Origin of the sequence: Nocardia sp. NPDC057663 (assembly GCF_042799895.1) — a bacterium.
Lineage (GTDB): Bacteria > Actinomycetota > Actinomycetes > Mycobacteriales > Mycobacteriaceae > Nocardia.
The window spans coordinates 1-56658 of record NZ_JBHVHX010000008.1 but is presented as its reverse complement, the minus strand read 5'-3'; the positions used below and the strand labels follow the sequence as shown (position 1 = coordinate 56658).

The window sequence follows — 56658 nt, the reverse complement described above, 5'->3', positions numbered from 1 at the left end:
CTCATCAATCGGGAGTTCGCCGAAGCGGCCGAGTTGTCACAGGCGGCGCGCGATATCGCCCCGGCCGACAGCTCGGTCTACATCCAAGCGACCGCGCAGCAGGGCCGCGCGCTGGCACGAATCGGGGACAGCGCGGGTACATACGGAGCCCTGCGCAACGTCGCGCGTCTGGTGTCCGGTCTGCGCACCCCCGACCGGCCGGAGCATCACTTTCGCTACGACCCGTCGAAGGCCGATACCTACGTCGCCACCACGTTGTCCTGGCTCGGCGACCCGGCGGCCGAGGTCTACGCGCGCAATGTCGTGGCCGACCTCCAGCGCGCGGCATGCGTCCGACCGCGCCGGGTCGCGATGGCGAACCTGGACCTGGGCCTCGCGCTGGTCGCCGCCGGCAAACCCGATGAGGCTGCGAATGTAGCGCTGGGCGTGGTCACCAGCGGCCGATTGGTCCCGTCGCACTACTGGCGGGTTTCGGAGATCGTGGGCGGGATAGCGCAGCGGGATCGACACGGCGCGGCCACCGTGCGCGAAGCGTTCCACGACACCTATCTGGCATGAGGTTCGATTCTTCAAGGGCACCATTTCACCGTTCAGCTGCGATTTCGACCTAAACGCGCAGGTCAAACGGCTGTCCGACAGTGGCGCTCTTCGGGGCTGGGCAGCGCTATATCTGCTGTTGGGGACGTCGGCCCTGATGACGGTTCCCGGAAAACAAGTATGGGGCTACTCGTTCACCGGGCCGGTGCGGCGGCTCAAAATGGGAGTCACTGCCAGCATCACGTTCCTTCGTTCCGCAGGGAGGCAACATGGTCGCACCATTGGCGCGTCGGAAAGCCAGACGCGACCGCGGGGTTGACGATGTGGCTCGTGGGCTCATCGCGACTCAACACCGCACGCTGTTCGTGGGCTGTGTGATCAGATGTCGCGCGTCTTCCTGAGTCATTCGTGTCGGGACAATCGCCACGCGATTGCGTTGAAGCGCTGGCTCGAGCAGGCAGAGCCGGGGTTGGCCGGCGAGATTTACCTCGATCTGGATCCCGAGACCGGTATCCGTACGGGAAAGCTGTGGACGGAAGCACTGTGGCAGGTGAACGCGCGCTGCGAGGCGGTGATTTGCCTGCTGTCGAGCAGCTGGGCGACCTCTGCGGAGTGTCACGCCGAATATCGCCAGGCTGAGGGCATGCACAAACCGATCTTCTGTGCACGGATCGAAGCGTTCCACGAAAAGGACGTGACCCGCGCGTGGCAGAGCTGCGACCTGTTCGGGGACGGCCCTGCGGCAGAGGTCGTCGTCGACGGTGACGAGCAGCCGGTGCGCCTGCAGGTCGACGGGTTGCATCGGCTGCTGGCGGGGCTGCGGGCGGTGGGGATCGGCGCCGACAGCTTCGCGTGGCCGCCGCCCGACGACCCGGACCGCTCGCCGTATCGGGGTTGGCAACCGCTCGAATCGGTCGATGCCGCAGTCTATTTCGGACGGGACTCGCAGATCGTGCGTGCGCTGGACGAACTTCGTGAGATGCGTGTCGCGGGCCGCGAGCGGATGTTCGTCATCCTCGGGCCGTCGGGGGTTGGGAAGTCGTCGTTTCTGCGGGCCGGCCTGTTGCCCCGCCTGCGCCGCGACGACCGACGGTTCTTGACGATGACCGTGGTGCGCCCGCAACGTCATACGCTGACCGGTGAGACCGGTCTGGCCCGCTCGATCCATGACCTCCGCAAGGAGGTCGGTCTGGTCGAGCCGAGCCTGGGGGAGATCAAGAGCGCGATCTCCGACGACGGCATGGTCCGGGCCTGGCTGGCCGAGGCGGCCGTGGCCGCGCGTAACCGGTTGTTGGATGCGCCGGTGTCCGCGACGCCGCCGACACTGGTACTGCCGCTCGACCAGGCCGAGGAATTGTTCGGTGCCGACGCGGGGGAAGAGGGGCCGGCGTTTCTGGAGCTGCTCGGGCGGCTGTCGAGCGACGACGATTCGACCGGGCCGGACATGATCGTGGTCGCCACGATTCGCTCGGATCGGTATGAGCCGCTGCAGACCGCGCCGCAGTTGTCGGCCGTGCAGAGTCACCTGTTCGACCGATTGAAGGCGATGCCGCAGGCTCAGTTCACAGAGGTCATCTGCGGGCCCGCCCGGCGTGCAGCGGAGTCTGGATCCAGGTTCGACCTGGCTCCGGAGCTCGTCGACCGACTCGCCCAGGATGCGTCCGGCGGTGCCGACACGTTGCCGCTATTGGCACTGACCCTGTCGCGGCTCTATGAGGACTATGCCGGCGGCGAGGATGCCGTCACCGTCGACCGCTATGAGGCGATGGGCGGCATGCGCCGAGTTGTGCAGAACGAAATCGACAACCTGCTGTCGGCGGATCCGGCAGAGCGCTCCGAGCAGCTCGACCGATTGCATGACGCCTTCATCCCCTGGCTGGCGACGGTGAATTCGGACACCGATCGACCGATGCGCCGTATCGCGCAATGGGCCGACCTGCCCGAGCACAGTCACGCGCTGTTGAACGCTTTCGTCGGTCGGCGGCTGCTGGTCAAGGGAGAGCGCGACGGCCGGATCGTCGTCGAGGCGGCTTTGGAGAGTCTGCTGCACCAGTGGGACGAGCTGGCGGGCTGGTTACGGGCCGAAGCGTCGGACCTGCGTGACGCCGACGCGGTCGAGCGGGCTGTCGTCGCGTGGGAGCGGTGCGGCCGCCACGACGACTGGCTGCTCGACGGTGCGCGGCTGGTCCGGGCCGAAACATTAAGTGCACAGCCGGGATTCGGGGCGCGCCTCGACCCCGCCCGCGAGTTCCTGCTCGCGTCGCGCCGTCGCACAAATCGCAAACTGGAAGAGGACAAACTGGAGGCGGAAGCGCACGCACGCACGCTGCGGCGGCGTTCACAGGTACTGGCGGCGCTGCTCGCCGTGATTGTCCTGGTTGCGGCCGTCGCCGTCATCAGCCTCAACCGAGCACGATCCGCCGAGCAGCAGGCCCGCCAACAAGCCCAGGAGGCGATCGCGGCCAAGCTCGTCGGGCAGTCACGCGCGATGCTCGGCGGCACCCGGTTGGGCGGTGACCGGCGCGCGATACAGCAAATGCTCGCAGCCGAGACCTTGGCACCCGGATCGGATCCGGATGCCCTACTGAACACGTTGATCGATACGCGGCGTTTGATGAAGATCATCACGGCACCATCGGATATCAACGGCATCGCGATCAGTCCCGATGGCCGCCAGATCCTTTCGGCCGGCGACGACGGCCTCATCCGCAGGTGGGATCTCGAATCCGGTGACCCTGTAGGAGATCCGCTGACGGGGCACCCGGAAAAGGCTACGAGCGTCGGCTACAGCAGAGACGGGCGCTGGATCGCCTCGGCCGCAGAGGACAAGTCCGTGCGCATTTGGGACGCGAACACCGGCGCGGTTGTGCACGTGCTGACGGGTAGCGGCGACCCCATGTCAAGTTTGGCGTTGAGCCCCGATGGCGCCCTGCTCGCCAGGGGGAACCGTGATGGCACGGCCCAGCTGTGGAAGGTCGCAACGGGTGAGCAGATGGGCGAGCCGATCCGCGGACACGACGGCTGGGTATCGGCGGTCGCATTCAGCCCGGACGGGTCCCGGCTGGCCACGGGCGGAGTAGACGGGGTGATGCGACTGTGGCATGTCGACAGTCGGCAGCCGGTGGACCCGCCGCTGCCCTCGCATAAGGGCTCGGTCATCGATGTGGACTTCAGCCCCGACGGCCGGCGCATCGCGTCGATAAGCTATCTGATCGGCAGCGACCCGAACGGTGCGGCGCCCGCAGCCGACGGAGCCCGTACGCCCCTCACGGACGTGGCGCAGCTGCGCATCACCGACGCCGACTCGGGCAGGCCAGTCGTTGACGGGCTGACCGAATTCGGTTATGGGGCTTACGAATTGGCGTTCAGCCCGGACGGGCGGCGCGTCGCTATCGGGGGCTCCGACGGCAAGATCCGCGTGCGCGACGCCGACACCGGGGTGGCGGTCGGGCCACCCCTGGCCGGTCACACGCAGCCGGTCGGCCAGCTGGCCTACAGCGGCGACGGCACCCGGATCATCAGCACCGGCGACAACACGATCCACGTGTGGGCAGCCGAGCCCTCCCGATGGGTCGGGACACGACTGCCAGGCCTCGCCCTTGTCGGGGCCGTGGCGGTCAGTCCTGACGGGCGCATCGCCGCGACACCTGACGTGGACAACCAATCCGACATCGCGTTGTGGCGGATCGACACCGGCGAGCTCATACGCACGATTTCGACCGGCCACGTCGGGCAGGTCTCCGCCCTGGCCTGGCGACCGGATGGGCAGGCCATCGCCTCCGCCGACGGCATCGCCAATACGGTCCACATCTGGGATGCGCAGACGGGTGAGCCCGACGGCAGCCACCTGACCGGACCCACCAAGACGATCCGAGGGCTGTTCTTCAGCCCGGACGGGCGTCGTCTCGCTTCCCTCGTCCTCGACTCCTACCCCTGGCTTTGGGACACGTCGACCAGCCCAGCCCGGACCACGGCGCTGCGCGGCGATGAAGACTTCGTCTCCAGCGTCGGATTCAGCGCCGACGGGCACCGGCTGATCACCGTGGCGCCGGCGCATTTCGCCCCCGGCGACCCCCGCAGGGTTGAGGAGACCGGCAATGTCTTCGACTCACCCGATATGACGCCCTCCGCTGTCCGGGTTTGGGACACCGACACCGGGGACCCCGCCGGCCCACCCTTCATCGGCCAGGGTGGCCGTCTCTCCGACCTCCTGGAACGGGACGACGGAGCCCCGATCGCCGGCGCCGCGATCAGCCCGGACGGCCAACACATACTGGTCAGCACGACCAAGGCGCTGCGCCTGCACGATGTGGCTACCGGGCAGTCGGTCGGCGAACCGTGGATCGACACCGAGGGCGGGACCCGTATCGGTGCAGTCGCGTTCAGCCCCGACGGCACCTACGTCGTTTCCGCCGACACAAGCACATCGGGACTGCAGCTGCGCGAAGTCCAGACCGGTCGGCCGGTCGGTAATCCGATGGTCGGCCACACAGATGTCGTGTTCAGTCTGACTTTCACCGCCGATGGAAGCCACATCGTGTCCCGCGGAGCGGACGGATGGATGCTGTGGCCTGGCCCCGGCATGTGGAGCGAGGAACTCTGCGACAAACTCACCGCCAACATGACCCGAGCCGAATGGGACGAGTGGGTGTCGCCGACCATCGAGTACCGACCCCCCTGCCCCATGCTGGACGAGCCCGACTGATCCGCTGACGGCCCTGATCACGAGCATGCTCTTGCGCCCGACTGCGGTAGCCGAAGTGGCCGAACAGAATTCCGCCGACGGGACGTGCGCTATAGCCGACGAGCCGGATCACGAAGGACAGGGTCGCGGGCGTCGGTCCCGCCGGCGCCTTCGACCAGCCGATCGTCGAGGCCGGGCGGGAGCGAATCCAGGTGACGCTCACAGCCGATCCCGGTCGAGACCTCGAATGCGAGGTCTACGTGTGGGACCCGGAAGGCATGTGGTTCGTCGACCGTCGATCCGTGACGGTTTCCGGCGGCGATCCGACGTTGGTGTGACCGCACATCGCCGACCGCGACACACTAGTGGTGACCGGACGGTACGACCTCGTCACCCATGAGGTGTTCGCGGCCCCACGCTTCCAAGGGGAGCAGGGCGCTGTTGAGTAGTTCGCCCAGCGGCGTCAGGGAGTACTCGACACGGGGCGGCACCTCGTTGTACACCGCGCGATGGACGATCCCGTCGGCCTCCAATTCGCGCAGTTGCGTGGTGAGGACCTTCTCGGTGACGCCCTTCACCTGACGGCGCAATTCGCCGAAGCGGTGGGGCCGTTCACTCAGCGGCCACAGGATCATCATCTTCCACTTGCCGTTGAGTACCGACAGTGTCGCGTCGAGCCCGCATGCGTACGCGCCCGGCCTGCGTGTGATCGGCACGACTGTCCCTTCCCTCTGCCTGTTCGCTATCCCGGAAGTGCGTACCCACTTCCCTGTGCGTACTTGTTCGACCCCGGATACCACGCCAACACTAACCAGCATGTCCGACAACACGATTGAAGCGCTCACCATCCTCGGTCTCGGCGACATGGGCTCGGCACTCGCCCGCTCGTGGCTCGCCGCCGGATACGCCGTCACGGTGTGGAATCGCAGTGCCCGGCGGGCCCCGGAAGGGGCGGCGGTCGCCGCCACCGCCGCTGAAGCCGTCACCGCCAACACTCTCGTCGTGGTGTGTCTCCTCGACGACGCGTCGGTTCGCGCGACCCTCGATGGCATCGATCTGACCGGTCGCGACGTCGTCAACCTGACCACCAGCACCCCCGCCGAGGCTCGTGCGCTGTCCGAGTGGATCACCGCACGCGGCGGATGTTTCCTGGACGGCGGGATCATGGCCGTCCCGTCCATGATCGGAGTCCCCGACTCGGGTGCCTACGTCTTCTACAGCGGTTCGGCGGAGCTGCACAAGACCCATGCCGACGCTTTGGCTGTCCCCGCCGGCGTCACCTACGTCGGCACGGACGCCGGGTTCGCCGCCCTGTACGACATCGCCCTTCTCAGCGCGATGTGGGGCATGTTCGCAGGCGCCGCACACGCGTTCGCGCTCATCGGTGGCGAAGACATCTCACCGGTAGAGTTCGCACCCCTGATGATCGCCTACCAGCAAGCGATGGCCGGGTACGCCTACGGCACCGCCGCGCAGCTGGCGAGCGGCGACTACACCCAGGGCGTCGAGTCGAACCTGGCGATGATGACCACGACGAACGCAACGCTGCGGCGAGCCGCCGCAGAACAGGGCGTCAGCCCCGAACTCCTCGAACCCTTCATGGCACTGATGGAACGCCGGGTCGCCGAGGGCGGCGGGAACGAGTCGAACACCGGCGTCGTGGACCTCCTGCGCCGGTAACGGAACCAGTTGCCGGTTGCCGAAAATCGCGCACCTCAGCCGGTGATCACCGAGGTGAGCAGCACCTCGAGTTCTTCGATGACATCGTCGAGCGCCGTTGTGGATCGGTTGACCCGGCACAGGATCACCGCGCCTTCGATGGCGGCGATCGCCATGGTGGCCAGCCGGGCGGCGCGCTCGGGTTCGACACCGTCGGCTTCGATCGCGGTGACGAGGGCGACGCGCCACCGGTGAATGATGTCCGCGACCGCCGGTTGCAGGTGCCGGTCATCGGGCGAGCTGCCGACCGCTACCGAGACGACCGGGCAGCCTGCCGCGAAGTCGGACTGCTCGAGCAGTGCGGTCCAGAACTGGCCGAAGCGCCGCAACGCCGCGACCGAGCCCTGGGCCACAGCTTTGTCGATGATGGCGCTGATGGCATCACCGGCCAGGGCGAGCGACTCGGTCATGATCTCGGCGCGCCCACCGCGGAAGTGGTGGTAGACCGATCCGCGCGGTGCGCCACTGCGGGCCAGCACGGCGTCGATGGTCACCCCGGCCGAGCCGCGTTCACGCAGGAGCTCGACGGCGCTGTAGAGCATCTTCTGCCGGGTGTCGGTGCGGGCTCCCACGTGCTGGTGCTCCTTCCGGGTTTCAGCTCAGCTTTGTTATGTTACCTGCCATAATAATATGCTATGTTGCCTAGCATATTAGGCTGGAAAGGGTGCGACATGGCCGAGCCGAAGGCGACTGCGTGCGTATTGTGCGAATGCAACTGCGGGATCACGGTCGACGTGGAGGGGCGCCGGCTGGCGAAGATCCGCGGCGACAAGGCGCATCCGGCGTCGGAGGGCTACACCTGCGAGAAGGCGATGCGCCTCGACCTTTACCAGAACGGCCCGCACCGCATCACCAAGCCGCTCAAACGCCTGCCTGACGGCACCTATCGGGAGATCGACTGGCACACGGCGATCGATGAGATCGCCGCGAAACTTTCCGCCGTCAAAGCAGAACACGGCGGCGACAAGATCTTTTTCTACGGCGGTGGCGGCCAGGGTAATCACCTCGGCTCGGCCAACGCGCTCGCGCTGCGTGGGGCGCTGGGCTCGGTGTATCACTCCAACGCGTTGGCGCAGGAGAAGACCGGGGAGATCTGGGTAGACGGCCGCCTCTACGGCGGTCACACCAAAGGCGACTTCGAGCACGCCGAGGTGCTGGTATTCGTCGGCAAGAACCCCTGGCAGTCGCACAGCTTTCCGCGGGCCAGACCGACACTCAAGCAGGTGGCCGCCGACCCGAACCGGTCGATGATCGTCATCGATCCGCGGGTCAGCGAAACCGCGGCGATGGCCGAGCACCACTTGCAGGTGCTACCGGGGCGCGATGCCTGGCTGATGGCCGCGCTGGTCGCGGTGATCGTGCAGGAAGACCTGGTCGACGCCGACTTCATCGCCGCGCACACCACCGGCTACGACGAGGTCCACGCGGCGTTCCTGGCATGTGACGTCACGGATTTCGCGATGATCAGCGGTGTCAACGAAGGCGAGATCCGGGCGGCAGCGCGCCGGATCGCGACCGCATCGAGCGTGTGCGTCTACGAGGATCTCGGAATCCAGCAGGCGCCCAACAGTACTCTGGTGTCGTACCTGAACAAGCTCCTGTGGATCGTCACCGGCAACTTCGGCAGACCCGGCACCATGTATCTGCACTCTTCGTTCGCGCTCCTGGCCGGCGGTTCCGGGTCCGGATCGCCGCGCAAGAAGCCGGGCGCACTGGCACGCGCACAGCAGCGGCTGATGGCGCGGACCGTCACCGCGGCGGCCACCGCGATCAGCGCGACATTGCCCGCGCTCGCACGGGTGACCCCGCTGCGCGCGAGCGTGGAAGCCGGGGCCTCGGCCCTGCTCGACGCGATGGTTCCCTTGGCGGGTGGCATGCTCGGCGGCGGCGCGGGTAATGGCGGTGGGCGGACCTCACCGGTCACTGGCGCCAAGATCATCGGCGGCCTGATCCCGTGCAACTCGATAGCCGACGAGATCCTCACCGACCACCCGAACCGCTTCCGCGCGATGTGGATCGACTCGTCGAACCCGGCGCACTCCCTCGCCGATTCCCCTCGGTTCCGTACCGCGATGCGTGCACTGGACTTGTCCGTCGTGATCGATGTGGCGTTTACCGAAACCGCGCGCGAAGCCGACTATGTGCTGCCCGCGGCCAGCCAGTACGAGAAGCCCGAAGCGACGTTCTTCAACTTCGAATTCCCCCGTAATGTCTTCCATTTGCGCAAACCGGTCATGGAAGCGCTGGGCGGCACGCTGCCGGAGCCCGAGATCTACGCGCGGCTGCTGCGACGCATGAACGTGGTCGACGACGCCACCATCGCCCGCCTCCGACGCGCGGCGCAGACCGGACGCGACACCTTCGGCGCCACCTTCCTGGCCACTGTCGCCGTCGACCCCGCCCTCGGAAAGATCGCTCCCTACCTGTTGTACGAGACGCTCGGTACGACACTGGACCCACGTCTGCGGGGCGCCGCGGTGCTGTGGGGCGTCAGCCAGATGTGTGCGATATCGAACCAGAAAGCCGTTGCCCGAGCGGGCTTCACCGGTACCGGTCTGACTCCGGGCAACCGGCTGTTCGACGCGATCATCGAATCCCCGACCGGCGTGGTATTCACCGACGACACGTGGGATGACGTGTGGCACTACGTCAAGCGCAAGGATCGCCGCTTCACCATCGCCATCGCCAGCCTGCTCGACCAGGTACGCGAGCTGCCCACCGCCCGCGCGGAGTGGACGACCCCGGAGTTCCCGCTGGTCCTGGCCGCCGGTGAGCGGCGCTCGTTCACCGCCAACACGATCTTCCGCAACCCCGACTGGCGCCGCCGCGACCGCGACGGCCGCCTCCGGATCAGCGCCGAGGATGCCACCGCCTTGCGGTTGACCGACGGCGGCCCGGCGCGCCTGGTCACCGCGAACGGATCCGCCACCGTCATCATCGAGGTCAGCGACATGATGCGGGCAGGAAACATCGCACTGCCCAACGGACTCGGCCTCGACTACCCCACCGGTGACGGCACCACGACCAGTGCCGGGGTCTCCCCCAACGAACTGACCTGCCTCGAACTCAAGGACGACTTCGCGGGCACCCCCTGGCACAAACACGTCCCGGCCCGACTCGAAGCGCTCGAAAGCGCCTCGACCGCATGACCTACGTGATCGCCGAAGCACTCGCCGCAGGTCACGGCCATGACAGCTACGCCCGGCTCACAAATGGCACGAAACACGGGACGTAACATTCGGCCGAGCTCGCCCGAAGATCAACCTGACACCGGAGGAGTTTCCATATGAAACAAGCATTTGTGGCCGCCGCACGAGTCGCGGCCGCCGGTTTTTCGGGTATTGCCGCTGTTGCGATCATCGGCTCCGGCTCCGCGCAGGCGGCGCCGCAGGATTGCGTTGTCCAGCGGGATCTTTTCGGCGCGTCGGCGACCTGCCAACCCGACGTCGGGAGAAGCAACTACGTGCTGAAGGTCGAGTGCGTCGGCCTCTACGCCAACGGGCCGTTCCCGCTCTACAGCGTCGGTCCCTATTCGTCCCTCAGCTACCCCTTCGCACCGGAGGGCCAGCGCATCAGCGCCGGCTGCACGGGGATGGGTCCCGGTGTCGTCGCCGTGGCCACCAACGCGTACGTGATCTATTACGGCTAGGCGGGTTTCGCGGCCCTCGGCGTAGCGGGGGCTCAGAACTTGCCCGTGTGGTGTTCGGTTCGGTGGCCGAGCCGAACACCGAACTCGGTGACGAACTCGTCGGTCAGTGGCGGCCAGCCCCAGAAGTCGAAGGCGAGGGCGCCGAGGGCGAAACCATCAGCCCAGCGCCATTCGGTGATCGGGCTCGTCACGGCACAGGAAACACAGGTCGCCGAGCCCGCACCGGTTTCTTTCCAGGCATCGATCGCGTCCGAGAACGGTTGCCACACAGTGGCATCGGCTTCCCACCGCTGCGGGTAGTCGATGATCACGGTGGTGGCCGCGCACCGTGGGCACTCGGCCGAGGACGGTTCGATCATGCCCCGCCCTGAATAATGGGCGTCCCTGCCGACAATGACAGCGACCGGACCGGAAATCCAGTCCGCACCCCATTCGTGGGTGATCTGAGACCGAGCAGGCCCCGGCACATACCCTTCGTCGACCTGGAGGCTGTACATCGTGTCGCCGGACATCTCCCGCAGCAGCCATCCCCGCGACACCATCCAGTCCACCATGCGCTCGGCCAGCGTGCCCGCATCCGCGGACGTCACCTCGAGGTCGACGATGCGTTCGAAATAGTCACCCACCCGCCGCATCCTGCCACCGGTGTCCGACAGCCGTGCCGCGATCGCCGTTGACGTGGCATCACAGCAAGACGAGCTCGTAGGACGTACTCCGCCCGCCGGATTCGGAACGCCGGAGCGCGCCGATCTCGATCAGTTCGTTGATGTCGCGCAACGCGGTGTCCTGGGACGACTTGGTAATGATCGCCCATTTGCGCGTCGTCAGCTTCCCGTCGAATCCGTCCAGCAGACGATGGAGCACGGTGATCTGCCGGGCATTCATGGCCGCCTGATCCCAGCGCCGCCAGAACCTCGCCTTCTGCAGCACGGTGTCGACATTCTCATCGGCCGAGGCGATAGCGCGCCGCATCGTCTCGAGGAACCACCCCAGCCATTCGGTCACATCCAGTGTGCCCTTCTGGGTGCGTTCGAGAATGTCGTAGTAGGCCTTGCGATCTCGCTGGATCTGCGCGGAGACGCTGTAGAAGCGCCGTGTGCTGCGATCGGCGCGGGCGAGTGCCAGATCGCCGAGAGCTCTTGCGATGCGGCCATTTCCGTCGTCGAACGGATGGATGGTCACGAACCACAGATGTGCCAGACCGGCTTTGACGATAGCCGGCTCCGGTGACCCCTCATCGAACCACTCGATGAACCGGCGCATTTCGGTGTCGAGCCGGGGCGCGGGCGGCGCCTCGAAATGGACTCGCTGTCGTCCGTAGGGCCCGGAGATCACCTCCATCGGCCCGGTCTCGTCGGTGCGCCACCCGCCGATCCGCACGCGGGTGATGCCAGAGTAGCCGGTCGGGAACAAGCCCGCGTGCCACCCGAACAGCCGTTCGCCGGTGACCGGTTGGTCGTGGTGGACGGTGGCGTCGAGAATCATGTCGACGACCCCGTCGACCCGCCGGTCGGCCGGGACCGTCGCCCCGATGTCGACCCCGAGACGCCGCGCGATCGACGAGCGGACCGACGCCACATCGAGCAGTTCGCCCTCGATCTCGCTGGTCTTCACCACGTCGGCGGTGAGTGCGGCGAGTCCGGCCTGGTCCTGAATCTCGTCCGGGGTATCGGTGAGCCTGCCGAGCAGTTTGCCCTGCGCGTGCGCGACATCCGCGACGGGTCCGGCCAGGCGCGCGACGTCGTACCGCAGGGCGGGCCAGTCGGGGTCCTCCCAGATGTACTTCCGCGGACGATCGGCCATGCGGTGATTCTACGCCCTATTCGCCGCATAATCTGCGGCGAATAGGGCTCTCTGCTCCGCATTCTGGTGCGATGTTCTCGTGTTCGGGGTTGGTGCGTCAGCCGGCTCGGTAGGGTCGGCGGGAATTGGCATGAGCGGGAAGGTGGAGTCGGTGGGTATCAAGCAGCGGGCCGCGGTGCAGATGAGTGCGGAGGAGATCGCGCAGTTCCTCGACCGCAGCCGGGTGCTCACGCTGGCCACGCTCAACGGGGACGGGAAGCCGCATCTGACGGCGATGTGGTTCGGGCACATCGACGGCGTCATCTACTTCGAGACCAAGTCGAAGTCGCAGAAGGCGGTCAATCTGCGCCGCGATCCCACCATCACCTGCATGGCCGAGGCCGGCGACACCTACGACCAGCTGCGCGGGGTGTCGATCGAGGGCATCGCCCACCTGATCGAGGACACCGAGGACGAGGAGTATTGGAAGGCAGGCATCGACATCTACGAGCGCTACGTCGGCCCTTACAGCCCCGAGGTCAGGCCGTTCGTCGAGACCATGATGCACAATCGCGTCGTCGTGCGGGTCGAGCCGACGCGCGTCCGCTCCTGGGACCACCGCAAACTCGGGCTGCCCGCCATGCCGCTGTCCGGCAGCACCGCGGAGGCCCCTGCGCCCTGACCCGGCGTCACCTGGTGAGCAGTTCGCGCAGTGCCGCTGCGCCGTCGAGAAGGGCGAGCGAGCGGGACGTGATCGCGACGTCCCTGATGGCCAGCGCCTCTCGTACCTGCGCGGAGTGCTGCCGGAATTCGGGAATTACCTCGCGCACCTGTGTGATTCGGTAGCCGGCCCGGCGTAGCTGATGGACGATCCGGGCATCGCGGACCTGCTCGGGCGAGTACCGGCGAGCACCACCAGACACAGGTGAACGGCCGGGAACGACCAAACCCTCTGCGTCCCAATGCCGCAACGTCGAGGTACGCACACCCAGTGCGGTGGCGAGCTCGGCGATGCTCATCGCATCGGAACCGCGTACCTCCGTGATCGGTTCTGTGGCAATGGCTTCGGCGGCCTGTCTGGCCAGCTCGAGGTCGACGCGTTCGGTGTGCAGGCCCGCATGCGCCGCGTCGAGCATCGCCAGCGCTCGCGCCTGATCACCCGCGTGCACGGTCCGGATGATCCGCTTCGCCTCGACCGGGCCGACTCCTGCCGCGAGGGCCCGATAGGCCAGTGCCGACCGCACATGGATCTCCCGGTAGAACCGGTGCCCGCCCGGCGAACGGTCCGCGGAGGGCAGCACACCGTCGCGTTCGAGATTGCGCACCTGCTGGACCGAATACCCCGCACGCCGGGCGACGTCGACCGTGCGACCGGCCGGCGAGTTGAGGTTTACCACCAAGAACTCCTCGTCATCGGTGGAAAAGTCCACACAAGCACTTGAATGAGACGCTCGAACCATGACGATAGACGACATCATCGACTACGTGACCGGTCTCGGCGGCGTCCTGCACCTGCGCCCGGACTCGGGCGGCGAATGGCCGGAGATCAGCTGGGGCGACTCGTTCTTCTACTACGCCCCCGACGGCGTCGTCCCAACCACGACCCAGCCCTTCGCCACCATCGTGACGAAGGACTACCCGGACGATCGGAGTTCCCGACTCGACCGGCCCGGCACCTTCCGGCTCAATATCGCCGCAGGCCGGGAGAACTTCATCGAGTGGACAGGTCACGCACCCGGCCGTGGCCCTGACGAGGCGGACTCGAGCATCACCGACACCGTGATCGCCCACCCCGTCTACGGCTCGGCCGGCTGGCTGGCCGTCGTCGATCCCGGCGAACGGACGGATGCCGTCGTCCATGATCTCCTGCGTACGGCCCACGACCGTGCCCGCACCCGTTTCGAAAGGCCGACACGATGAGAACTGAGCCGAGCGCGATTTCTACCGTGATTTCCACCTGATGCGCGAGCGGCTGCCTGCTCCTACGATCGGGCTCGACGATCCGAGCACCGGGGGAAGCGGGACAACCATGCGGTCGATGAAGGCGCTCATGCTGGTGACCGATCTCGGGTTCATCGCGTATTGGCTGATCACCGCGCTGCACCTGATCCCCGCGGAACACCTGTTCCGTGACTACACCAATCCGATTCTGGTGCAATGGAACTGGTCGTTCCTGCCGCTGGACCTGGCCATCTCCGCCACCGGCCTGACCAGTCTCCGGCTGCTGCGCGGCGGTTCACCACAGTGGCGCCCGCTGGCGATCATCTCGCTGACCCTCACGAGCGTCTCCGGCCTGCAGGCGATCTCGTTCTGGGTCTTCGCCCGCGACTTCGATCCGGCCTGGTGGATCCCCAACCTGTTCCTGCTGATCTATCCGCTGTGCTATCTGCCGCGTCTGGTCGCGGCGCCGGGACAGCTTCGCTAGGTTGGCGCTACCTCGCCGGTGGGTGCTCGGGCAGGTCGGCTGCCGCGGCGGCGACGGTGGGGTAGATCCCGATCGGGATGTCGCCCGCTTCGGCCGAGCCGAGGGCCTCGCCGAACTGAGCCACCGAGCGGGCGATGCGGAAGTCGATACGCTGGTGCGCCAGGGTATTACGCAGGTCGAGCAGCATTTCGGCGGCGGTGACGTCGAGGGCGGGCGAGGTTTCGGCGTCGAGGACGACCAGGCGGGTGGCGTCGGTGCACAGCTCGCCGATGCGGGTCTTCACGTAGTCGGCGTTGGCGAAGAACAGGGCGGATTCGACCCGGACCACCAGCAGATCGGGACGCGGGGTGAGGTCGGGGTGGCGGGCCGTATCCACCCACACAGAGCCCTCTTTCGCCAGCGCGGCGATGTGCGGCTGGGACGCTCGGTAGACCAGCAGCAGCACCGAGACGCCGACACCGATGAGCAGGCCGGGCAGCGTGTCGAACAGCAGCACACCGAACATGGCTGCCATGGCGGCGAGGAAGTCGGCGCGGGCCGCGCGGCCGTAGATGCTGCCGAGCAGCTGGGTCCAGACCCGGTAGAGGCGGCGCAGGGCAGTGATGTCGACGAGCTCGATCACCGCGGCGATCACCACCGCGGCCAGCGTCGCCTCGGGCAGTTTCTCGAACAGTCCGGTGAGGAACAGCAGGGTGAGCACGGTGAGCGCTGCGACCACGAGCCCGCTGAGCTGGGTCTTCGCGCCAGCGCCCCCGTTGACTGCGGTCTTGGAGAGACTGCCGTTCACCACCATGCCCGAACCGAGACCCGACCCCAGATTGGCGGCGCCGAGACCGAACAGCTCCCGATTGGCGTCGATCGAGTAACCCGCCTTGGCCGCATAGGTTTTCGCCGCACCGAGCCCCTCCGCGAAACCGATCAGCAGCACACCGATCGCCGGACCGAGCAGGTCGAGATAGTCGTCGAAGTCGACGCCGGACGGCAGGCCGAGCGCGGGCAGACCCGCATCGATGTGCCCGACGATCTCGACGCCCTTGTCGTCGAGCCCGAACAGCTGCACCACGACGATGCCGAGCAGCACGGCCAGCAGCGAACCGGGCACGAGCGGCAGCCAGCGCTTTACGCCGAGCACGACCGCGAGACTGAGCACGCCGATCAGCAGGGTGCGCCACTGGGTGTCGCCGAGAGCGCAGAGCACACCCCAGGCCTGTTCGAAGAAGTTGCCGTCGTGCTTGGGCACGCCGAACAGCTTGGGTACCTGGCCGATGATGATGGTCAGGGCGAGGCCGACGATGAAGCCCTTCAGCACCGGCTCGGAGATGAACGAGGCGATGAAACCGAGTCTCAGCAGCCCGGCCAGCAGGCCGACGATGCCGGTCGCGATGGCCAGCGCCGTCGACAGCGCGATGTAGTGGCCGCCGTCGGCGCCTGCCAGCGGGGTGATGATCGCGGCCGACAGCGCCGCGGTCGCCGACATCGGGCCGACGACGAGGTGCCGCGAACTCCCGGCCAGGGCATACAGAACCAGCGCGGGGACGGCCGCGTAGAGACCGGCCACCGGCGGCACGCCCGCGATCGACGCGTAGGCCAGCGCTTCGGGCACCAGCACCGCCCACACCGTGAGCCCGGCCACGACGTCGGGCCGCAGCCACACGCGCTGGTAGCCGTGCAGTGATTCGAAGACCGGCAGCGATCCCATGACGAGCCCCCTATTGTCAGAGTCCGCCGAGGCCCTTACCTGCCACGACCGCGCCCATGACCAGCAGCACGATCGCCATCACCGCGTGGTTGTTGTCCTGCAACCACTGCCGGGCGCTGTCGAGGATGGGGCCCAGCTTGTCAGCGGCCAGCGTGTACCCGAGGATCACCGCGAGCACCGTCACCGAGGCGAGCAGGGTGAACACCACGATCGCCACGAGGTCACCGCCCGCGCTCAGCCCGGCGGAACCGATGACCACACCGGCGGACAGGCACAGCAGCAGGTTCTTCGGATTCACCCCGGACAGCAGCGCGCCGAGACCCGCGGCCTTGACCACGGTGAGGCTGTCGATCGCCTGCATCCAGGCCGGCACCGAGGTGTCCGACCTGGCGTGCCACTGTTCGGCCGCGAGCACGACGAGCAGCACACCGAGCACGATCTTCAGCCACGACGCCACCGCCGAGGGCTCCTTCTCACCCGAACCGCCCAGCGACCCGGCGAGCAACGTCACCACCGCGGTCACGAGCAGAATCCCGCCGACCCAGCCTGCCGCGAACCCCTTCGCCGCGCCGCCCGCGTTCTTGGACAAGATCATGAGAATGGCGGCGACGATGGGGATCGGCGAGATCGCCACACCCACCGCCAGCGGAAGCAGATCACCGATGACTGGGCCCATGCGGTCACGCTAGGCCGGCCAGGTGGCACCGCGCGTCACACATTCCGGGTGAGATCTGCTCACCGTGCGGCGGTGATCAATTCGAACAGCGCGGTGATGCTCTGGTCGCCGCGGCCCTCGTCGACGGCGCGGCGCAGCAGGTCGTGCATGGTGGTGTGCCAGGACAGGTCGACCCCCGATTCGGCGGCCAGTTGCACGTCGTCGACGAGGGCGGTGTGGAACAGGTCGACGCTCGAGCCGAGCCGGGTGTAGTCCTTGGTGTCGATCTCCGCGGCCAGGATCGGCAGCAGCGACTCGATCATCTGCAGCCATTTCACCGAATACGGGACCATGGTCCGCGCGGGCAGGCCACGCGAGGCCAGGATCGCCGCGCCGTCGAGGAAGCCGAGCAGCGCGGGCAGCAGGGTGGCGCCGACGGCGGATTCGTAGAGGGCGGCGAGATCCGGTTCGGCGCCGAGGAATTCGAGGTCACCGCCGAGCGTGCGCAGGGTGTCGGCATGCTGGTCGAAGACCTCGCGGTCGCCGCCGAAGTACAGCAGCGTGTCCGGATTGCCGACGGCCGATGGCACGTTCTTGATCGCCCCGCCGAGGAAGCGGGCACCCGCGCAGTGCACCCAGTGCGCGAATTCCCTTGCCTGGATCGGTATTCCACTGTTGAGTGTGATCACGTCGCGGCCTGCGATGACATCGGCGGCAGGCGCCAGGCTCTCGCGCGTGGCGGCGAAGGTGGTCAGGCAGGTGATGATCAGCGAACCCGCCTCGACGGCGTCGGCGATGTCGCGGTGGGCCGTCGCGCCCGCGGCGGCCGGCGCCGTGGTTCGCTCGAAGCTGCGGTTCCACACGTGGGTCGGGTATCCGGCGGCGAGGAAGGCCTGCGCGAGGGCGCTGCCCATCGATCCGGTGCCGAGCACGGTCACCGACGGTCGTTGCGCTGAGGTCATCTGCGGCTCCGATCACTGCGCGGCGATCGGGTGACCGTCGCGGTGATCCGAGTGTCGGCGCGCCGCGCGCGGGCCGACAAGTACGCACTTTCCCGGCCAGTTCCTCACCTTCAGGTAATCCATCAGGTCAGGGCGATGCTCACCGGAGGGCTGTGCCGGGCGTCACGCGGCGCCGGCGGCCGGGCTGTCGGTACCGCCGAGCCGCAGGGCCGGAATTTGTGATGGTTTGCAACTTCTGGTCGGGCTGACCTGCGACGCGAGCGCGCGTCGTAGAGTTTCGCTTATGCCGGATGCCGAGATGACCGAGTTGGTGCAGCGCAGCGTGGAGGAGGCGTTGCTCGACGGGCCGCGGCGCTACACGCGAACGCAGGTCGCCGAGCAGTCCGGTGTGCCCGAGGCGGAGTCGCGGCGGTTGTGGACGGCGCTGGGGTTCCCGGCGAACGAGGACGACGAGGTCGACTACACCCAGATCGACATCACCGCGGTCACCAATTTCCGCAGCATGAAAGTCGTTGCCGCCTCCGATATCCGGCAGCAGGCCGCCGCGGCGCGCACGATCGGCCAGGGCATGGCCCGGCTGGCCGAATGGCAGGCCGACCTGGTGCTGGCCGAGATCAAGGCGCGGTCCGCCGCGGCCGATCCGGCGATCCCGCTCGACGAACGGGTCAAGGCGGCCACCGAATCCACGATGGCGAGCATCGAGCAGTTGCAGGCGTATGTGTGGCGCAGGCACCTGGCGGCGGCGGTCGCCCGGTCGATCGACGACGCCGAGGCGGGCTCGGACTCGCTGCGGACGCTGGCCGTCGGATTCGCCGACATGGTCGGCTTCACCCGGCTCACCCGGCACCTGCATCCCGACGAATTGTCCACGCTGCTGGAGGCATTCGAGTCGACCACCACCTCGGCGATCACCGACAACGGCGGCTGGGTGATCAAGAACGTCGGCGACGAGGTGATGTTCGCCGCCGAGTCCGCGGCGGACGCGGCGCGGATCTCGCTGGCCATCCAGGAGTCGACGATGCTGGTCGGCGGCACCCCGGAACTGCGGGTGGCCTTCGCCTACGGCGAGGTGCTGCAACGCTTCGGCGACCTGTACGGCTCGGTGGTCAATATCGCCGCGCGGCTCACCGGCGTGGCCAGGCCGGGCAACATCCTCATCGACGACGCCGCCGCCGACGCGCTGGACGGCCACCCCGAATTCGCCATCCGGCACCTGCGCAGCGTGCGGGTGCGTGGCTTCAACCGGCTGCGCCCGCACCGGCTGCGCCCGGCCTCCTAGCAGGCGGTCGGCACACCGTTATCTAGGGTGTCGACGTGGAGATGGACTGGCAGAGCGTGCGCGAGCAGTACACCGTGTTCGCCGACGACGCCGTGCTCGCGCTGAACAAGCCGGCCGGGATCTCGGTGACCGGTGAGCGGCACGACACCGACCTGGTCGAGCTGGCACAGGCGGCGGGCACCCAGCTGTACCCGGTGCACCGGATCGACAAGGTCACCTCGGGGCTGGTCCTGCTGGCCACCGACCTGGCCGCGCACGGGCAGCTGACCAGGCAGTTCACCAAGCAGACCGCCCGCAAGGCCTATCTGGCGATCGTGTCGGGCACCGACCTGCCCGAGCGCGGCGAGATCGATCTGCCGCTCAGCGTCGGCCGCAAGAACCGGGTGCGGATCGCGGCGCCGCGCGAGGCGATCCGGCGCGCGGGCGACCGCTGGTTCGTCGAGGACGCCGACCTGCTGCCCGCGAAGAACTATCCCTCGCTGACCCGATTCGCCACCGTCGCCCGGCACGGCGAGCACGCGCTGCTCGCCATCGCGCCGGTCACCGGCCGTCGCCACCAGATCCGGGTGCAACTGGCCTGGATCGGCCACCCGATCCTGGGCGACCCGCTGTTCGACCGCACCGCCACCTTCCCCCGCACCCACCTGCACTCCTGGCAGCTGCGCCTCGACGCGGACTGGCTGACTCCGCCGGTCCTGGACCTGCGGGCCACACCCGGCGCCGACTTCTGGACACCGCTGGCCGCCGACTCGGACACAGCGGCCCAGCTGCTGCACACCGCGGCCGAGCGACTGGCCGACTTCGCCGGCTGAGCCCCAGCGGACCGACTCGGCCGCAGCGGCCCAGCCGTCACACACCGCGGCAGGCCGGACCGGCCGCGCTCGCCGCCCGAGATCCAGCGGGGAACCGCGGCGGTCCAGCTGCGACACACCACGGCCGCCCTCGCCGTCTGCCTCAGCCGGAGGAAGCGACCGGCCGCCCATACCGCCGGGGTGGCCGACTCCGCCGACCGTCACGAGCTGACGCGCCGGTCCTCCTGCGCGACGGTCGCGATGACCCGTCGGCGACGGCTCGGCATCAGCAGGGTCGGGTGGTCCACGCTCCAGGCGGCGCCCGAGCAGATGAGGTCTTTGACGCGAGCGCCGAGCCGGCCGGTCAGCACGGTGGAGGTCGGCTGATCGTCGAAGGTCACCTTCTGGAGGATGCCGTCGCGGCGGCCGAGGCTGATGCACTGCGAGGCATAGCCGATCTGCTCGTCGGGGACCGGTCGCCCGGTCAGGCGCGCGGCGATCGCGTCGCCGGCCCGCCAGGCCATCGGGCTGCCGGTCGCGCACGCCATCCGCAGCGGCACGCCGCCGGGTCCGTCGGCGAGGGCGGCGTCGCCCACGGCGTACACATCGGGGTGCGAGACCGAGCGCATGGTGGCGTCGACGACGATCCGGCCGGTGTCCGACACCGTCAGCGTGGTGGCCGCGGCGATGGGGTGCACCGCGAAGCCCGCGGTCCACACGGTCAGCGCGGCCGGAATCTCCGTGGTGCCCGCGACCACGGCGGTCGCGGTGACGCGGGTGATGTCGGCGTGGTCGTGCACGGTGATGCCGAGCCGGTCGATCGCCTTGTGCAGGTGCTGCTGTGCCTTCTCGCTCAGCCAGGCGCCGACACCGCCGCGGGCAGCGATCGACACGGCCAGATCCGGCCGGGCCTCGGCGATCTCGGTCGCGGCTTCGATGCCGGTCAGGCCACCGCCGACGACCACCACCGACGCGCCCGGCGACAGCTCGCCCAGCCGGGCCCGCAGCCGCAGCGCGGCCTGCTTTCCGGCGAGGCTGTGGGCGTGCTCGGCGACGCCGGGGACGCCGTGATCGGTGCCGGTGCTGCCCAGCGCGTAGACGAGGGTGTCGTAGTCGATGGTCTCGCCGTCGGCGAGGGCGACCTGCTTGCGCTCGGCGTCGACCGCGGTGACCCGGTCGATCACGACTTGCACGCCGGTGCCCGCGTAGACCTCACGCAGCGGGCGCTTGCGCAGTTCCTGGCCCGTGGCGAGCTGGTGCATCCGCACCCGTTCGACGAAATCGGGGTCGGCGTTGACGAGGGTGATCGCGACGTCATCGCGATGCAGGCGCTTCGCCAGACGGCCGGCGGCGATGGCTCCGGCGTATCCGGCTCCGAGGACGACAATGCGGTGCTTCATGGCTCGCTCCTATCGGGATGGACTCCCCTCCTGAACCGGACAGGCGCGCGATCCCTGACATCACCGGAGTGTGATGTGAGTCACCATTCGAAATCGAGCGGGGTGTGCGGGCCCTCGGCCGTCCACTGCCGGGTGATCCGAGCCAGCTTCTCCGGGTTGACCTGGATCTGGACACCGGCGATGCCATCGGGCGTGATGTCGAGGCCGACGACGGCGATGACCTGGTCGCCGACCATCGCCAGCGCGCCGGGACCGCCGTTGACCACGCAGGCGTAGAACACCGGAGTGCCACCGACGTAGGCGCGCTTGGCCCGCGTCGGGCGGAACACGTGGCTGAGGTAGCGGGCGATGTCGAACGCGCCGAGGACCGGGGTCTTGCGGGCCGGGATCCGGCCGCCACCGTCGGCGATGCCGACCGCGTCATCGACGAGCAGCCGGACCAGCGGGTCGGTGTCACCGCTGAGGACCGCCGCGAGGAATTCCTCGACGATCCGCTCCGCCGCGGCCGCGTCCACCGTGACGCGGGAGCGCCCGCCGACATGCTGTTTGGCCCGCCGGTAGATCTGCTGACAGTTCGATTCGCCGATGTCGAGCATCTCGGCGATCTCGCGATGCTGATACCCGAACGCCTCGCGCAACACGTACACCACGCGCTCGTTGGGCGAGAGCCGCTCCATCACGGCGAGCATCGCGAGCGAGACGGATTCGCGCTGCTCGACGGTGTCGGCCGGGCCGAGCATGCGGTCACCGGCCAGGACGGGCTCCGGAAGCCACTGTCCCACGTAGGTTTCCCGCCGCGCCCTGGCCGAGGTGAGCTGGTTGAGGCAGATGTTGGTGAGCACCTTCGTCAGCCACGCCACCGGCGTCTCGATCCGGTCCCGGTCGGCCGCGTGCCAGCGCAGGTAGGTGTCCTGCACCGCGTCCTCGGCGTCACCGGCCGAGCCGAGCAGCCGGTAGGCGATCGCCTCGAGGCGGCCACGGGAGGCCTCGAACACATCGGCCTGGTCGGTACTGAGGGTCATCTCCCTATGGTCGGCCATGCGCATGCGGGGATGCCACCCGGCAACCGCATCGCGCGGTCCACATCCAGGTCGACCCCGAGAAACGATCGCATCACCCGGCAGTGGTCAACGGCAGCCCCGGCGCGCCGACGCCGGTCGGCGACCAGGCCATTGCCGCCTCGGCCTCGGTGCGACCCCCGGGGGTCGTTCAGCGAGGTTGCCAGTCCGGCGAACGGCCGAGGACGCGCAGGATGCGGTCCAGCGTCGCCGACTCGTCCGGCATCTCGAGTGCGGGGGCGAAGGCGGCGCCGGGGCGCTGACGTGACGCGCCGGTCGGGACAGCTTCGGCGATGCGCAGCGCGGTCGGGGCCACATCAGAGTCGAGATCGATCGTGCGGCCGACGGATCGGGCGACGTCCCAGGCGTGCACGACGCTGTCGATGAGGTGGAAGCCGAGCGCGGTCGCGGCGGGGAACCGGCCCGGCGGGATCTCCGGCAGGGCAAGGGTGCGGGTGAGCGCGCCGGGTTCGGCGAAGGCGGCGACGATCTCGTCGGCCGAGCGCAGGAAGTCGCCGACCGGGTCGGCCGCCCGGCGCACCTCCCACACCGCCGGGTCACCCTCGCCACGCACCGCGGCGGCGAACCCACGGTTCTGCGTGCCCATGTGTTCCAGCAGGGCGCGCAGATCCCACCCCGCGCAGGGTGTTTCGACAGTGAGGGGGGCAGTGGCGGCCGACTCGACCGCGTCGACGCTCAGCCGGACAGCGCGCTGGTGCCGGGCGAGGAGCAGCTGATCCTCCGAAATAATATGCATAAGTAGATCGTATGTATCTGCTTATGATCTGCCAAGACAATCTCCCCGGTAGATTCCGACCATGCCGAAAGCGACCCGCCCCGACCTGGCGGCCATGCTCGTGCCGCTCGGCCGCGCGCTGACGGAGGCGGAACGGCCCGTCCTGGACCGGCACGGACTCACCATGTGGGCCTATGTGGTGCTGCTCGGGCTCGGCGAACAGCCCGTCTACACCCAGGCCGCGCTCGCCAAGGCGGTCCGCGCGGACAAGACCCGGATCATCCCCGTCCTCGACGACCTGCAGCGCCGCGGCCTGATCCGGCGCGAACCCGATCCGGCCGACCGGCGCGTCAACCTGGTCCAGCTGACCCCCGCCGGGGCGGGCCTGCGCGACCGCGCCCAGCACGACATCCAGGCCCAGGAACAGCGGCTGCTCGCCGACCTCCCTGCCGAAGATCGGCGCACCTTCCTGCGGGTACTACAAACGCTGTCCGAACGCAGCGGAAGGCCGATCTCCGACACGTGATCGATGACACAGACCACCGATGAGGTTTCGGTCCGTGGCACGCCTCATGAAGACGGATAAGCCCAGGTCATCTAGCCTTGAGAGGTGCCGATGACTCATACCGGCACACTCTGACGCAACGGAGCGATCCCAGAGAAGAAAGCGACTGCCGATGATCCTGGCGGCTCAGCTCAGCGATACCCACTTCGACCTCACCCCGCGCAACACCGAACGCGTGGAACGAGTGATGGCCTACCTGGCCGACCTTCCCCGCAGGCCCGATGTCATCCTCGTGACCGGCGACATCACCGATTCCGGCAAACCGGAACAGTACGCCGAAGCCCGTCTGGCCCTGCAGGCCGACATCCCCGTCTATCTGCTGCCGGGCAACCACGACGACCGCGTCGCTTTCCGCACCGATCTCCTGGGCGAACCCGCCTCGACCGCTCCGATCAACAGCGTCCACCGCGTCGGACCACTCACCGTGATCATGCTCGACTCCAGCATCCCCGGCGAATCCAGCGGCCTGCTGGCCGAGGAGACCTACGACTGGCTCCGCGCCACGCTGGCCGACGCGCCGCCCGACGGCCCGATCCTGCTGGCCCTGCATCATCCGCCGAAGCCCGTCGCCAGCCCGATCGTCGACGTCATCGCCCTGGCCGACCCCGGCCGCCTCGCCGCCGTCGTCGCGGGTGATCACCGCATCCTCGGCGTCCTCACCGGCCATGCCCACTCCCCTATCGCGACGATGTTCGCGGGAAAGCCCATGATCAGCTGTCCCAGCACCGCCTGCGTGCTCGGCGGCTCCTGGGAGGTGACCCTGCCCCACAAGGTCATGGACTACGCCCCCGATCCCGCGATCGCGCTGCACGTCATCGACGAAACACACACCCTCACAACCCATTTCCGCACCGTCGCGATGGGCGGCTGGCTGGCCGAGCCGCCGGCCTGACAGAAGGTCACAGCCCGGCCACATACACCCCTGGCAGACTGGTCGGGTGAAAGACAAGCCCGCGGACCTGCCCCGCGGACCCCTACGCCCCATCGAACTGGCCACCGGCGCCGTCATGGCCGGCCTGACCGTCGGTCTCATCACCGTCGGCTCCCTGGTTCCGATGGCCGCGGCCCTGCAACTGGTCGCGGCCGTGCCGCTGGGCCTGCTGGCGCACCGCTATCGGCTGCGCGCCCTGGTCACCGCCACCATCGCCGCCGGACTGGTCACCTTCGTCGCGGCGGGCCTCATGCCTGCGCTCGGTGTTTTCGGCGCCGCCACTCTCGCGGGCATCATCGGCATCGTGAAGCGCCGTGGCGGCGGCCTGCCCGCCGTGCTGGCGCTGGCAGTGGTGGCGGCCGTGGGCTGGGGGCTGTTCTCGGTGGGCATGCTGCTGGTCTTCGCACGCACAAGGCAGCTGTTCTTCGACGCGATCAGCAATACCGCCAAGGGCATCCAGGACCTGGCGGCCAGGCAGGCCGCACTCGAACCGCTGGGCCGGGCCGCCGCCGAGGCCACCGATGCGGTGTTGCGCTGGTGGTGGCTCTACCTCGGCGGTTCGGTCGCCCTCGGCGTGCTGGTGAGCACCATCGTGTCCTGGTATGTGCTCGGTTCGGTGCTGGACCGCCTGGCCTGGCTGCCCGGCAGCGACCGCCTCGACGCGCCCGACGACGACCGCCCGGTCGGCCCGCTCCCAGTCACCCTGCACGGCGCGGGCTACCGCTACGCGGGCGCCACCGCCGACGCGCTCTCCGGTATCGATCTGACGATCCATCCGGCCGAGTTCGTCGCCGTGGTCGGCCACAACGGCTCGGGCAAGTCGACGTTGACGCGGGTACTGGCGGGCAGGCCGCCGACGACGGGCGCGGTCAGCAGGCCCGGTTCGGCCGGGCTCGGCGAACTGGGCGGCACCGCGCTGGTGCTGCAACGGCCCGAGAGCCAGACGCTGGGCGTCTCGGTGGCCGACGATGTCGTGTGGGGACTGTCGGCCGAGCTGGCCGCCGAGGTCGATGTCGACGCGCTGCTGGCCGAGGTCGGCCTCGACGGCATGGGCAGGCGGGAGACCGCCACCCTGTCGGGCGGCCAGCAGCAGCGCCTCGCCGTGGCCGCCGCGCTGGCCCGTCGTCCCGCCCTGCTCATCGCCGACGAGGCGACCTCGATGATCGATCCCGACGGCCGCCGCGACCTCGTCGCCCTGCTGGCCGAACTGCCGCACAGGCACGGCACCGCGGTCGTCCTGGTGACCCATCACGAAGCCGACGCCGTGGCCGCCGACCGGGTGATCCACCTGGCGAACGGCCGCATGGTCGACCACCTCGCCAGCTGGCCGCGGCCCGCGGGCGACCAGCGCCGCAGCCCGATGGGCGCGCCCATCCTCGAACTGGCCGACGTGCGCCACACCTACAACCGCGGCACACCGTGGGAGGCGCCCGCCCTGCACGGCGTCGATCTGTCGGTGCGCCAGGGTGAGGCCCTGTTGATCGTCGGCGGCAACGGTTCGGGCAAGTCGACGCTGGCCTGGATCATCGCCGGGCTCATCGCGCCGAGCTCGGGACGCTGCGAGCTGCGCGGCGATCCGGTCGACAAGCAGATCGGCCGGGTGGCCCTGGCCTTCCAGCACTCCCGGCTGCAGTTGCAGAAGCAGACCGTCGGCGCCGAGATCGCCGACTGGGGCGGGCGCGCGACCGGCTCCGGCGCGGTCGGCCGGGCGCTGGACGCGGTCGGGCTGGATCGCCGCCTCGCCGCCCGTTCGGTCGAGGAACTCAGCGGCGGGCAGGCCAAGCGGGTGGTGCTCGCGGCGATGGTGGCGAGTCATCCCCAGGTCGTCGTGCTCGACGAGCCACTGGCCGGACTCGATCCGCAGGGCCGCGCCGAGATCGTGGAACTGCTTGCCCGGCTGCGGGATTCGGGGCAGACATTGATCGTCATCTCGCACGATGTCGCCGATGTGGCCGCGGTGTGCGACCGCACGGTGCATCTGGACGCGGGCGTCGTCGTCGAGACCGCGGGCGCGCGGCGGCCGGTCGGCGCGCACCCGGCGCCGATGCTGCCAGGCCGCGCGGAAACCGTCTGGCGACTAGGCAATCCGCCGCACAACGAACCGGGAAGCGGGGTCGTGCGATGAACGAGCGCAGCGAGCGGCAAACCAACACAGCCACCTCGGTGGTCATGCCGGAGCCGAGCGGCAGCGAGGTGCAGGCATGAGCACCGTATTGCTGCGTGAGGTCCCCGTCGACAGTGTCGTGCACCGGCTGTGGGCGGGCACCAAGATGATCGCCGCCTTCCTGATCAGCCTGCTGCTGATGTTCCTGCCGATGTGGCCGGTGCTAGGGGTGATCGTGGCGTTCCTGGTGGCGATCTGGGTGCTGGCCCGGCTTCCGCTGGGCGCCCTGCCCCGATTGCCGTGGTGGTTCTGGGGATTGATGCTGCTCGGCGGTCTGATCAACGCACCGATCGGGCTGAAGGCCGTGCTCGGGTACACGCAGGTCCTGGTGTTCGGCCTGGTGCTGGTGGCCGCCTCGTTCCTGATCGCGTACACCACGCCGATGGGCGAGGTGGCGCCCGCGCTGGCGAAACTCGGTGCGCCGCTGCGCAAGCTGCGCCTGCCGGTGGACGAGTGGGCGGTGGTCGTCGCGCTGACACTGCGCGGGCTGCCGCTGCTGCTCGACGAGATCCGGGTGCTGCGCGCGGCGCGCAAACTGCGGCCCAAGGACAACCTGCTGCACCGCGCCGCCGACAACAATCCGCTCATCGACATCCTCACCGCGTGCATGGCCGTATCGACCAGGCGCGCGGGCGAACTCGGCGAGGCGATCACCGCGCGCGGCGGCACCGGCATGCTCACCGCGCATCCCAGCTCACCGACCAGGCGCGACGCGATCGCGCTCGGTGTCGTGGTGGCGGTGTGCGCGGGCGCGATCGCGCTGAACGCCGTGCTCTGAACTCCGGCGCGCGGCCTCCCTCGCGCCGGGCGGTGGGCGGGCGATACTGGCTGGCGTGACCGACAGCGAACGCGCGGTACCCGGCTGGCGACAGCCCACCGAGGGCGAATCCCGGTTGTCCGCCACCGCCGCGATCCTGGGGATCGTGGTGGTCCAGGTGCTGTTACCCAGCGAGTTACTGCCTTCGCCGGTGTGGCTGCTGCCGATCCTGGAACTGGGTGTGCTGGTGGTGCTGGTCATCGCCAACCCCAGCCGGATGGATCGCGAGGAACCGTGGATCCGCGGCCTGAGCCTGGTGCTGGCCGGGTTGATCAGCGTCGCCACGGCGGTGTCGGCGCTGCTGCTGTTGCAGGCCATCTTCTCGGGTCAGTCCGACCAGGGCGCCGGGACGCTGCTCGGTAGCGGGATGTTGATCTGGGCGACCAATGTCATCGCGTTCTCGCTCTGGTACTGGGAGTTCGACCGCGGCGGTCCGGCCGCCCGCGCCAACGGCCGGGAACCTGTACCGGACTTCATCTTTCCGCAGATGCAGGATCCCGAGCTCGCGGGCAAGGACTGGCGCCCGGAATATCTCGACTACCTCTACCTGGCCTTCACCAACGCGGCCTCGTTCGCTCCCGCCGACGTACTGCCCCTGTCGCGCTGGTGCAAGATGATGATGATGGTGCAATCCATCACTTCCTTGGTCATCGGCGGCATGATCATCGCGCGCGCGATCAACATCATCCGGTAGTCGGTGCCCACAGTTCGCCATAGCGAAAACCGATGAAAAATCTGTGGTTTAAAATTGAAATTCACTGTTCCGCAACCGTCGAGCGCGCTATCGTTCAAGTCGAAATCGAGCTGGACAACCGCTTCACGCGCCGTCGCTAGCTTCTCGGGGGAGCCACGATCTCGGCGCCTTTCGTTTGGGCACGTCACTTGATGAACCAGATGGGAAACGTTCACATGATCATCCGCAAGATCGCCGCCGCGGCCATTCCGGTCCTAGCGGTAGCGCTGGTGGGCACGGGCGTGGCAAGCGCCGATCCGGTTACGCCGGACGTCGAATACCGCACCGAACTCATCGGCAACACTGTCATCACCACCCTCACCCACGGCACCTTCGCCCTCAACGGCGGCACCGTCGACATTCGCGACGAGGCGGGTGCGACCGTGGTCTCACTGCCGCTCTCGGTGCGAGACGGCAGCATGGAATACCCACTGCCGCACACGGTTCGCGAAGACAACCGGGTGCTCGAGCTGACCGCGGTCAAGGACGTCGCCGCGGCCAGGCCCAACCTGACGCCCGTCGCCTCGCCCGCGGAAAACTATGCGGCACAGGCTAATTTCGCGTCCACCTTCGGTCTCGCCACCGCCATCGGCAGTTTCGTCGGCATGGCGATCGGCGCCGTCATCGGCCTCGTCGTCGGCGCGGCGGCAGGCGGCGTCGGCGCACTCCCCGGCCTGATCACCGGCGCCTCCGTCGGTGGCATCATCGGCACCATCGTCGTGGGTGGGCCCACCCTCGTCGTGGCGGGCATGGACCTGATCAACACGCTGATGGCGCCGCCCGGCACCACCCAGTGGGCACAGACCAAATAGTCTGCGTAACAACCTGATTGCCGGTCGCATCGACGCCTACACTGGCGTCGGTGCGACAAGGCAACGGACTCGACATACCCGACGACCTCGGCGATCTGTGCGCGCCCGACCGGATGGCGCTGATCGTCTACGACATGCAGGTCGGCGTGCTCGGCCAGCTACCCGACGGCCAGGAGGTCGTGGAACGGGTGGTGCGCGTGGTCGAAGCGGCCCGCAGCGCGGGCTATCCGGTGATCTTCCTGCGGCACTTCTTCCCGCCGCGCCGCCTCTCCGGCGTGTACGCGATGCGCCTGCTGATGGGCTGGCAGCAGGCGGAATCCATCGACGACGTGCAGTTCATCCTCCAGCGTGATACCCCGGCCTTCGAGCTGGTGCCGGAGCTGGTGCCGCGCGAGGACGAGCTGGTCCTGGACAAGATGACGATGTCGGCGTTCGAGGGCACCCCGCTGGCCGCGCTGCTGCGCGATCTGAAGATCGGCGCCTACGCCATCGCGGGCGTGGCATTGGAGATCGGGATCGTCCCGACCGTGGCGCATTCCACCGACCTGGGTTTCGTGCCCGTGGTGATCGGCGACGCCTGCGGCGGTCGCGACAAAGAGGCGATGGCGCGGGCCTACGACGAGTTCGCGTTCCAAGGCAACGCGCTGGTCACCGATGTCGCGACGATCACCGGCCTGATGGCCGGGAACTGACTGCGCGGCAAACTCTCAGCGCGCTGATCCGGCGGGCCGGTGCCGACCGGCCCGCCGGGGCAACTCAAGCCTGATCGCGGATGGCCTTCTTGGCTGCTTCCTGGGCGGAGTCGACCTGGCCTGCGAACTTGCCACCGGTCTTCTCGTCGACCACGTCACCGGCCTTCTCGATGACACCGTCGACCTTGTCCGCATGCTGGGCAGCCAGGTCCATCGCCTTACCCGCCAGGTTCTTGAAATCCACCGTGCACTCCTCGCTGATTCCGAACTCCAGTCTCGAGCGCGCCAGCGCTCCACAACGCGATCACCCTAGCAACACCACAGCTTTCGCGGGAGAGCATCAATCGCGGGAACGCGTCACACCGCCCCACACGGGATGCCACAGCCGCCCGGTGTCGGTCCACGCCTGGAAGCGCACGGTCCCGGTGAGTTGCGGGGTGACCCACTCGGCGTCGCGGCACTCGTCGGCGGTCATCTCGTTGACGAACGGCGAACTCGCTCGGTGCAGACGGTGCAGCTCGGCCGCGATGCGCCGCGCCTGCTCGGTGTCGAACCCGGTGCCGACGCGCCCGACGTAGACGAGCCCGTTCTCGTGCGGTATCCCGAGCAGCAGCGACTTGAACTCCCGCTTGTCGCTGCGCCGCCAGCCGCCGACCACGACTTCCCGCGACCGCCAGTTGCGCTGCTTGAGCCAGGTCTGGCCGCGCTTGCCCGGCTGATACACCGAGTCGACCCGCTTGGCGACGACCCCCTCCTGCCCCTGCTCGCTGCTGGCCCGCATGGCCTCGGCGCCCGAACCGTCCAGCAGCTCAGCGACATTCATCGACGGCGCGAGCCTGCCGAGCGCCTCCAGGACCGACCGCCGGTCGCTGTACTTCTTGCGCAGCAGGGACGTGCCGTCGAGGTAGAGCACGTCGAAGGCCACGAACACCGCCCGTGCCGAATCGGCTTGCAGCGCAGAGATATCCGAGAGCCCGTTCGCGTCGAGCACCACCGCTTCGCCGTCGAGCACCACCCGGTGCCCGGCCAGTTCGGTGCCGAGCGCGGCCAGCCGCGGGTACCGGGTGGTCACGGTGTTGCCCGCCCGGCTGCGGACGGTGACGGTGCCGTCGTCGATCTCGACGATCACCCGGAAGCCGTCCCACTTGGTTTCGAAGGCCCACTCCCCCGCTGCCAGTGCATCCACCGCACCGGCGGTGGCGAGCATCGGCGCGAGACCACGCGGGAGATCGTGGGAGCCGCTGTCCACCACCGGTTCTCGCCGGTTCTGGTCGCGCATGTAGTGCATCAGCCACTGGTCGCCGTTGGTCTGGATGAACGCGTAGCGGCCGTGCAGGCGCTCGCCGTCGAGTTCCACGATCACCTCGTCGTCGCGCCATTTCTCGGTGACGTAGGTGCCCGAGTCCCAGATCGTCGTCTCGCCCGCGCCGTACTCGCCCTTCGGGATGGAGCCGTGGAAGTGCAGGTATTCGAGCGGATGGTCCTCGGTGCGCACGGCGAGGCGATTGTTTCTCGGCTCGGTGGGCGGCCCCTTGGGCACCGCCCAGGACGCGAGCACACCGTCGCGTTCTAGCCGCACGTCCCAGTGCAATCGGCGGGCGTGGTGTTCCTGGACGACGAAGCGGTCACCGGGGCCGGGTTCGGGTGCGGTGGCAGGCACCGGTTCGGGGGTGCGCGCGGGGTCGCGCATGCTGCGGTACTTGGTCAGCGCGTCGGGACCGACCGGCAGCGGCGGGTCCAGTTCGGCCAGCAGGTCGCCGTCGGCCTGCCGGCGGGCGAGGACCTCGTCGAAACGTAACTGGCGCAATGATTTCGCGTCCTCGATCTCGGCCCAGCTGCGCGGCGCGGCGGCATTGGGCTCGGTGCGACCGCGCAGCGAGTACGGGGCGATGGTGGTCTTGGCCGCGTTGTTCTGGCTCCAGTCCAGGAACACCTTGCCCGCGCGGGCCGACTTCGCCATCGTCGCAGTCACCAGATCCGGGTGCAGCTGTTCGAGATTGGCGGCCACCTGTTTGGCGACGGTGGACGCGCCGCGCGAGCTCACCGTCCGGTCCAGCGGCACGTAGACGTGAATTCCCTTGCTGCCGCTGGTCACCGGGAAGGCCTGCATGCCGATGCCGGCGACCATGTCGCGCACGGCCAGCGCGACCCGCGCGCATTCGGCCAGCCCCGCGCCGGGGCCCGGATCGAGATCGAAGACGATCCTGGTCGCCGGGCCGCGCTGATCGCCGTCGAATCGCCATTGCGGCACATGGACTTCCAGCGCCGCCTGCTGGCCGAGCCAGGCCATGCCCGCCTCGGAATCGATCAGCGGGTAGACCACCTTGCGGCTGGAATGCTCGATCGCGCGGCGCTGGATCCACGCGGGCGCGTGCTCGGGCAGGTTCTTCTCGAAGAAGTCGGGGTGATCCATCCCATTGGGCCACCGTTTCCTGGTGACCGGCCGCCCCGCGACGTGCGGCAGAATCGCCTCGGCGATCGCCGAATAGTAGGCGATCACTTCGCCTTTGGTCGTCCCGGTCGCCGGGTACAGCACCTTGTCGAGGTTGCTGAGCTCAACCTCGATGCCGGGCTCACCCGGCGGACCCCGGAACTCCCGGCGGACCATCGACGCGGTTCAGCGGCGGGGACCGACGTGACCCGGCCCCCGCGCACCGAATCAGGCCTGCGGCCCCGGATCGGTCGGCACGGCGCCGCCGGCAGTGGTGCCGGGAGGAGTAGTGCCGGGGTCGGTCTTCGGCGGGGTGGTGCCGGGAGTGGCGCCGGGTGCGGTATTCGGCGGGGTGGTGGTGCCGGACGCAGGGCCCTGACCGGTGCCGGGCTGCGGCGGAACGACCTTCTTGGCCGCGTCCTTGCCCTTCTCGATCTTGTCGCTGTACTTGCCGCCGGTCTTCTCATCGATGAACGTCCCGGCCTTGTCGACCGCTTCGTTGATCTTGTCGGCGTTCTGCTCGACCGCCTCCTTGCCCTTACCGAGCAAGCCCTTCAAGGTATCCACGAGACTCATCTACCGATGTTCCTTTCCCGTTTGGCGCGATCGCCCGTCGCTACGCGAAGCCGAAAGGGTTCACTCCACATCCTCCCACCACGAAACCCGTGGTGGGAGGTCATTCGGAACCACCCGCTCGCCCGGCTTGGGCACTACGGTGCGGGTACCCGCTTCGGCCGCGGCGGACACCAGCCGGTGCACCGGCTCCGACCATCCGTGGAAGGCGAGATTGAAGGTGGCCCAGTGGATCGGCACCAGCAGGCCGTAGCCCGCGTCGCCCAGGCACAGGTCGGCGTGGGCGCGCACCGCTTCCTCGGGATTCATGTGCACGTCGGTCCAGCGCTCGTCGTAGGCACCGATCGGCAGCAGCGTCAGATCGAAGGGGCCGAGGACGGCGCCCGCCTGCGAGAAGGCCTTCGTGTAGCCGGTGTCGCCGCCGAAATACACCCGCTTGGTGGGTCCGGACAGTGCCCAGGATGCCCACAGTGTGGTGTTGCGGACCAGGCCGCGGCCGGAGAAATGCCTGGCCTCGGCGCAGGTGATGGTGAGCCCGCGGTCCTCGGCGTCGTGGCCGAGCGACACCGAGCCGCCCCAGTCGAGTTCGATGATCCGGTACTCGGGCACACCCCAGTGCCGCAGGTGCGCGCCGATGCCGGTCGGCACGACGAACGGCGCGAGCTGCGCGCGGACCAGTTCGTCGATGGTGGCCTTGTCGAGGTGGTCGTAGTGATCGTGGGAGATGATCACCGCGTCGACGGCGGGCAGCGAGGACAGTTCGCCGGGCACCGGATGCAGCCGGGCCGGACCCACCAGCGGGGACGGCGAGACGCGCTCGCTCCACACCGGGTCGGCCAGCACGCGGTAGCCGTCGAGTTCGACGAGCGCGCTCGCGTGCCCGTACCAGGTCACCGCCAGCGGCGCGGCCTCCTCCGGCACCACGGGGGTCACCAGCGGCACCGGGCGCGACGGCCTGCCGACCCGGCCCTTGGTGAGTCCCGACCAGAACAGCGACGGCGCGGCGCCCGCAGCGAGCATGCTGCTCGGCTCGGTGTTGTGGAAGCGGCCGTCCCGGAACGACGACTTGCCGAGCGCGGTCGGCTCGATGGCCGTCGGTCCGGCGCCCATCGCGGTGGGCAGTCCCCACACCGCACGCGCCACCCAGGCGAGCCCGAGCGTGCTCGCCACCGACCCCGCAACACGTGCGAGCCCCATCAGCGGCCCACGAACTTCGCTGCGCGCTTCTCCTGCCGAGCCATGCGGCCCTCCTTTGCGTCGTCGCTGGTCCACGCCGCTTCCAGTGCGGCAAGCTGCTGGGCGCTGGCCGGGTCGCGGGTGCCGTCGTCGTTGAGCATCAGCTTCATCGCCCGCAGCGAGAGCGGGGCCAGCGCGGCGATCGACTTCGCCCAGTCCTGCGCGTCGGCGAGGGTGCCGAGCTTGTTGGCGAAGCCGAAGCCGTAGGCATCGGTGGCCGTGACCGGGTCGGCCGCGAGCAGGATGGTGCGGGCCGGGCCGCCGCCGATCAGCGAGACCAGCCGCGACACCGTCCAGCGGTCGACCGAGATGCCGAGTTTGGCGGCCGGGATCGCGATGTAGGCGTCGGGCTCGAGCACCCGCAGGTCCGAGGCCAGCGCCAGTTGCACGCCGGCGCCGAGCGCGCCGCCGTTGATCGCCGAGATCACCGGGACCGGCAGGGCTTCGATCGTGTGCAGCATGTCGAGCAGGCCCGACAGGAACGACTCGGAGTACACGCCGGACAGGTCCGCGCCCGCGCTGAAGATCGGGCCGCGGCCGGTGAGCACGATGACCCGCGCGCCCTGGTCCACCGCGTCGAGCATCGCGGCACGCAACTGCCCGACCAGGTCCTCGTTGAGCGCGTTGCGCCGTTGTTCGCGCTGCATTTCGATGGTGATCACGTCACCATCGCGGGTCACGCCGAGCATTCATCCTCCCCAGAAGTACCGGACACCTTTGGTGCCATAACTCTGCCACAGGCCACCGTCGACGCCCGGTAAGGCGATACCATCGGCGGCTGTGGCGACCGACTTCGACATCCTGGTGATCGGTGCGGGCCAGGCCGGGCTGTCGGCCGGTTACCACCTGCGCCGCCGCGGTTTGGTCCCCGAACGCGACTTCCTCATCGTCGACCACGCGCCCGGCCCCGGCGGCGCCTGGCAGTTCCGCTGGCCCTCGCTGACGCTGACCACCGTGAACCGGGTGCACGATCTGCCCGGGATGTCGTTCGCCGAGACACTGCCGCCCGGCTCGGAATCCGCACCGGCGGCCACCGCGGTGCCGCACTATTACGAACTCTACGAAAAGCGCTTCGACCTGCGGGTCCACCGGCAGGTGACGGTGCAGGTCGTCTGCGATCGGACCGCCGACGGACAGACCTGCGCCGGTCGTGGCGAGGTGCTGCAGGTCGAGACCGAGGGCGCGGGCACCCTGCGCACGCGCGGGTTGATCAACGGCACCGGCACCTGGGAGCACCCGTTCATCCCGGTGTATCCCGGCGCGGGCACCTTCGCGGGACGCCAGCTGCACACCCGCGACTACCGCACGGCCGCGGAGTTCGCCGGCAAACATGTGGTCATCGTCGGCGGCGGGATCTCGGCGGTGCAATTGCTCGACGAGATCTCGCAGGTGACGTCCACCACATGGGTCACCAGGAGCGAGCCGGTGTTCCGGTCGCTGCCCTTCCGCGCGGACGACGGCCGCGCTGCGGTTGCCATCGTCGAGGACCGGGTGCGCCGCGGTCTGCCGCCCGGATCGGTGGTCTCGGTGACCGGCCTCCCGCTGGACGATCGTCTGCTCGCCGCCCGTGACCGGGGCGCGCTGGACCGGCAGCCGATGTTCGAGCGGATCGAGCCGACGGGCGTGCGCTGGGCGGACGGGCGGTTCCAGGACGCCGATGTCATCCTGTGGGCCACCGGCTTCCGCAGCGCACTGGACCATCTCGCGCCGTTGCGGCTGCGCGGACCGGGCGGTGGGATCACCATGACCGGCCGGCTGGCCACCCAGGTGGCGGTCGACCCACGCATCCATCTGATCGGCTACGGACCATCGGCCAGCACCATCGGCGCGAACCGGGCGGGCCGGGCAGCGGCCGCCGAATTGACCGGCTACCTGGGGATCAGTCCAGACCGAGGCTGAAGGTGGCCGGGTCGCCGCCGACCCTGGTGCTCGTGTCGAGGTCGTCGATCGCCGCCATCGCCTGCGCGTCCAGCTCGAAGGAGAACACGTCGAAATTCTCCGCGATCCGCGACGGCGTGACCGACTTGGGGATGACGATATTGCCCAGCTGCAGATGCCACCGGATGATGACCTGCGCGGGCGTGCGGTCGAGTTCCTTGGCGAGGGTGACGATGGTCGGGTTCTCCAGCAGCGTGCCCTGACCGAGCGGACTCCACGCCTCGGTGGCGATCGCATGGTTGTCGTCGTACTGGCGCAGTTCGCGCTGGGCCAGGGTGGGATGCAGTTCGATCTGGTTCACCGCCGGGGTCTCGCCCGCCTCGGCGATCAGGGTCTCCAGGTCGATCGCCCGGAAGTTGGAGACGCCGATCGAGCCGATCCGGCCCTGCGACTTGAGCGCCTGGAAGGCGCGGAAGGTGTCGACGTAGCGGCCGGCCGACGGTACCGGCCAGTGGATCAGGTACAGGTCGAGATAGTCCAGGCCCAGCCGCCGCATGCTCGCGTCGAAGGCACGCAGCGTGCTGTCGAAGCCCTGCTCGGCGTTCCACAACTTGGTGGTCACGTAGATCTCGTCGCGGGGGATCCCCGAGGCACGGATCGCGCGGCCTACGCCTTCCTCGTTTCCGTAGGCCGCGGCCGTGTCGATGCTGCGATAGCCGACATTCAGCGCCTCGGCCACCACCGACGTGACGTCGTCCTCCGGCACCTGGAAGACACCGAAGCCGAGCTGCGGAATGACGTTCCCGTCGTTGAGCACGATGGTGGGCACGCGGCTGCTAGCGCTACGGAAGGTCACCCGTTCGACGGTAGAAGTGGTTCGCCGTAGCGTCAACGACGCTCCGCTGCGTGTTTCCCCAGCCGCGGGTTCGGGTGGAAACCGGGGCGCAGGTCAGGAGACTGCCCCGATCCGGCGGTACCGCGCCTGGCGCAGCGCCCGCAGGTCCGCCGTCGGCTGTACGCGCAGGGCTGCCAGCTCCTCGGTGACCGCGAGGACCATCCTTCGGGCGAACGCGACCGGTTCGTCGGCGGCGTCGGGGTGCTCGTCGACGATCCGGTCCACCACGCCGTCCGCCTGCAGATCGACCGCTCTGATCCCTTGCGCGGCAGCAAGTTCCGCCGCATGCGCGGTGTCGCGGAAGACGATCGCGCTCGCCCCCTCCGGCGGCAGTGGAGCCAGCCAGCCGTGTTCGGCGGCGAGTACGCGGTCGGCGGGCAGCAGTGCGAGCGCGCCGCCACCGGTGCCCTGACCGAGCAGGATCGAGACGGTCGGGGTGACCAGGGTGACCAGGTCGGCCAGGCAGCGGGCGATCTCGGGGGCCAGTCCGCGTTCCTCGGCTTCCTTGGACAGTGCGGCGCCGACGGTGTCGATCACCAGGACCAGCGGCAGGCGCAGCTCGCGGGCCAGCGCCATCGCGCGCCGCGCCTCCCGCAGCGCGGCCGGGCCCATGGTGTGCTCGCCTTCCTGGCCCGACCGGTCGTGGCCGAAGATCACGCAGGGCTGGCCGCCGAAACGGGCGAGGGCGAGCACCACGGTGCGGTCGGATTCGCCCTGGCCGGTGCCGCTGAGCGGAACCCGTTGTGTCACATGGCGCAGCAGGTCGCGAATGCCGGGGCGGCCGGGGCGGCGGGTGCTGAGTACCGAATCCCAGGCGGTCGCGGCGGGATTCGTGGCCGCTGCCAGCTTGCGAACGGGCGCAGCCCAACCCGGCTCCGCCGAGACCGGAAGGACGACACCGCTCGCGACACTCAAGGCCCGGTGCGCGATCCGGCGGAACACCTCGACAGTCACCACGCCGTCGATCACACCGTTGCGGTACAGGTTCTCCGCCGTCTGCACGCCGGTCGGAAAAGGCTTGCCGTACAGGGCCTCATAGACGCGCGGGCCGAGGAAGCCGATGAGTGCGCCGGGCTCGGCGAAGGTGATGTGGCCCAGCGAACCCCACGACGCGAACACCCCGCCCATGGTGGGATTACGCAGGTACACCAGATAGGGGTGCCCCGCCGCCTTGTGCACCGCGACCGCGCCGGCGATCTTCACCATCTGCACGAAAGCGACTGTGCCCTCCTGCATTCTGGTGCCGCCGGAGGTCGGTGACGCGATGAGCGGTAGCCCGAGTTCGGTGGCCCGCTCCACCGCCGACACGATCCGCTCGGCCGCCGCGACCCCGATCGACCCGGCCAGAAACGCGAATTCACAGGCGATCACGGCGACCCGGCGGCCGCGCAGCAGCCCCTCCCCCGTCAGCACCGACTCGTCGGTGCCCGCACGGCGCGCCGCGGCGACGAGCTCCTGGCGATACCGCGGGGTTACCCCGGGTTCGATCGGTGGGCGGTCCCAGCTCTGGAACGAATCGGGATCGAGCAGCTGCGCGATCAGGTCATCCGCCGACATGTGCACGCGCAGAGCCTAGCGGGCCGCCGACCGCGCCGAGGGTCACGACATCGCAGCGGAACACCGGATGAGCCGGGCCGCACGCACCCGCCCAGACCCCGACCCGAGTCGACGGGCAGAAAACGACCCCACCGACATCACCGTCGTTCAGGCAGAATGTCGCTGTGGGCTTCCGCAATCCGACGACCCAGGAGGACCGGGCGCTGGTTCAGCGATGGGTCGTCAGCGATTTCGATCGTCCGGGCCGCTACATGAAGCTGCTTGGCCTGAATCCGTTGCGCGACAGGCCCGACCGCGACCGACTCGAGGCAGGCCTCGCCCGGGATGCCCGCGAGATCACCGACGCGGATCTGCGCAAGCTCCTGGAATTGGATTGGCGGCCACGGCTTACCGCGGCATGGCTCATCGCGCTCGACGGCCGCACCCGATTCCGGGATGAGCTGGCCGAGCTGTTGATCGCCGACGAAGTCGTCCATGCGGGTTATGGATACTGCTTCGCGTTCACCTGCTTCGGAACAGCCACGGATGCCGACGTCCTGGTCGAGTACCTGAACGGGGATATTCCCGGAGTGCATCGGCACAGCCGGACACCGGCGGTGCACGCACTGCTCACCATCGACAGTCGGCTGGGTACCGCGCACGCGGCACGCTTCCTCGAGGGCTTCGGGTACCGGCAGCCACCGAGTGCCGCCGAGCACCTGATCGATCCGCTCTGCGCGCTCGCCGAACGGATCAGGGCGGAGTGGTACTGAGTGGGAACGAATGCGGGGCTGCTGCCTTCATCGCGGCAGCCCCGTCTCCGGCTCAGTAGCCCTGCATGACCTTGCGCAGGGCGTACTCGGTCAAGGAGACCAGGGCCTGCTTGGCGGGTTCACGGCGGCGGGCGTCGATCGACATGATCGGCACGTCGGCGGGGACCGCGAGGGCCTGGCGGATGTCCTCGAGGGGGTACTTCGGTGCGTCGTCGAACTCGTTGAGCGCCACCAGGAACGGCAGACCGCGAGCTTCGAAGTAGTCGACCGCGGCGAAGCTGTCTTCCAGCCTGCGGGTGTCGACCAGCACTACGGCGCCGATGGCGCCCTTGATCAGGTCGTCCCACATGAACCAGAACCGGTACTGGCCGGGCGTGCCGAACAGGTACAGGACCAGGTCGTCGGCGAGGCTGATCCGGCCGAAGTCCATCGCCACCGTGGTGGTCGACTTCATCGGAATGCCGGTCAGGTTGTCGATTCCGGTACTGGCGTTGGTCACCAATGCCTCGGTGCGCAGCGGAACGATCTCCGACACTGCACCGACCAACGTGGTCTTACCGACACCGAAGCCACCGGCGACAACGATCTTCGCCGAAGTCGGCTTGCTCGTGCGGGTGTCGACCTGCGCCGTCGAATCAAATACGCCGGAGTCCACTGAGAACCCTTTCGATCAGCTCGCGACGTTCATCGTCGCTGGAATCGTCTTTCAAAGTCGCCGAGACCCGGACATGACCGGCCTCGATGAGATCGGCCACAAGTACCCGCGCTACACCGATCGGGATACCCAATTGGGCAGCTATCTCGGCAACGGACGGCGATTGCCTGCACAACTCCACGATGGACGTTTCGAGGTTGTTCAGTTCGAACTGCCGCTCCATGGCGACCGGATGCGATGCAACGAGCGCCTCCAACGCCAACTCGACCGCCGGCCTGGTGCGGCCGGCAGTCAAGGAGTACGGGCGGACGAGGCTGGGCTCGGCGCTCCCCATGCGGTGATCGTCTATGTCCATCCCACCATCAGGAACCCATCGTGACGCGTGGCGTGGCCTGGACGGTCTGGCCCACACGCTCGACCAATAGAGCCATTTCGTAGCCCACCTGACCGATGTCACACGAGGTGTTGGTCAGGACGGCGAGATACGAGCCGTCGCCCACTGCCATGAGCAGTAGGTAACCGTGCTCCATCTCGACGACGGACTGCAGTACCGTACCGCCTTCGAACAGATTCGACACGCCGACGGAAAGGCTTGCCAGTCCGGCGGTCACGGCGGACAACTGCTCCGCGCGATCGACCGGAAGCTGTGCACTCGCGGCCATCAGCAGGCCGTCAGCCGAGACCAGGACGGCATGGGCTACGCCAGGAACCTCGTTGGCGAAGTTCGAAACCAGCCAATCCAGCTGACGGTTCGTACCACCTAGATCGGGGTTCATCGGTCTCCTTTATCTCCGGTTAGGTTCATTGCCTTCATTGCGCGGCCATCCCGGACGCCCTGCTGGTGACGACTCAAGCTGGACCTGATCGTTTCGGGATCACGTTGCGGGGTGCTGTCGGCCTTGCCGGTCACACCACCAGGCACGAGCCTGCCGCCCGGGCTGCGCTGAGGCAAGCCCGCAGCGGTACGAACCTCGGGCTGAGCCTCGCTGGCCCGGCGCGCGGCCTGCCATCCTTCGTCACCCGGAGATTCGAAGGCGGCGGCCATCTGGGACCGGTCGGAATTCTCGTCCGTGAGCCACGCCGACATCATCTCCGCGAAGATCGGCGTTCCGCCCATGACGGAATCGCCTTCCGGTGCCGGCTGCAACCTGGTCTGGAAGAACGACGCAGCCTTGACCGGGTTCGACCGGTAACTGTGCCGACCCGGATCGCGCCCTGCCGACGCAGCGTTCTCCGGTCCCGCAGGATCCCGATCCCGTTGCGGCAGCGCCACTCCCGGCCCGGCGTTCGCCTGCGGTACCACAGTAGCGCCGGGATCGCGCTGGGGCAGCGCATTCGGCGCAGCCGGACGCTGCGGCAGCCCGTTCGGCGCTTCCCGCTGCGGCAGACCGGCCGCGGGAGCACGCTGCGGCAAGCCGTTTTCGCCGGAATCCCGCTGCGGCGCAGGGGCACCACGCTGCGGCAGGCCGTTGGCCGGACGCTGCTGCTGGCCGGCGGCCGGATCACGCTGCGGCAGACCGTTCGGCTGGGCACCACGCTGCGGCAGGCCGTTGGCCGGATCGCGTTGCGGCAGACCACCGGTCGGCTCACGCTGCGGCAGACCGTTCGACTGATCGCGTTGCGGCAGACCACCGGTCGGCTCACGCTGCGGCAGACCACTGGACGGATCGCGCTGGGGTAGGCCACCGGTCTGCTCACGCTGGGGCAGGCCGTTCGACTGATCACGCTGCGGCAGACCACCGGTCTGGTCGCGGTGCGGCAGACGCGGCGCCGGATCACGCTGCGGCAGCCCGTTGGACGGGGAGCGCTGTGGCAGCCCGGACGCCGGATCCCGCGTCACGGGACCGGAATCACGCTGCGGCGCACCGTTGCCCGCGGGGTCGCGCTGGGGCAATCCGGTCGACGGATCACGCTGCGGCAGACCACCGGTCGGCTCACGCTGCGGGAGACCACTGGACGGATCGCGCTGGGGTAGGCCACCGGTCTGGTCCCGCTGGGGCAGGCCGCCGGCCGGACGCTGCGGCAGACCACCGGCCGACGGATCACGCTGCGGCGCGCCGTTGGCACCCGGCGACCGCTGCGGCAGACCACCGGCGGTGGTGTCGCGCTTCGGCGGCGCGGCGTCACGCGGCGGCTGGGCCTGATCGCGCGACGGAGCGCCGTTCGCACCCGGCGACCGCTGCGGCAGGCCACCGGCCAACGACTGCGCGGCACCGGCGGGCTTGGGATCGCCCGGCTGACCCGGCGCGGGCGGCGCGCCCTGCGGACGCTGCGGCCCACCGGGTCCACCCGGCGTGACATTGCGCTTGGGCAGGCTGGCCGCGGCGAGCTTGCCGCGCTGCGGCGCGTTGCCCTGACCGGGCGCGGCCGGACGCAGGGTCGGCGACGACTGCTCGGCGGCGTCCTGCTGCACGCCCTGGGCCATCGAAGTGCCCGGCTGACGCTGCGGCAGCCCACCGGCACCGGCCGCGAGCGGACCGCTGCCCGGGTCGACGGTGACCATCACGTTGCCACCCGGGGTACGGGTGATCGCGCGGGTCTGCATCGTGCTCGGCTGGTTCTGCGGGTTCGGGCGCACCTGCTGCGGCGCCTGCTGCTGCGGTGCCTGCTGCGGTATCACGGGGCCACCGGCACCCGAGACGATCAGGCCGACCGGCACGTGCACGGTGACGGTGACGCCCGGATCGCGCGCGGTGTCGAAGGTCGGACGCAGCCGCACGGTCAGCCCGTGCCGCTCGGCGAGCCTGCCGACCACGAACAGACCCATGTGGCGGGCGGTGTCGGGGCCGGGCTCGGCGGTCTGCTCGAGCCTGCGGTTGATCTCCGACATCTCCTGGGGCGGCATACCGATACCGCGGTCGGCGACCTCGATCAGCATGCCCTGATCGTGGGCCTGGGCGAAGGTGAACTTGACGTCGGTCTCCGGCGGGGAGGCGCGCAGCGCGTTGTCGAGCAGCTCGGCGAACAGGTGCGCCATATCGGAGGCGGCCGGTTCGACCAGCGAGCCACGCGGGGTCGCGCCGAGCTTGACCCGCTCGTAGTCCTCGACCTCGGAGATCGCGGCACGCAGCACGTCGGCGATCTCGACCGGGGCCGACTTGGTCCGGCGCTGCTTGGTGCCGGCAAGGATCAGCAGGTTGTCACCGTTACGGCGCATGCGCGCCGCGAGGTGGTCGAGGCGGAAGAGGTTCTCGAGCAGGCGCGGGTCCTTCTCGTCGTACTCCATCGCCTCGATGAGCGTGAGCTGATGGTCGACGAGCGACTTGGAGCGCCGGGCCAGGGTCTCGAACATGTCGTTGACCTGCGAACGCATCTGCGCCTGATCACTCGCCAGGCGCAGCGCCTGGCCGTGGATGTCGTCGACGGCGCGGGCGAGCTGACCGATTTCCTCGTCGGAGCGCACCGGCATCGGCTCGAGCGGCACGTCCTCGGGCGCGGCGCCGTTACGGAGCTGGGCGACCTCGTGCGGCAGATCGGACTCGGCGACGCGCAGCGCGGCCAGGCGCAGGCGGTGCAGCGGCACGATCATCGAGCGGGCGACGAACACGGCGAGCAGCAGCGCGGCCAGGATCGTCGCGATGACGACGCCGGTGTAGGACCAGGCGCCGGTCGCCGCGGTGGAGGACAGCTCGTCCATCGCGGACTCGATGGCCTTGGTCGCCGAGTCGACGACACCCTCGTAGCCGAGGAGGCTGGTGACGAGCGAGGTACGCATGTCGCCGACGGGGAGCTTGCCCGCCGCCACCTCGGGACTGCTGACCATGTTCTGCCGGACGTCGGCCTGCGCCTTGAGGTCGGCGATCACCCGATCGCCGTCGGGGAAGCGGTTGGCGAGCACGTCGAGCAGGTGACGCTCGGTGGCGACGCCGGTGATGAAGTCCTGCGAACCCTGCGGCAGACCGCGCAGCATCTCGGAGAGGCCGGCGAGCTGGTCGACGAGGATCGAACGGGTGTTGAGCGAGTCGACCAGGCGCAGCTTGGCCTGGTCCATGACCGGGTCGCTCACCTGCGCGATGGTGGTCTCGACGATGTCGACGCTGTCTTTACGCATCTGCTCGACCGAGGCCAGCGCGGGCTCGGCCGACGAGGTGAGCGCCTTGCCCTGCCCACGCACGTTCTTGGCCTGCGAGATCATCCGCTGCAGCGCCTCGTGCGCCCGCGGGATATCGGCCAGCCTGCCGAGCGTCGACTCGGCGGTGGCGATCGCGGCGTCGAGGTCGGCGAGGTCCTTGTCGGTGACCAGGGTGACCCCCGGCCCCGCGGGGACCAGCTGACTACCCGACACCCGCGCCGAAGTAGCACTCAGCGAGGTGACCGACGGAATCGAGTCGACCTGCTCATTGATGCTCGACAACCGGTTGGCTTCCGAGAACTCCGAGGTAATTCTCGACACGCCGAGCCCGACCGCGACCGCGAGCGGCACGGCCAGCACGGCCGTAACCTTCCAACGCAGGTCCCAGTTGCCGAGCGCCCAGCGCTTGCTGCCGGACCTAGCGGCGTCACGCATCTCCCACTCACTTTCCAAACTGGCCTCGTACCTTGTGCCATCAGCGAGCCTCCACAGGCACGATGGTGGCTCACCCAGAGTGACTGGCCGAGAACTGCGGCTGGCCGAGAAATTGCGTCTACGACTGCCCGAATAAGTGACAACAGATTCTAACGGATCAATAACTTCTTGGCTGACTCCCGGTAGAGGTCCGCGCGATGACCTGCCCGTTCCAGGCAAAACCAAAGGTCGCGGCACCCCCTCGGGTGTCGCGTGAAGTCTGCCACAATCATCAGGATCTATCGAGCGGGCATCGAAGCGAGGCTAGGGAGTCACGGGGTTGGACACCGAACACGAGTACCGGCCGGTCTATCAGACCAGCCTGGTCGACCCAGCCGACTTCTGGTCCGCCGCAGCTCAGGCCATCGAGTGGGATACGCCGCCGCAGCAGATCGTCGACGCCGCCGACAAGCGCGCGGCCCGCTGGTTCCCCGACGCCCGGCTCAACACCTGCGTCAACGCGCTGGACCGGCACGTGCGGGCGGGCACCGTCGCCGAAGGTGGGCACGCCGATCAGGCCGCCCTCATATATGTCTCCGCTATGACGGACACCACCACCGTCTTCACCTACGCCGAACTGCTCGACGAGGTCGCGCGATTCGCCGGCGCCATGCGCGATCTCGGTGTCGTCGCCGGTGATCGGGTCGTGATCTACCTGCCGATGATCCCCGAGGCCGTGATCGCGATGCTGGCCTGCGCCCGCATCGGCGCCGTGCACTCGGTGGTGTTCGGCGGGTTCGCCGCGCCCGAGCTGGCCGCCCGCATCGACGACGCCGAACCGGTCCTGGTGGTCACCGCCTCGGGTGGGATGGAACCCAACCGCCGCATCGAGTACCCGCCGATCGTGCTGCAGGCGCTGGACCTGGCGCAGACGGCGTCGGTGCGCACGGTGATCGTCAAGCAGCGCCCGCAGTTCCCGACCATCGAGTTCCCGGCCGCGCAGCCCGCCACCGATGTGCTGCCGTCCTCGGAGCAGACCGTCGCCGCCCGCTGGGTCGACTGGGACGCCACCGTCGCCGACGTGACGCCGGCCGAGCCGGTCTCGGTCGCCGCGACCGATCCGCTCTACATCCTCTACACCTCGGGGACCACCGGGAAGCCCAAGGGCGTGGTGCGCGACAACGGCGGGCACGCGGTCGCGCTGGCCTGGTCGATGCGCAACATCTACGACGTCGGCCCAGGTCAGGTGTTCTGGGCGGCCTCCGATGTGGGCTGGGTCGTCGGCCACTCCTACATCGTCTACGCGCCGCTGCTTGTCGGCGCGACGACCGTGCTCTACGAGGGCAAACCGGTCGGCACCCCCGACGCGGGCGCGTTCTGGAAGATCATCGACGAGCACGATGTGCGGGTGCTGTTCACCGCGCCGACGGCGTTGCGCGCGATCCGCCGCGCCGACCCCGAGGCGACCGCGGCCCACCGCCACGACCTGTCCCGGCTGCGCGCGCTGTTCTGCGCGGGCGAGCGCCTCGATCCGGCCACCTTCGAGTGGGCGACCGACACGCTGCTGGCCGGGCACCCCGATACCCCGGTCGTCGACCACTGGTGGCAGACCGAGACCGGCTGGCCGATCTGCGCCGACCTGCTCGGCCTGCAGGAACTGCCGGTCAAGCCCGGTTCGTCCTGCGTGCCGGTGCCCGGTTACCGGCTGCGGGTCCTCGACGCGAACGGCAACCCGGTGGCGACCGGCGTCGAGGGCAACATCGTCATCGGGCTGCCGCTGCCGCCCGGCGCGCTGACCGGCCTGTGGCGCGATCGCGAGCGGTTCATCCGCTCGTACCTGTCGGCCTTCCCCGGCCACTACCTGACCGGTGACTCCGGCTACTTCGACGAGGACGGCTACCTCTACGTCCTCGGCCGCAGCGACGACGTGATCAACATGGCCGGGCATCGCCTGTCGGCGGGCAGCATCGAGGCCGCGATCGCGGGCCACGACGCCATCGCCGAATGCGCCGTGATCGGCGTCCCCGACGAGCTCAAGGGCCATCTGCCGCTCGCGTATGTGGTGCTCAAGCAGGGCGTCGAGGTCGATCCCGAGCAGCTGCGGACCGAGCTGGCCGAGCGGGTGCGCGAGCAGATCGGCGCCATCGCCACCCTGCACAGCGCGATCATCGTCTCCGGCCTGCCCAAGACCCGCTCGGGCAAGATCCTGCGCAAGACGATCCGCCAGCTCACCGCGGGCGAACACGTCGAGACCCCGGCCACCATCGAGGACCCGGCCGTGCTCACCGCCCTGGCCGACCGCATCCTCGCCAATCCCCCGCTCGGCGCACCGCAGGCGGCGGAGGACTCGCCGACGCCCGATCTCGACGGCGACCCGGTGGCACCGACGACCTGACCACGGCGGTCGGCGGCGGTCGGCGCCCATAGGATTGCACCGTGACCGATCGTGCTGCCGCTACTGTCCTGGTCGTCGACGACGACGAGGATGTCCTCGCCTCGGTCGAACGCGGCCTGCGACTGTCCGGGTTCCAGGTGCTGGTGGCCCGCGACGGCGCCGCGGCGCTGCGGGCCGTGTCCGAGCGCGCGCCCGACGCCGTGGTCCTCGACATGAACATGCCCGTGCTCGACGGCGCCGGCGTGGTGACGGCGCTGCGCGCGATGGGCAACGAGGTGCCGATCTGCGTGCTCAGCGCCCGTGCCTCGGTCGACGACAGGATCGCGGGCCTCGAGTCCGGCGCCGACGACTACCTGGTGAAACCGTTCGAGCTGGCCGAACTGGTGGCCAGGATCCGCGCACTGCTACGCAGGCGCACCGACGTGCCGGAGCCCGCCGCACCCGGCGCGATCGCAGTCGGCCCGCTGCAGATCGACGTGGCCGGATACCGAGCGCTGTTGCACGGCAAGGAAATCGAGCTCACCAAACGGGAATTCGAATTGTTGTCGACCCTGGCCAGGAATGCGGGTGTGGTGTTGACGCGGGAACGGCTGCTGGAATTGGTGTGGGGTTACGATTTCATAGCCGATACGAATGTCGTCGACGTGTTCGTCGGATACTTGCGACGCAAACTCGAAATAGATGACACACCAAGGATTTTGCACACCATTCGCGGTGTCGGGTTCGTGCTCCGGGAACCGAAATGACCGAGGCCCCGCCGAAAAGCCGTCGGAGACAATCGTTTTCGCTGCGAACCAGAGTCGCGGGCGCGGCCGCGGCGGGTGCCGTCATCATCGTCACAATCGCCGCATTCGTGGGTTTCCAAGCGATCGAACGCAACAATGTGACCCAGACCGACCAGCAGCTCGAGATCGCCTCGCGGATCGTGCTGATCGAGCCGGTGCTGGCGACCGGCTTCGTCAACCTGACCGGCTTGCAGACCACCATGGCGCTCACCGTGCGCGACAACGGCCAGGTGACCGCGTCCAGCTCCACCCAGCTGCCCGATCTGCCGCCGGGCTCGCAGACCGTCGAGGTGAACGACCAGCCGTACCGGGTGCTCACCACCACAGAGAACCAGCCCGCCGGACGCACTGTCTCCCTTGCTATCCCGACCACCGAGTCGGCCAAGGCCACCGCCGAACAGCAGCGCTGGGTGCTCGCGGGCGCCGCGATCGCGGTGACGGCGGCAGCGGCGCTGGGCTGGCTGCTCGCCGGGCGCGCCGTCGGCCCGATCGTGAAGCTGACCAAGCAGGTCTCGGCGCGCAGCGCCTTCGGTGACCCGGACAACCCGGCCCAGCCGGTCGACGGTTCCGGTGTCGACGAGGCGGTGAAGCTGGCCGACGCGGTCAACACGATGCTGGCCCGCGTCGACGAGGCGCAGGCCGAGACGGCCGCCGCGCTGGAGACCGCCCGCGACTTCGCCGCTGTCTCCGCCCACGAGCTGCGCACCCCGCTGACCGCGATCCGCACCGACCTCGAGGTCCTGCGCACCCTCGACCTCACCGACGAGCAGCGCCGCGAGATCCTCGACGACCTCGCCCGCAACGAGACCAGGGTCGAGACCACCCTCACCGCACTGGAACGCCTGGCCCGCGGCGATCTCACCGCCGAAGCCGATCACGTCCCCACCGATGTCGCGGATCTGTGCGACCAGGCCGCCCACGACGCCATGCGCCACAATCCGGGCCTGTCGGTGCGGATCGACACCGACGCCGAGCTCGTCACCCGCGGGCTGCCCGCCGGCCTTCGCCTGGCCGTCGACAACGCGCTGACCAACTCCGTGAAACACGGCGGCGCCACCCACGCCGTCGTCTCGGCGCATCGCACCCCCGGCGATCACATCGTCATCGCCGTCGACGACAACGGCACCGGCGTACCCGTCGCCGAGCGCGACGCGGTCTTCGCCCGCTTCGCCCGCGGCACCAATGCCACCAAGGGCGGCTCCGGGCTCGGCCTGGCGCTGGTGGCCCAGCAGGCGCAGCTGCACGGCGGGCAGGCCTATTTCGAGGACAGCCCGCTCGGCGGCGCGCGCCTGGTGCTCGACCTGCCGGTCCGCAGCACACCGTAGACAGCGAAAAGCCCCGCACCCGTGTGACACGGATGCGGGGCCGAATTCACTTGCGCGGCAAACGTTCAGCCATCGACCGGCGGAACGCGCTGCCTACCGGAGCCCGGCAGGGATCAGGGCAGAACCTGCGGGATCGCCTCCGGGATGACCAGACCGATGACCGCGCCGATCACCGCACCGGTGATCGCCATGGAGATTCCCGAGGAGAGCAGGCAGAAGAAGTAGCCGACGATAATCGCCGCCAGGGCGGGAATGCAGAGGATCGCCGCGGACAGCGCGCCGACCGTGGCACCGGCGGCCGCACCGTTCTGGGCCGGGTCGTGGTTGGCCTTCGACGGGTCGGTGGCGATGTTCTTCAGCTCGGTGCTGGTGTCGGCGGACAGCTGCGGGGCCATCGACAGGGTCTTGCCGTCCTCGGAGACCACCGAGGCGATCGCGATGGCGTTGCCGTCGACGGTGTTGAGCTTCAGCGGGACCTCGCCCACGGTGACGCCCGCGGCGGACACCACGGTGACGGCGTCGGGGGTGACGACGAACCGGGCGTTGTCGACGGTCGCGGAGATGGTGCGCAGGTCCGGCGAGACGGCGGTGCGGAAGTCGACGCCGTCAGCGGCACCGGCACTGGACAGGCCGGTGGCGATCTGCGCCTGGCGCTCGGTGTCGACGTCAGCGGCGGCGGTGCCCGCGGTGACCAGCGAGGTGGCCACGGCCAGCGGCAGCGCCGCGACGAGCGCCCGACGGCCGACGCGAGTGATGTTGCGGTGGAACATGTTCGATGTCTCCCTCCCGATGCCCCCGGCGAATCCCCGAACCCCCCGGACGAATCGAAAAAATTCTCGATGTCGATTGACTCGAGATTTGTACCGGACAGATCGGGGCGATGGAAGCCACTGTGACGCAAGACATATCAGCACCGGGTTTCGCAGTCCCGGTGACCGGGAAAAGCCGCCTCGGCAACACCTGACGGCACACCGGCAGCTAATCCACGCGGCCTTCCTCACCGAACTCTCAGACATCTCCCACAACCGGGCGCGAACTCGCCCGATACCGTCGGCGCCGTGATCGGAAAACGTGCTCGTGTGGCCTGTCTCGTCGCTGCTGTCGCGCTGGCGGGTGGTGGAATCGCCGCGTGCGCGGGCGGCGGCGACACACCGACCGGATTCGCGTTGGTCAATGCCGATACCGGGCCGACCGGGGACCGTGTCGCCGCGGCCGTGCGGGACGCGGGCGGCTACGAGTGGACGGTCGCGAAACCGGGTGAGATCGACCCGGCCGACTACGCCGCGGTGATCACCCTGCCCGCGGACCTCACCTCCTCGATGGCCACGCTGGCCTCGCCGGAACCCAAGCGCGCCAAGGTCATCGTCACCGCGCACGACGGTGCGGACGAGGGCACGGTGAACGGCGCCGTCGCCGCCGTGACCCACCGGATCGGCGCCTCCGGTGTCGACGCCGCGCTCGCCGCGGTATCACAGGCCCGCAATCAGATGACCTCGGTGCAGTTCACCGCGCAACTGCTGAGCGCAGGCGTGAACGCGGCCGCCGACGGCGCCGACCAGTTCAGTGGCGGCGCGCAGGAGATGCTCGGCTTCCTCGACTTCGCGAAACAGGGTGCGGGAGAGCTCACCTCAGCCATCGAGCTGCTGAATCAGACGGTGGACGGCGCGTCGAAGCAGGCGAACCAGCTCGCCGACGCGCTCGGCGCGACCGGCGTCACCATCGCCGGCGTGGAACGCAGCGCCACCGCCCTCGGTACCGGCCTCGACCAGATCCTGCCGCTGCTGCGCGCCCTGCCGTTCGCGAATGATCCCCAGCTTGCCGACATCATCACCAAACTCGAAGCGCTACGCGGCATCTCGAGTCAGGCGGGCACCCAGCTGACCGGCCTGGCCGAATTGACCGGCGCCGCCGTCGACCCGAACACCGACCTCGGCACCCTGCTGCGCACCGTCGTCACCCGCCTCGACAGCGCCCGCGACCAGCTCGCCCAGGGTGCCGAACTCGCCAAGGGCCTGCCCGCTCTCGCCGAACAGGGCGGCGCCCAGATCACCTCCGCGATCGAACAGATGACCACCGGCGTCGACGCCCTCCAGAACATCGTCGGCAACCTGAACACCCAGACCGGCAAGGCCATCGACGCCCTCCCCGCCCGCGGCACCGCCCAGAACTCCGCCCTCGCCCTCGCCCTCACCGACCCGGTCGAGGTCGTCCGGGAGTAGGACCGCCGAAGACAACTGTGGCCGGGTTCCGATCGGAACCCGGCCACAGTGTGTTGTTCGGTAGGTCAGTTCGCGTCGAGCAGGTCGATCACGAAGACCAGGGTCTTGCCGGACAGGTTATGGCCTGAGCCGGCGGGGCCGTAGGCGAGCTCCGGCGGGATGGTCAGCTGGCGGCGGCCGCCGACCTTCATGCCGGGGATGCCATCCTGCCAGCCCTGGATCAGGCCGCGCAGCGGGAAGGTGATGGATTCGCCACGGTCCCACGAAGAGTCGAACTGCTCGCCGGTCTCGAACTCGACGCCGACGTAGTGCACCTCGACGGTGCCACCGGGCACCGCTTCCTTGCCTTCGCCCTCGATGAGGTCCTTCTTCACGAGCGTGGTGGGCGCGGGGCCCGCCTGGAATTCGATCTCCGGCTTGGTCATTCGGCTATCCCCTTCGATAGTTTCAGTTCGGGCTAACGGCCAGCGATGTCGCGGTAGTCACGCTCACCGTAGCCGGTGTAGATCTGGCGCGGGCGGCCGATCTTGAGCGGCTCGGAGTGCATCTCCCGCCAGTGCGCGATCCAGCCGGGCAGGCGGCCCATGGCGAACAGCACGGTGAACATGCGGGTCGGGAAGCCCATGGCCCGGTAGATGACGCCGGTGTAGAAGTCGACGTTCGGGTACAGGCGACGCGAGACGAAGTAGTCGTCGGTGAGGGCGACCTCTTCGAGCTGCTTGGCGATGTCGAGCAGCTGGTCGTCGCCACCGATCTTCGACAGGATCTTGTCGGCGGCCTGCTTGACCAGGGTGGCGCGCGGGTCGTAGTTGCGGTAGACGCGGTGCCCGAAGCCCATGAGCTTCACGCCGTCTTCCTTGTTCTTGACCTTGCGGATGAATTCCTTGACGTCGCCGCCGTTGGCCTTGATCTCGTCGAGCATCTCGAGCACGGCCTGGTTGGCGCCGCCGTGCAGCGGGCCCCACAGCGCGTTGATGCCACCGGACACCGAGGTGAACAGGTTGGCGTCGGAGGAGCCGACGAGGCGCACGGTCGAGGTGGAGCAGTTCTGCTCGTGGTCGGCGTGCAGGATCAGCAGCATGTCGAGCGCGGCGGCGATCTCGGGGTCGACCTCGTAGGGCTCGGCCGGGAAGCCGAAGGTCATCCGCAGGAAGTTCTCGACCAGGCTCAGCGAGTTGTCCGGGTAGAGGAACGGCTGGCCGACCGACTTCTTGTACGAGTAGGCCGCGATGGTGGGCAGCTTGGCCAGCAGGCGGATGGTGGACAGCTCGACCTGCTCGGGGTCGCGCGGGTCCAGCGAGTCCTGGTAGTACGCCGACAGCGCGTTCACCGCGGACGACAGCACCGGCATCGGGTGCGCGTTGCGCGGGAAGCCGTCGAAGAACCGCTTCAGGTCCTCGTGCAGCAGGGTGTGGCGGCGGATGCGATCGGTGAAGTCGTCGAGCTGGGCCTGGGTCGGCAGCTCGCCGTAGATGAGCAGGTAGCTGACCTCGATGAAGGTCGAGCGGCCCGCCAGCTGGTCGATCGGGTAGCCGCGGTAACGCAGGATGCCCGCTTCACCGTCGATGTAGGTGATGGCCGACTTGGTCGACGCGGTGTTCATGAAACCGGGGTCATAGGTGACGTAGCCGGTGCTGGCCAGCAGCTTGCCCAAGTCGAGTCCGTCGTTGCCCTCTGCGGCCTTGGTGACCGAAATCGGGAACTCGCCACCGGGGTACTGCAGTACCGCCTTGGCGTCTTCGGCGACGTTGGTGATGTTCTCAGCGGGCACGGAAGGATCCCTCTCAGGCTAGAACCGTAGGCACCGATGCGGTCGGCACGCGGTGCACTTGCGCTAACGCTAGCTGTTGTTCGGAGCAGACAAGCAATCAGGGTTGTCCTGCGCTGTTCTCACACCGGGGCCGATCGACGGTGAGGTCTGCGGGTATCCGGCGACCTGCGCCGAACCCGTCGCGACCCGCCCGCGGCGGCCGCGGGAGGGCACGTCCGGCGCGGGCCCGCGATGAACCTGTATTCCCTTCTCGCACAGCTCATTTGGCCAACGATTCCGCATGCGCCTGGGTCACCCGGTAACGCACGAAGGCGGGGAAGGCCAGCGCGGCCAGCGCCACCCCGATCACCACCAGGACACCGCCACCCGCGGCAGCTACAGCGGTACCCAGGCTCGCTGCGGCGAAACCGTGGGCAACATCACCGATCCGCGGCCCACCTGCGACAACCACGATGAACACGCCCTGGAGCCTGCCGCGCATCTCGTCGGTGGAGACGTTGAGCAACATCGCCGTGCGCAGCGCCGCCGAGATCATGTCGACCGCGCCGCCCAGCGCCAGGAACGCCACCGCGATCCACAGCCACACCCCGAGCCCGAACAGGTGCCCGGCCAGGCCGACCGCGACGCCGAACCCCACCATCGCCACGCCCCACACCGCGATGCACACGATCACCGCCAGGCCCTGCCTGCGGATGCGCGGCACCCAGCCGGAGAAGACACCGCCGAGCACCGCGCCCGCCGAGATCGCCGCGAACAGCAGGCCCAGCGCGACGCCGCCCTCGGCCGGATCGTGGAAGGTCTCGTGCGCGATCTGCGGGAACAGCGCGCGCGGCATGCCGAACACCATGGCGATGATGTCGACGACGAAGGAGGCGAGCAGGATCCGCTGCCCGGTGAGGTAGCGGAAACCGTCGACGACGGCGCGCAGCCCGGCCCGGCGCTGATCACCGGTCGGCGGGAACGCGGGCAGTTTCCACACCGCCCACACCGTCGCGAGCAGGGCGATCGCGTCGATCAGATACAGCGTCGGCAAGCCGAGCACCGGGATGAGCAGACCCGCCAGCACCGGGCCCGCGATCATGCCGACGTTCTGCACGGTCATGCTCAGCGAGCTGGCCGCGGCGATCTGCTCGGGTGGCAGCAGCCGCGCGATGGCCGCGCTGCGGGTGGGCTGGTTGACCGCGAAGAACGCCTGCTGGGCGGCGAACAGGCCGAGCACCAGCCACACATTGGTCATCCCGAGCGCGGCCTGCACCCAGAACGCCACCGCGGTCGCGCCGGTGCCCGCCGTGGTGATGATCAGCAGCGTGCGCCGGTCCATGACGTCGGCCAGCGCGCCACCCCACAGCCCGAACACGACCAGCGGAATCAGGCCGAACAGGCCGGCCAGGCCGACATAGCCGGAACTACCGGTGATCTGGAAGATCTGCTGCGGAACCGCGACGACCGAGAGCTGCGCACCGATGACGGTGACGATGTTGGTGGTCCAGAGCCTGCGATAGTCGGGATTACGCAGGGGTTCGGTATCGGCGAGCAGCTTCACTCGCCGCAGATTAACCATCACCGCGCGATCGGAGAATGGATGCGCGCGGTGAGATACCCCACCAATCGTTAGGGCTGCAAACGTTCGACGGTTGTGCCTGCGCCGTCGATCCGCACGACGATCCGGTTGTGCAGCCTGCCCCGCCTGCCCTGCCAGAACTCCACCTCGTCGGGCCGCAGCAGGTAGCCGCCCCAGAACGGCGGCACCGGGATGTCGGCGACGTCGGCGAAGCGGGCCGTGGTCTCGGCCAGCGCCCGGTCCAGCTCGGCGCGCGAGGCCGCGGGCCGCGACTGCTGCGAGGCCCAGGCCCCGAGCCGCGCGTCGCGCGGCCGGGCCTGCCAGTAGGCCGCGGTCACCTCGGCGGATACCCGCTCGGTCACCCCGCGCACATGGACCTGACGGGCGAGCGCGGGCCAGACGAAGGATGCCGCCGCGTACGGGTCGGCGGCGAGCTGGTTGCCCTTGGCCGAGTCGTAGTTCGTATAGAAGGTGACGCCGTCGGGCGAGAGTCCCTTGCACAGGACGGTGCGGGCGACCGGGCGCGGAGCCGGACCCGTCAGCGAGACGGTGGCCAGCACCATCGCATTGGGTTCGGCGACGCCGAGACCGCGCGCCTGCTCGATCCAGCGGCGCAGCAACGGTTCCCAGCCGCCCGCCACCCAGGTCTCGTCGAGGTCGGCTTCCTCGGGCATCGACAGCGGGTCGCCGTAGTCGACGCGCATCGCGGCGAGGTCGGCCGCGGTCGCGGGTTCCTGGTCACGCATGAGCACAGACGGTACGCCGGGGCGAGGGCCGCGGAAGGGTCCAGGTCACGCCAGGGGCGACGCTACTACCCGGTATCCCCAGGGCTATGGTTCAGAAATATCGGCATGCCCCTGCAAGGAGAGTCACCATGACTGCCAGCTCGGTACCACAGGATTTCGTCAGCGGATTGGAAGGCGTGGTGGCCTTCACCACCGACATCGCCGAGCCGGACAAGGACGGTGGCGCACTCCGATATCGCGGCGTCGACATCGAGGACCTGGTCGCCAACCGGGTCACCTTCGGTGACGTGTGGGCCCTGCTGGTCGACGGTCAGTTCGGCCACGGCCTCCCGCCCGCCGAGCCCTTCCCGCTGCCGGTGCACACCGGTGACGTGCGTGTCGACGTGCAGGCCGGTCTGGCCATGCTCGCCCCGATCTGGGGCTACGAGCCGCTGCTCGACATCGACGACGAGACCGCCCGCGAGAACCTGGCCCGCGCCTCGGTGATGGCACTGTCCTACGTCGCGCAGTCCGCGCGCGGCATCTATCAGCCCGCCGTTCCGCAGCGCAAGATCGACGAGTGCACCACCGTCACCGAGCGGTTCATGACCCGCTGGAAGGGTGACCCGGACCCGCGCCACACCGAGGCGATCGACGCCTACTGGGTATCGGCCGCCGAGCACGGCATGAACGCCTCCACCTTCACCGCCCGCGTCATCGCCTCCACCGGCGCCGATGTGGCGGCCTCGCTGTCCGGCGCGATCGGCGCCATGTCCGGCCCGCTGCACGGCGGCGCGCCGGCCCGCGTGCTGCCGATGATCGAAGCGGTCGAGCAGACCGGTGACGCGCGGGCACTGGTCAAGGGCATCCTGGACCGCAAGGAGAAGCTGATGGGCTTCGGGCACCGGGTCTACCGGGCCGAGGACCCGCGCGCCCGCGTGCTGCGCGCCACCGCCAAGCGCCTCGACGCCCCGCGCTACGAGGTCGCCGCCGCGCTCGAGCAGGCCGCGCTGGCCGAGCTGCGTGAGCGCCGTCCGGACCGGGCGATCGAGACCAATGTCGAGTTCTGGGCCGCGGTGATCCTGGACTTCGCCGAGGTCCCCGCGCACATGATGCCCGCCATGTTCACCTGCGGCCGGACCGCGGGCTGGTGCGCGCACATCCTGGAGCAGAAGCAGCTGGGCAAGCTCGTGCGCCCCGCCGCCATCTACACCGGTCCGGGCCCGCGCACGCCCGAAGAGGTCGCGGGTTGGTCCGCCATCGCGCGGGACTGATCTCCCCGAGCTTCTGACCGGGCGCCGGTCGGCACACACTGTGCCGACCC

General features: G+C 68.9%; 52 protein-coding genes (1 of these 52 only partly in view). 25 read left to right on the top strand and 27 right to left on the bottom strand.

Annotated features, from left to right (window positions below; all coding sequences use genetic code 11):
* The 3 genes from ACFVAV_RS19205 to ACFVAV_RS19195 form a co-directional block, all read left to right on the top strand.
* Positions 1–558: the 3' portion of a helix-turn-helix domain-containing protein gene (locus tag ACFVAV_RS19205; protein WP_379036307.1), read on the top strand. Its footprint begins 555 nt before the window's first position; only the last 558 of its 1113 coding nucleotides appear in the window; its start codon lies beyond the left edge, outside the window; its stop codon occupies positions 556–558.
* Between the two features lie 361 nt (positions 559–919).
* On the top strand, positions 920–5242 hold the full coding sequence (locus ACFVAV_RS19200) for a TIR domain-containing protein (RefSeq protein ID WP_379036306.1): 4323 nt from the start codon (positions 920–922) through the stop codon (positions 5240–5242).
* Positions 5243–5433: 191 nt separating this feature from the next.
* On the top strand, positions 5434–5559 hold the full coding sequence (locus ACFVAV_RS19195) for a hypothetical protein (RefSeq protein ID WP_379036305.1): 126 nt from the start codon (positions 5434–5436) through the stop codon (positions 5557–5559).
* 24 nt (positions 5560–5583) lie between these two features.
* Here the strand turns inward: ACFVAV_RS19195 and ACFVAV_RS19190 are convergent, their stop codons facing one another.
* On the bottom strand, positions 5584–5937 hold the full coding sequence (locus ACFVAV_RS19190; RefSeq protein ID WP_379036304.1) for a winged helix-turn-helix transcriptional regulator: 354 nt from the start codon (positions 5935–5937) through the stop codon (positions 5584–5586).
* A 100-nt stretch (positions 5938–6037) separates the two neighbouring features.
* Between ACFVAV_RS19190 and ACFVAV_RS19185 the strand changes: the two genes are divergently transcribed.
* Entirely contained in the window at positions 6038–6901 is an 864-nt protein-coding gene (locus ACFVAV_RS19185) for an NAD(P)-dependent oxidoreductase (protein WP_379036302.1), read from the top strand.
* Between the two features lie 35 nt (positions 6902–6936).
* On the opposite strand, the gene ACFVAV_RS19180 is transcribed toward ACFVAV_RS19185, so the two are convergent.
* The gene (locus ACFVAV_RS19180) at positions 6937–7512 is read right to left on the bottom strand and encodes a TetR/AcrR family transcriptional regulator (protein WP_379036301.1); all 576 of its coding nucleotides are present in this window, start codon (positions 7510–7512) and stop codon (positions 6937–6939) included.
* Positions 7513–7611: 99 nt separating this feature from the next.
* Here ACFVAV_RS19180 and ACFVAV_RS19175 point away from each other — a divergent pair, with 99 nt between their 5' ends.
* Together ACFVAV_RS19175 and ACFVAV_RS19170 are read left to right on the top strand one after the other, a co-directional pair.
* Entirely contained in the window at positions 7612–10089 is a 2478-nt protein-coding gene (locus ACFVAV_RS19175) for a molybdopterin-dependent oxidoreductase (protein ID WP_379036300.1), read from the top strand.
* Positions 10090–10226: 137 nt separating this feature from the next.
* On the top strand, positions 10227–10589 hold the full coding sequence (locus ACFVAV_RS19170; protein ID WP_379036299.1) for a hypothetical protein: 363 nt from the start codon (positions 10227–10229) through the stop codon (positions 10587–10589).
* Between the two features lie 32 nt (positions 10590–10621).
* Here the strand turns inward: ACFVAV_RS19170 and ACFVAV_RS19165 are convergent, their stop codons facing one another.
* Positions 10622–11224 carry a hypothetical protein gene (locus tag ACFVAV_RS19165; RefSeq protein ID WP_379036298.1) on the bottom strand — a complete coding sequence of 201 codons (603 nt, stop codon included), beginning with the start codon at positions 11222–11224 and terminating at the stop codon, positions 10622–10624.
* Between the two features lie 49 nt (positions 11225–11273).
* Positions 11274–12392, bottom strand: coding sequence for a Fic family protein (locus tag ACFVAV_RS19160; protein WP_379036297.1), 1119 nt, complete (start codon positions 12390–12392; stop codon positions 11274–11276).
* A 151-nt stretch (positions 12393–12543) separates the two neighbouring features.
* On the opposite strand from ACFVAV_RS19160, the gene ACFVAV_RS19155 reads away from it, so the two are divergent.
* Positions 12544–13053 (top strand): pyridoxamine 5'-phosphate oxidase family protein, encoded by a 510-nt coding sequence (locus ACFVAV_RS19155; RefSeq protein ID WP_379036497.1) that lies wholly within the window; start codon positions 12544–12546, stop codon positions 13051–13053.
* A 7-nt stretch (positions 13054–13060) separates the two neighbouring features.
* On the opposite strand, the gene ACFVAV_RS19150 is transcribed toward ACFVAV_RS19155, so the two are convergent.
* Complete coding sequence (locus ACFVAV_RS19150; RefSeq protein WP_379036296.1) at positions 13061–13768, bottom strand: MerR family transcriptional regulator; 708 nt, start codon at positions 13766–13768, stop codon at positions 13061–13063.
* Positions 13769–13829: 61 nt separating this feature from the next.
* Here ACFVAV_RS19150 and ACFVAV_RS19145 point away from each other — a divergent pair, with 61 nt between their 5' ends.
* Positions 13830–14291 (top strand): DUF6194 family protein, encoded by a 462-nt coding sequence (locus tag ACFVAV_RS19145; protein WP_379036294.1) that lies wholly within the window; start codon positions 13830–13832, stop codon positions 14289–14291.
* Between the two features lie 118 nt (positions 14292–14409).
* Positions 14410–14796: a DUF5360 family protein gene (locus ACFVAV_RS19140; protein WP_379036293.1), complete on the top strand. Its 387-nt coding sequence runs from the start codon at positions 14410–14412 to the stop codon at positions 14794–14796.
* Positions 14797–14803: 7 nt separating this feature from the next.
* Here ACFVAV_RS19140 and ACFVAV_RS19135 read toward each other — a convergent pair whose 3' ends face one another.
* Genes ACFVAV_RS19135 through ACFVAV_RS19125 form a run of 3 tightly spaced genes read right to left on the bottom strand, consistent with a single transcriptional unit; the run spans position 14804 to position 18112 of the window.
* Positions 14804–16495, bottom strand: a complete 1692-nt coding sequence (locus ACFVAV_RS19135) for a SulP family inorganic anion transporter (RefSeq protein ID WP_379036292.1) — start codon at positions 16493–16495, stop codon at positions 14804–14806.
* A gap of 16 nt (positions 16496–16511) precedes the next feature.
* Positions 16512–17171 carry a GAP family protein gene (locus ACFVAV_RS19130; RefSeq protein WP_379036291.1) on the bottom strand — a complete coding sequence of 220 codons (660 nt, stop codon included), beginning with the start codon at positions 17169–17171 and terminating at the stop codon, positions 16512–16514.
* A gap of 59 nt (positions 17172–17230) precedes the next feature.
* Positions 17231–18112, bottom strand: coding sequence for an NAD(P)-dependent oxidoreductase (locus ACFVAV_RS19125; protein WP_379036290.1), 882 nt, complete (start codon positions 18110–18112; stop codon positions 17231–17233).
* A gap of 283 nt (positions 18113–18395) precedes the next feature.
* On the opposite strand from ACFVAV_RS19125, the gene ACFVAV_RS19120 reads away from it, so the two are divergent.
* Both ACFVAV_RS19120 and ACFVAV_RS19115 read left to right on the top strand, forming a co-directional pair.
* Positions 18396–19391, top strand: coding sequence for an adenylate/guanylate cyclase domain-containing protein (locus ACFVAV_RS19120; protein ID WP_379036288.1), 996 nt, complete (start codon positions 18396–18398; stop codon positions 19389–19391).
* Positions 19392–19432: 41 nt separating this feature from the next.
* On the top strand, positions 19433–20203 hold the full coding sequence (locus tag ACFVAV_RS19115; protein WP_379036496.1) for an RluA family pseudouridine synthase: 771 nt from the start codon (positions 19433–19435) through the stop codon (positions 20201–20203).
* 200 nt (positions 20204–20403) lie between these two features.
* On the opposite strand, the gene ACFVAV_RS19110 is transcribed toward ACFVAV_RS19115, so the two are convergent.
* From ACFVAV_RS19110 to ACFVAV_RS19100, 3 genes are all read right to left on the bottom strand, one after another.
* Complete coding sequence (locus tag ACFVAV_RS19110; protein ID WP_379036286.1) at positions 20404–21582, bottom strand: NAD(P)/FAD-dependent oxidoreductase; 1179 nt, start codon at positions 21580–21582, stop codon at positions 20404–20406.
* Between the two features lie 80 nt (positions 21583–21662).
* Positions 21663–22604, bottom strand: a complete 942-nt coding sequence (gene sigJ, locus ACFVAV_RS19105; RefSeq protein WP_379036285.1) for an RNA polymerase sigma factor SigJ — start codon at positions 22602–22604, stop codon at positions 21663–21665.
* Positions 22605–22791: 187 nt separating this feature from the next.
* Positions 22792–23397, bottom strand: coding sequence for a TIGR03086 family metal-binding protein (locus ACFVAV_RS19100; protein ID WP_379036284.1), 606 nt, complete (start codon positions 23395–23397; stop codon positions 22792–22794).
* 61 nt (positions 23398–23458) lie between these two features.
* On the opposite strand from ACFVAV_RS19100, the gene ACFVAV_RS19095 reads away from it, so the two are divergent.
* The 7 genes from ACFVAV_RS19095 (at position 23459) to ACFVAV_RS19065 (ending at position 30090) form a co-directional block, all read left to right on the top strand.
* Positions 23459–23902, top strand: a complete 444-nt coding sequence (locus ACFVAV_RS19095) for a MarR family winged helix-turn-helix transcriptional regulator (protein ID WP_379036283.1) — start codon at positions 23459–23461, stop codon at positions 23900–23902.
* Positions 23903–24053: 151 nt separating this feature from the next.
* Positions 24054–24833, top strand: a complete 780-nt coding sequence (locus tag ACFVAV_RS19090; protein WP_379036282.1) for a metallophosphoesterase — start codon at positions 24054–24056, stop codon at positions 24831–24833.
* A 46-nt stretch (positions 24834–24879) separates the two neighbouring features.
* Positions 24880–26997 carry an ABC transporter ATP-binding protein gene (locus ACFVAV_RS19085; protein ID WP_379036281.1) on the top strand — a complete coding sequence of 706 codons (2118 nt, stop codon included), beginning with the start codon at positions 24880–24882 and terminating at the stop codon, positions 26995–26997.
* 76 nt (positions 26998–27073) lie between these two features.
* Complete coding sequence (locus ACFVAV_RS19080; protein ID WP_379036280.1) at positions 27074–27814, top strand: energy-coupling factor transporter transmembrane component T family protein; 741 nt, start codon at positions 27074–27076, stop codon at positions 27812–27814.
* A gap of 55 nt (positions 27815–27869) precedes the next feature.
* Complete coding sequence (locus ACFVAV_RS19075) at positions 27870–28547, top strand: hypothetical protein (protein WP_379036279.1); 678 nt, start codon at positions 27870–27872, stop codon at positions 28545–28547.
* Positions 28548–28747: 200 nt separating this feature from the next.
* Positions 28748–29398 carry an ammonium transporter gene (locus tag ACFVAV_RS19070; RefSeq protein ID WP_379036278.1) on the top strand — a complete coding sequence of 217 codons (651 nt, stop codon included), beginning with the start codon at positions 28748–28750 and terminating at the stop codon, positions 29396–29398.
* Positions 29399–29448: 50 nt separating this feature from the next.
* On the top strand, positions 29449–30090 hold the full coding sequence (locus ACFVAV_RS19065; RefSeq protein WP_379036277.1) for a cysteine hydrolase family protein: 642 nt from the start codon (positions 29449–29451) through the stop codon (positions 30088–30090).
* 64 nt (positions 30091–30154) lie between these two features.
* Here the strand turns inward: ACFVAV_RS19065 and ACFVAV_RS19060 are convergent, their stop codons facing one another.
* The 5 genes from ACFVAV_RS19060 to ACFVAV_RS19040 all read right to left on the bottom strand — a co-directional run bounded on the left by ACFVAV_RS19060 (position 30155) and on the right by ACFVAV_RS19040 (position 35019).
* Positions 30155–30334, bottom strand: a complete 180-nt coding sequence (locus ACFVAV_RS19060; RefSeq protein ID WP_379036276.1) for an antitoxin — start codon at positions 30332–30334, stop codon at positions 30155–30157.
* A 96-nt stretch (positions 30335–30430) separates the two neighbouring features.
* Entirely contained in the window at positions 30431–32698 is a 2268-nt protein-coding gene (locus tag ACFVAV_RS19055) for an ATP-dependent DNA ligase (protein WP_379036275.1), read from the bottom strand.
* 51 nt (positions 32699–32749) lie between these two features.
* On the bottom strand, positions 32750–33097 hold the full coding sequence (locus ACFVAV_RS19050; protein ID WP_379036274.1) for an Rv0909 family putative TA system antitoxin: 348 nt from the start codon (positions 33095–33097) through the stop codon (positions 32750–32752).
* Between the two features lie 60 nt (positions 33098–33157).
* The gene (locus tag ACFVAV_RS19045) at positions 33158–34291 is read right to left on the bottom strand and encodes an MBL fold metallo-hydrolase (protein ID WP_379036273.1); all 1134 of its coding nucleotides are present in this window, start codon (positions 34289–34291) and stop codon (positions 33158–33160) included.
* The gene (locus ACFVAV_RS19040; RefSeq protein ID WP_379036272.1) at positions 34291–35019 is read right to left on the bottom strand and encodes an enoyl-CoA hydratase; all 729 of its coding nucleotides are present in this window, start codon (positions 35017–35019) and stop codon (positions 34291–34293) included. Before ACFVAV_RS19040 ends, ACFVAV_RS19045 begins: the two co-directional genes overlap by 1 nt.
* A gap of 91 nt (positions 35020–35110) precedes the next feature.
* Between ACFVAV_RS19040 and ACFVAV_RS19035 the strand changes: the two genes are divergently transcribed.
* Positions 35111–36229, top strand: a complete 1119-nt coding sequence (locus tag ACFVAV_RS19035) for an NAD(P)-binding domain-containing protein (protein WP_379036271.1) — start codon at positions 35111–35113, stop codon at positions 36227–36229.
* Here the strand turns inward: ACFVAV_RS19035 and ACFVAV_RS19030 are convergent.
* Both ACFVAV_RS19030 and ACFVAV_RS19025 read right to left on the bottom strand, forming a co-directional pair.
* Entirely contained in the window at positions 36210–37064 is an 855-nt protein-coding gene (locus ACFVAV_RS19030; RefSeq protein ID WP_379036270.1) for an aldo/keto reductase, read from the bottom strand. The two genes, ACFVAV_RS19035 and ACFVAV_RS19030, sit on opposite strands and share 20 nt — an antisense overlap.
* A 93-nt stretch (positions 37065–37157) precedes the next feature.
* Positions 37158–38660, bottom strand: coding sequence for a carboxyl transferase domain-containing protein (locus ACFVAV_RS19025; protein WP_379036495.1), 1503 nt, complete (start codon positions 38658–38660; stop codon positions 37158–37160).
* Positions 38661–38824: 164 nt separating this feature from the next.
* Here ACFVAV_RS19025 and ACFVAV_RS19020 point away from each other — a divergent pair, with 164 nt between their 5' ends.
* Positions 38825–39412, top strand: a complete 588-nt coding sequence (locus ACFVAV_RS19020; protein ID WP_379036269.1) for a DUF6000 family protein — start codon at positions 38825–38827, stop codon at positions 39410–39412.
* 52 nt (positions 39413–39464) lie between these two features.
* Here ACFVAV_RS19020 and ACFVAV_RS19015 read toward each other — a convergent pair whose 3' ends face one another.
* From ACFVAV_RS19015 to ACFVAV_RS19000, 4 genes are read right to left on the bottom strand one after another with little or no spacing between them, the layout of a single operon-like run.
* A complete protein-coding gene (locus ACFVAV_RS19015; RefSeq protein WP_378852141.1) occupies positions 39465–40067 on the bottom strand; it encodes an ATP/GTP-binding protein in 603 nt (200 codons plus the stop codon).
* Positions 40048–40422, bottom strand: a complete 375-nt coding sequence (locus ACFVAV_RS19010; protein ID WP_019044950.1) for a DUF742 domain-containing protein — start codon at positions 40420–40422, stop codon at positions 40048–40050. Before ACFVAV_RS19010 ends, ACFVAV_RS19015 begins: the two co-directional genes overlap by 20 nt.
* A gap of 7 nt (positions 40423–40429) precedes the next feature.
* On the bottom strand, positions 40430–40843 hold the full coding sequence (locus ACFVAV_RS19005) for a roadblock/LC7 domain-containing protein (RefSeq protein WP_011207200.1): 414 nt from the start codon (positions 40841–40843) through the stop codon (positions 40430–40432).
* Positions 40840–44574 carry an ATP-binding protein gene (locus ACFVAV_RS19000; protein WP_379036268.1) on the bottom strand — a complete coding sequence of 1245 codons (3735 nt, stop codon included), beginning with the start codon at positions 44572–44574 and terminating at the stop codon, positions 40840–40842. Before ACFVAV_RS19000 ends, ACFVAV_RS19005 begins: the two co-directional genes overlap by 4 nt.
* Before the next feature lie 319 nt (positions 44575–44893).
* Here ACFVAV_RS19000 and ACFVAV_RS18995 point away from each other — a divergent pair, with 319 nt between their 5' ends.
* From ACFVAV_RS18995 to ACFVAV_RS18985, 3 genes are read left to right on the top strand one after another with little or no spacing between them, the layout of a single operon-like run.
* Positions 44894–46948 (top strand): AMP-binding protein, encoded by a 2055-nt coding sequence (locus ACFVAV_RS18995; protein WP_379036267.1) that lies wholly within the window; start codon positions 44894–44896, stop codon positions 46946–46948.
* 41 nt (positions 46949–46989) lie between these two features.
* Positions 46990–47694: a response regulator transcription factor gene (locus ACFVAV_RS18990; RefSeq protein ID WP_379036266.1), complete on the top strand. Its 705-nt coding sequence runs from the start codon at positions 46990–46992 to the stop codon at positions 47692–47694.
* Complete coding sequence (locus ACFVAV_RS18985; RefSeq protein ID WP_379036265.1) at positions 47691–49058, top strand: sensor histidine kinase; 1368 nt, start codon at positions 47691–47693, stop codon at positions 49056–49058. Before ACFVAV_RS18990 ends, ACFVAV_RS18985 begins: the two co-directional genes overlap by 4 nt.
* A gap of 113 nt (positions 49059–49171) precedes the next feature.
* Here ACFVAV_RS18985 and ACFVAV_RS18980 read toward each other — a convergent pair whose 3' ends face one another.
* Positions 49172–49828 (bottom strand): hypothetical protein, encoded by a 657-nt coding sequence (locus ACFVAV_RS18980; RefSeq protein ID WP_379036264.1) that lies wholly within the window; start codon positions 49826–49828, stop codon positions 49172–49174.
* Positions 49829–50116: 288 nt separating this feature from the next.
* Between ACFVAV_RS18980 and ACFVAV_RS18975 the strand changes: the two genes are divergently transcribed.
* Entirely contained in the window at positions 50117–51277 is a 1161-nt protein-coding gene (locus ACFVAV_RS18975; protein WP_379036263.1) for a hypothetical protein, read from the top strand.
* A gap of 65 nt (positions 51278–51342) precedes the next feature.
* On the opposite strand, the gene ACFVAV_RS18970 is transcribed toward ACFVAV_RS18975, so the two are convergent.
* The 4 genes from ACFVAV_RS18970 to pdxH form a co-directional block, all read right to left on the bottom strand.
* Entirely contained in the window at positions 51343–51702 is a 360-nt protein-coding gene (locus ACFVAV_RS18970) for an FKBP-type peptidyl-prolyl cis-trans isomerase (protein ID WP_379036262.1), read from the bottom strand.
* 32 nt (positions 51703–51734) lie between these two features.
* Positions 51735–53048, bottom strand: coding sequence for a citrate synthase (locus tag ACFVAV_RS18965; protein WP_379036260.1), 1314 nt, complete (start codon positions 53046–53048; stop codon positions 51735–51737).
* A gap of 259 nt (positions 53049–53307) precedes the next feature.
* Complete coding sequence (locus ACFVAV_RS18960; RefSeq protein WP_379036494.1) at positions 53308–54609, bottom strand: MFS transporter; 1302 nt, start codon at positions 54607–54609, stop codon at positions 53308–53310.
* Between the two features lie 50 nt (positions 54610–54659).
* Positions 54660–55355 carry a pyridoxamine 5'-phosphate oxidase gene (gene pdxH, locus ACFVAV_RS18955; RefSeq protein WP_379036259.1) on the bottom strand — a complete coding sequence of 232 codons (696 nt, stop codon included), beginning with the start codon at positions 55353–55355 and terminating at the stop codon, positions 54660–54662.
* Between the two features lie 128 nt (positions 55356–55483).
* Between pdxH and ACFVAV_RS18950 the strand changes: the two genes are divergently transcribed.
* Entirely contained in the window at positions 55484–56608 is a 1125-nt protein-coding gene (locus tag ACFVAV_RS18950) for a citrate synthase 2 (RefSeq protein ID WP_379036258.1), read from the top strand.
* Positions 56609–56658 lie beyond the last annotated feature (50 nt).

Excerpts from the sequence above, each read along its gene's own strand:
- ACFVAV_RS19200 (WP_379036306.1), top strand. The coding sequence starts at position 920 with ATGTCGCGCGTCTTCCTGAGTCATTCGTGTCGGGACAATCGCCACGCG.
- ACFVAV_RS19050 (WP_379036274.1), bottom strand. The coding sequence starts at position 33,097 with ATGAGTCTCGTGGATACCTTGAAGGGCTTGCTCGGTAAGGGCAAGGAG.
- ACFVAV_RS19005 (WP_011207200.1), bottom strand. The coding sequence starts at position 40,843 with ATGAACCCCGATCTAGGTGGTACGAACCGTCAGCTGGATTGGCTGGTT.
- ACFVAV_RS19135 (WP_379036292.1), bottom strand. The coding sequence starts at position 16,495 with ATGGGATCGCTGCCGGTCTTCGAATCACTGCACGGCTACCAGCGCGTG.
- ACFVAV_RS19095 (WP_379036283.1), top strand. The coding sequence starts at position 23,459 with ATGCCGAAAGCGACCCGCCCCGACCTGGCGGCCATGCTCGTGCCGCTC.
- sigJ (WP_379036285.1), bottom strand. The coding sequence starts at position 22,604 with ATGACCCTCAGTACCGACCAGGCCGATGTGTTCGAGGCCTCCCGTGGC.
- ACFVAV_RS19025 (WP_379036495.1), bottom strand. The coding sequence starts at position 38,660 with ATGTCGGCGGATGACCTGATCGCGCAGCTGCTCGATCCCGATTCGTTC.
- ACFVAV_RS18970 (WP_379036262.1), bottom strand. The coding sequence starts at position 51,702 with ATGACCAAGCCGGAGATCGAATTCCAGGCGGGCCCCGCGCCCACCACG.
- ACFVAV_RS19090 (WP_379036282.1), top strand. The coding sequence starts at position 24,054 with ATGATCCTGGCGGCTCAGCTCAGCGATACCCACTTCGACCTCACCCCG.
- ACFVAV_RS19170 (WP_379036299.1), top strand. The coding sequence starts at position 10,227 with ATGAAACAAGCATTTGTGGCCGCCGCACGAGTCGCGGCCGCCGGTTTT.
- ACFVAV_RS19040 (WP_379036272.1), bottom strand. The coding sequence starts at position 35,019 with ATGCTCGGCGTGACCCGCGATGGTGACGTGATCACCATCGAAATGCAG.
- ACFVAV_RS19185 (WP_379036302.1), top strand. The coding sequence starts at position 6,038 with ATGTCCGACAACACGATTGAAGCGCTCACCATCCTCGGTCTCGGCGAC.
- ACFVAV_RS19125 (WP_379036290.1), bottom strand. The coding sequence starts at position 18,112 with ATGACCTCAGCGCAACGACCGTCGGTGACCGTGCTCGGCACCGGATCG.
- ACFVAV_RS19175 (WP_379036300.1), top strand. The coding sequence starts at position 7,612 with ATGGCCGAGCCGAAGGCGACTGCGTGCGTATTGTGCGAATGCAACTGC.
- ACFVAV_RS18985 (WP_379036265.1), top strand. The coding sequence starts at position 47,691 with ATGACCGAGGCCCCGCCGAAAAGCCGTCGGAGACAATCGTTTTCGCTG.
- ACFVAV_RS19160 (WP_379036297.1), bottom strand. The coding sequence starts at position 12,392 with ATGGCCGATCGTCCGCGGAAGTACATCTGGGAGGACCCCGACTGGCCC.
- ACFVAV_RS19115 (WP_379036496.1), top strand. The coding sequence starts at position 19,433 with ATGGACTGGCAGAGCGTGCGCGAGCAGTACACCGTGTTCGCCGACGAC.
- ACFVAV_RS19000 (WP_379036268.1), bottom strand. The coding sequence starts at position 44,574 with ATGCGTGACGCCGCTAGGTCCGGCAGCAAGCGCTGGGCGCTCGGCAAC.
- ACFVAV_RS19070 (WP_379036278.1), top strand. The coding sequence starts at position 28,748 with ATGGGAAACGTTCACATGATCATCCGCAAGATCGCCGCCGCGGCCATT.
- ACFVAV_RS19140 (WP_379036293.1), top strand. The coding sequence starts at position 14,410 with ATGAAGGCGCTCATGCTGGTGACCGATCTCGGGTTCATCGCGTATTGG.
- ACFVAV_RS18980 (WP_379036264.1), bottom strand. The coding sequence starts at position 49,828 with ATGTTCCACCGCAACATCACTCGCGTCGGCCGTCGGGCGCTCGTCGCG.
- ACFVAV_RS19045 (WP_379036273.1), bottom strand. The coding sequence starts at position 34,291 with ATGGGGCTCGCACGTGTTGCGGGGTCGGTGGCGAGCACGCTCGGGCTC.
- ACFVAV_RS19080 (WP_379036280.1), top strand. The coding sequence starts at position 27,074 with ATGAGCACCGTATTGCTGCGTGAGGTCCCCGTCGACAGTGTCGTGCAC.
- ACFVAV_RS19010 (WP_019044950.1), bottom strand. The coding sequence starts at position 40,422 with ATGGACATAGACGATCACCGCATGGGGAGCGCCGAGCCCAGCCTCGTC.
- ACFVAV_RS18950 (WP_379036258.1), top strand. The coding sequence starts at position 55,484 with ATGACTGCCAGCTCGGTACCACAGGATTTCGTCAGCGGATTGGAAGGC.
- ACFVAV_RS19110 (WP_379036286.1), bottom strand. The coding sequence starts at position 21,582 with ATGAAGCACCGCATTGTCGTCCTCGGAGCCGGATACGCCGGAGCCATC.
- ACFVAV_RS19145 (WP_379036294.1), top strand. The coding sequence starts at position 13,830 with ATGACGATAGACGACATCATCGACTACGTGACCGGTCTCGGCGGCGTC.
- ACFVAV_RS19055 (WP_379036275.1), bottom strand. The coding sequence starts at position 32,698 with ATGGTCCGCCGGGAGTTCCGGGGTCCGCCGGGTGAGCCCGGCATCGAG.
- ACFVAV_RS19130 (WP_379036291.1), bottom strand. The coding sequence starts at position 17,171 with ATGGGCCCAGTCATCGGTGATCTGCTTCCGCTGGCGGTGGGTGTGGCG.
- ACFVAV_RS18960 (WP_379036494.1), bottom strand. The coding sequence starts at position 54,609 with ATGGTTAATCTGCGGCGAGTGAAGCTGCTCGCCGATACCGAACCCCTG.
- pdxH (WP_379036259.1), bottom strand. The coding sequence starts at position 55,355 with ATGCGTGACCAGGAACCCGCGACCGCGGCCGACCTCGCCGCGATGCGC.
- ACFVAV_RS19100 (WP_379036284.1), bottom strand. The coding sequence starts at position 23,397 with ATGCATATTATTTCGGAGGATCAGCTGCTCCTCGCCCGGCACCAGCGC.
- ACFVAV_RS19120 (WP_379036288.1), top strand. The coding sequence starts at position 18,396 with ATGCCGGATGCCGAGATGACCGAGTTGGTGCAGCGCAGCGTGGAGGAG.
- ACFVAV_RS19165 (WP_379036298.1), bottom strand. The coding sequence starts at position 11,224 with ATGCGGCGGGTGGGTGACTATTTCGAACGCATCGTCGACCTCGAGGTG.